At 63.9% G+C, this 53,086-nt stretch carries 66 protein-coding genes and 2 tRNA genes (2 of these 68 only partly in view); 31 read left to right on the top strand and 37 right to left on the bottom strand.

From position 1 onward, the window contains the following. The 3 genes from CK219_RS12855 to CK219_RS12845 form a co-directional block, all read right to left on the bottom strand. A protein-coding gene (locus CK219_RS12855; protein ID WP_095767111.1) for a 3-keto-5-aminohexanoate cleavage protein crosses the window boundary here: on the bottom strand, nt 1–43 show its 5' end (the start). 680 nt of this gene lie to the left of the window's left edge; only the first 43 of its 723 coding nucleotides appear in the window; its start codon is at nt 41–43; its stop codon lies beyond the left edge, outside the window. Between the two features lie 158 nt (nt 44–201). Then, the gene (locus CK219_RS12850) at nt 202–1,134 is read right to left on the bottom strand and encodes a dimethylarginine dimethylaminohydrolase family protein (protein WP_095767110.1); all 933 of its coding nucleotides are present in this window, start codon (nt 1,132–1,134) and stop codon (nt 202–204) included. Between the two features lie 30 nt (nt 1,135–1,164). Then, nucleotides 1,165–2,757, bottom strand: coding sequence for an amidohydrolase (locus CK219_RS12845; RefSeq protein ID WP_141245334.1), 1,593 nt, complete (start codon nt 2,755–2,757; stop codon nt 1,165–1,167). Nucleotides 2,758–2,839: 82 nt separating this feature from the next. Between CK219_RS12845 and CK219_RS12840 the strand changes: the two genes are divergently transcribed. From CK219_RS12840 to CK219_RS12820, 5 genes are all read left to right on the top strand, one after another. Then, nucleotides 2,840–3,736, top strand: coding sequence for a LysR substrate-binding domain-containing protein (locus CK219_RS12840; protein WP_095767109.1), 897 nt, complete (start codon nt 2,840–2,842; stop codon nt 3,734–3,736). A 129-nt stretch (nt 3,737–3,865) separates the two neighbouring features. Continuing rightward, nucleotides 3,866–4,960: an ABC transporter ATP-binding protein gene (locus CK219_RS12835; RefSeq protein WP_095767108.1), complete on the top strand. Its 1,095-nt coding sequence runs from the start codon at nt 3,866–3,868 to the stop codon at nt 4,958–4,960. 71 nt (nt 4,961–5,031) lie between these two features. After that, nucleotides 5,032–6,147: an ABC transporter substrate-binding protein gene (locus CK219_RS12830; protein ID WP_095767107.1), complete on the top strand. Its 1,116-nt coding sequence runs from the start codon at nt 5,032–5,034 to the stop codon at nt 6,145–6,147. Between the two features lie 21 nt (nt 6,148–6,168). Beyond that, on the top strand, nt 6,169–7,002 hold the full coding sequence (locus CK219_RS12825) for an ABC transporter permease (protein ID WP_095767106.1): 834 nt from the start codon (nt 6,169–6,171) through the stop codon (nt 7,000–7,002). 5 nt (nt 7,003–7,007) lie between these two features. Next, complete coding sequence (locus tag CK219_RS12820) at nt 7,008–7,814, top strand: ABC transporter permease (protein ID WP_095767105.1); 807 nt, start codon at nt 7,008–7,010, stop codon at nt 7,812–7,814. A 423-nt stretch (nt 7,815–8,237) separates the two neighbouring features. Here CK219_RS12820 and CK219_RS12815 read toward each other — a convergent pair whose 3' ends face one another. Beyond that, on the bottom strand, nt 8,238–8,597 hold the full coding sequence (locus tag CK219_RS12815; RefSeq protein ID WP_095767198.1) for a metalloregulator ArsR/SmtB family transcription factor: 360 nt from the start codon (nt 8,595–8,597) through the stop codon (nt 8,238–8,240). A 431-nt stretch (nt 8,598–9,028) separates the two neighbouring features. Here CK219_RS12815 and CK219_RS12810 point away from each other — a divergent pair, with 431 nt between their 5' ends. The 3 genes from CK219_RS12810 (at nt 9,029) to CK219_RS12800 (ending at nt 10,047) form a co-directional block, all read left to right on the top strand. Continuing rightward, on the top strand, nt 9,029–9,223 hold the full coding sequence (locus tag CK219_RS12810; protein ID WP_095767104.1) for a hypothetical protein: 195 nt from the start codon (nt 9,029–9,031) through the stop codon (nt 9,221–9,223). A 107-nt stretch (nt 9,224–9,330) separates the two neighbouring features. Further along, a complete protein-coding gene (locus CK219_RS12805) occupies nt 9,331–9,576 on the top strand; it encodes a DUF982 domain-containing protein (protein ID WP_095767103.1) in 246 nt (81 codons plus the stop codon). A gap of 228 nt (nt 9,577–9,804) precedes the next feature. Further along, nucleotides 9,805–10,047, top strand: a complete 243-nt coding sequence (locus CK219_RS12800; protein ID WP_095767102.1) for a DUF982 domain-containing protein — start codon at nt 9,805–9,807, stop codon at nt 10,045–10,047. A gap of 106 nt (nt 10,048–10,153) precedes the next feature. On the opposite strand, the gene CK219_RS12795 is transcribed toward CK219_RS12800, so the two are convergent. Further along, the gene (locus tag CK219_RS12795; RefSeq protein WP_095767101.1) at nt 10,154–11,119 is read right to left on the bottom strand and encodes a glycosyltransferase; all 966 of its coding nucleotides are present in this window, start codon (nt 11,117–11,119) and stop codon (nt 10,154–10,156) included. 9 nt (nt 11,120–11,128) lie between these two features. Next, nucleotides 11,129–11,719 (bottom strand): CatB-related O-acetyltransferase, encoded by a 591-nt coding sequence (locus CK219_RS32590; RefSeq protein WP_141245333.1) that lies wholly within the window; start codon nt 11,717–11,719, stop codon nt 11,129–11,131. A 194-nt stretch (nt 11,720–11,913) separates the two neighbouring features. Here CK219_RS32590 and CK219_RS12785 point away from each other — a divergent pair, with 194 nt between their 5' ends. Beyond that, on the top strand, nt 11,914–12,573 hold the full coding sequence (locus CK219_RS12785) for an FkbM family methyltransferase (RefSeq protein ID WP_141245332.1): 660 nt from the start codon (nt 11,914–11,916) through the stop codon (nt 12,571–12,573). Nucleotides 12,574–12,748: 175 nt separating this feature from the next. Next, entirely contained in the window at nt 12,749–13,600 is an 852-nt protein-coding gene (locus tag CK219_RS12780; RefSeq protein ID WP_245340465.1) for a hypothetical protein, read from the top strand. Between the two features lie 43 nt (nt 13,601–13,643). On the opposite strand, the gene CK219_RS12775 is transcribed toward CK219_RS12780, so the two are convergent. Then, a tRNA-Arg gene (locus CK219_RS12775) sits at nt 13,644–13,720 on the bottom strand. A gap of 55 nt (nt 13,721–13,775) precedes the next feature. Beyond that, the gene (locus CK219_RS12770; protein ID WP_095767098.1) at nt 13,776–14,081 is read right to left on the bottom strand and encodes an ETC complex I subunit; all 306 of its coding nucleotides are present in this window, start codon (nt 14,079–14,081) and stop codon (nt 13,776–13,778) included. Nucleotides 14,082–14,317: 236 nt separating this feature from the next. On the opposite strand from CK219_RS12770, the gene CK219_RS32585 reads away from it, so the two are divergent. From CK219_RS32585 to CK219_RS12750, 4 genes are all read left to right on the top strand, one after another. Next, on the top strand, nt 14,318–15,286 hold the full coding sequence (locus tag CK219_RS32585) for an NAD(P)H-dependent oxidoreductase (protein ID WP_095767097.1): 969 nt from the start codon (nt 14,318–14,320) through the stop codon (nt 15,284–15,286). Nucleotides 15,287–15,421: 135 nt separating this feature from the next. Then, nucleotides 15,422–16,597, top strand: a complete 1,176-nt coding sequence (locus tag CK219_RS12760; RefSeq protein WP_095767196.1) for an NAD(P)/FAD-dependent oxidoreductase — start codon at nt 15,422–15,424, stop codon at nt 16,595–16,597. 74 nt (nt 16,598–16,671) lie between these two features. Then, nucleotides 16,672–16,748, top strand: a tRNA-Pro gene (locus tag CK219_RS12755). A gap of 65 nt (nt 16,749–16,813) precedes the next feature. Next, entirely contained in the window at nt 16,814–17,536 is a 723-nt protein-coding gene (locus CK219_RS12750) for a hypothetical protein (RefSeq protein WP_141245331.1), read from the top strand. A gap of 16 nt (nt 17,537–17,552) precedes the next feature. Here the strand turns inward: CK219_RS12750 and CK219_RS12745 are convergent, their stop codons facing one another. After that, a complete protein-coding gene (locus CK219_RS12745; RefSeq protein ID WP_095767095.1) occupies nt 17,553–17,936 on the bottom strand; it encodes a type II toxin-antitoxin system VapC family toxin in 384 nt (127 codons plus the stop codon). After that, on the bottom strand, nt 17,933–18,190 hold the full coding sequence (locus CK219_RS12740) for a type II toxin-antitoxin system prevent-host-death family antitoxin (RefSeq protein WP_095767094.1): 258 nt from the start codon (nt 18,188–18,190) through the stop codon (nt 17,933–17,935). Before CK219_RS12740 ends, CK219_RS12745 begins: the two co-directional genes overlap by 4 nt. 335 nt (nt 18,191–18,525) lie before the next feature. On the opposite strand from CK219_RS12740, the gene CK219_RS12735 reads away from it, so the two are divergent. Further along, complete coding sequence (locus tag CK219_RS12735; RefSeq protein ID WP_095767093.1) at nt 18,526–18,789, top strand: hypothetical protein; 264 nt, start codon at nt 18,526–18,528, stop codon at nt 18,787–18,789. Nucleotides 18,790–18,810: 21 nt separating this feature from the next. Here the strand turns inward: CK219_RS12735 and hdaA are convergent, their stop codons facing one another. From hdaA to CK219_RS12720, 3 genes are read right to left on the bottom strand one after another with little or no spacing between them, the layout of a single operon-like run. Next, a complete protein-coding gene (gene hdaA / locus CK219_RS12730; protein WP_095767092.1) occupies nt 18,811–19,515 on the bottom strand; it encodes a DnaA regulatory inactivator HdaA in 705 nt (234 codons plus the stop codon). A 1-nt stretch (nt 19,516) separates the two neighbouring features. Then, on the bottom strand, nt 19,517–20,662 hold the full coding sequence (locus CK219_RS12725) for an AI-2E family transporter (protein WP_095767091.1): 1,146 nt from the start codon (nt 20,660–20,662) through the stop codon (nt 19,517–19,519). 13 nt (nt 20,663–20,675) lie between these two features. Further along, nucleotides 20,676–21,293, bottom strand: a complete 618-nt coding sequence (locus tag CK219_RS12720) for a CDP-alcohol phosphatidyltransferase family protein (RefSeq protein WP_095767090.1) — start codon at nt 21,291–21,293, stop codon at nt 20,676–20,678. A gap of 381 nt (nt 21,294–21,674) precedes the next feature. Between CK219_RS12720 and purM the strand changes: the two genes are divergently transcribed. Genes purM through CK219_RS12705 form a run of 3 tightly spaced genes read left to right on the top strand, consistent with a single transcriptional unit; the run spans nt 21,675 to nt 23,982 of the window. Continuing rightward, entirely contained in the window at nt 21,675–22,754 is a 1,080-nt protein-coding gene (purM, locus tag CK219_RS12715; RefSeq protein ID WP_095767195.1) for a phosphoribosylformylglycinamidine cyclo-ligase, read from the top strand. Further along, complete coding sequence (gene purN / locus CK219_RS12710) at nt 22,751–23,458, top strand: phosphoribosylglycinamide formyltransferase (RefSeq protein WP_095767089.1); 708 nt, start codon at nt 22,751–22,753, stop codon at nt 23,456–23,458. Before purM ends, purN begins: the two co-directional genes overlap by 4 nt. 8 nt (nt 23,459–23,466) lie before the next feature. Next, nucleotides 23,467–23,982: a histidine phosphatase family protein gene (locus CK219_RS12705; RefSeq protein WP_095767088.1), complete on the top strand. Its 516-nt coding sequence runs from the start codon at nt 23,467–23,469 to the stop codon at nt 23,980–23,982. Between the two features lie 70 nt (nt 23,983–24,052). Here CK219_RS12705 and CK219_RS12700 read toward each other — a convergent pair whose 3' ends face one another. From CK219_RS12700 to CK219_RS12690, 3 genes are all read right to left on the bottom strand, one after another. Beyond that, nucleotides 24,053–24,301, bottom strand: a complete 249-nt coding sequence (locus CK219_RS12700) for a DUF680 domain-containing protein (RefSeq protein WP_095767087.1) — start codon at nt 24,299–24,301, stop codon at nt 24,053–24,055. A gap of 273 nt (nt 24,302–24,574) precedes the next feature. Next, a complete protein-coding gene (locus tag CK219_RS12695) occupies nt 24,575–24,781 on the bottom strand; it encodes a DUF680 domain-containing protein (RefSeq protein WP_095767086.1) in 207 nt (68 codons plus the stop codon). A 56-nt stretch (nt 24,782–24,837) separates the two neighbouring features. Beyond that, complete coding sequence (locus CK219_RS12690; RefSeq protein WP_095767085.1) at nt 24,838–25,077, bottom strand: DUF680 domain-containing protein; 240 nt, start codon at nt 25,075–25,077, stop codon at nt 24,838–24,840. A gap of 481 nt (nt 25,078–25,558) precedes the next feature. Between CK219_RS12690 and CK219_RS12685 the strand changes: the two genes are divergently transcribed. Continuing rightward, nucleotides 25,559–26,236, top strand: coding sequence for a response regulator (locus CK219_RS12685; protein ID WP_095767084.1), 678 nt, complete (start codon nt 25,559–25,561; stop codon nt 26,234–26,236). Further along, entirely contained in the window at nt 26,233–27,600 is a 1,368-nt protein-coding gene (locus tag CK219_RS12680) for a sensor histidine kinase (RefSeq protein ID WP_095767083.1), read from the top strand. Before CK219_RS12685 ends, CK219_RS12680 begins: the two co-directional genes overlap by 4 nt. Before the next feature lie 3 nt (nt 27,601–27,603). Here CK219_RS12680 and CK219_RS12675 read toward each other — a convergent pair whose 3' ends face one another. From CK219_RS12675 to CK219_RS12630, 10 genes are all read right to left on the bottom strand, one after another. Next, nucleotides 27,604–27,921 carry a type II toxin-antitoxin system RelE/ParE family toxin gene (locus CK219_RS12675; RefSeq protein WP_095767082.1) on the bottom strand — a complete coding sequence of 106 codons (318 nt, stop codon included), beginning with the start codon at nt 27,919–27,921 and terminating at the stop codon, nt 27,604–27,606. After that, on the bottom strand, nt 27,918–28,208 hold the full coding sequence (locus tag CK219_RS12670) for a type II toxin-antitoxin system ParD family antitoxin (RefSeq protein ID WP_095767081.1): 291 nt from the start codon (nt 28,206–28,208) through the stop codon (nt 27,918–27,920). Before CK219_RS12670 ends, CK219_RS12675 begins: the two co-directional genes overlap by 4 nt. A gap of 100 nt (nt 28,209–28,308) precedes the next feature. Next, entirely contained in the window at nt 28,309–29,184 is an 876-nt protein-coding gene (locus CK219_RS12665) for an ABC transporter permease (RefSeq protein ID WP_095767080.1), read from the bottom strand. A gap of 13 nt (nt 29,185–29,197) precedes the next feature. Further along, a complete protein-coding gene (locus tag CK219_RS12660; RefSeq protein WP_095767079.1) occupies nt 29,198–30,052 on the bottom strand; it encodes an ABC transporter ATP-binding protein in 855 nt (284 codons plus the stop codon). Nucleotides 30,053–30,211: 159 nt separating this feature from the next. Beyond that, nucleotides 30,212–31,171: an ABC transporter substrate-binding protein gene (locus CK219_RS12655; RefSeq protein ID WP_224638422.1), complete on the bottom strand. Its 960-nt coding sequence runs from the start codon at nt 31,169–31,171 to the stop codon at nt 30,212–30,214. Between the two features lie 218 nt (nt 31,172–31,389). Further along, complete coding sequence (gene dapB, locus CK219_RS12650; RefSeq protein ID WP_095767077.1) at nt 31,390–32,166, bottom strand: 4-hydroxy-tetrahydrodipicolinate reductase; 777 nt, start codon at nt 32,164–32,166, stop codon at nt 31,390–31,392. A gap of 62 nt (nt 32,167–32,228) precedes the next feature. Next, a complete protein-coding gene (speB, locus tag CK219_RS12645) occupies nt 32,229–33,032 on the bottom strand; it encodes an agmatinase (RefSeq protein ID WP_095767076.1) in 804 nt (267 codons plus the stop codon). 88 nt (nt 33,033–33,120) lie between these two features. Continuing rightward, nucleotides 33,121–35,241 (bottom strand): molybdopterin oxidoreductase family protein, encoded by a 2,121-nt coding sequence (locus tag CK219_RS12640; RefSeq protein WP_095767075.1) that lies wholly within the window; start codon nt 35,239–35,241, stop codon nt 33,121–33,123. Nucleotides 35,242–35,412: 171 nt separating this feature from the next. After that, complete coding sequence (locus CK219_RS12635; RefSeq protein ID WP_095767074.1) at nt 35,413–35,607, bottom strand: hypothetical protein; 195 nt, start codon at nt 35,605–35,607, stop codon at nt 35,413–35,415. Nucleotides 35,608–35,724: 117 nt separating this feature from the next. After that, nucleotides 35,725–37,602 carry an ABC-F family ATP-binding cassette domain-containing protein gene (locus CK219_RS12630; protein ID WP_095767073.1) on the bottom strand — a complete coding sequence of 626 codons (1,878 nt, stop codon included), beginning with the start codon at nt 37,600–37,602 and terminating at the stop codon, nt 35,725–35,727. 50 nt (nt 37,603–37,652) lie between these two features. Between CK219_RS12630 and CK219_RS12625 the strand changes: the two genes are divergently transcribed. From CK219_RS12625 to CK219_RS12615, 3 genes are all read left to right on the top strand, one after another. Further along, nucleotides 37,653–37,976 carry a hypothetical protein gene (locus CK219_RS12625; protein ID WP_141245330.1) on the top strand — a complete coding sequence of 108 codons (324 nt, stop codon included), beginning with the start codon at nt 37,653–37,655 and terminating at the stop codon, nt 37,974–37,976. Nucleotides 37,977–38,114: 138 nt separating this feature from the next. Then, the gene (locus tag CK219_RS12620; protein ID WP_141245329.1) at nt 38,115–38,897 is read left to right on the top strand and encodes a lysozyme inhibitor LprI family protein; all 783 of its coding nucleotides are present in this window, start codon (nt 38,115–38,117) and stop codon (nt 38,895–38,897) included. Between the two features lie 290 nt (nt 38,898–39,187). Continuing rightward, nucleotides 39,188–39,388: a hypothetical protein gene (locus tag CK219_RS12615; RefSeq protein WP_095767070.1), complete on the top strand. Its 201-nt coding sequence runs from the start codon at nt 39,188–39,190 to the stop codon at nt 39,386–39,388. 95 nt (nt 39,389–39,483) lie between these two features. Here the strand turns inward: CK219_RS12615 and CK219_RS12610 are convergent, their stop codons facing one another. The 5 genes from CK219_RS12610 to CK219_RS31655 all read right to left on the bottom strand — a co-directional run bounded on the left by CK219_RS12610 (nt 39,484) and on the right by CK219_RS31655 (nt 42,755). Beyond that, on the bottom strand, nt 39,484–39,801 hold the full coding sequence (locus tag CK219_RS12610; protein ID WP_141245328.1) for a hypothetical protein: 318 nt from the start codon (nt 39,799–39,801) through the stop codon (nt 39,484–39,486). Between the two features lie 3 nt (nt 39,802–39,804). Then, complete coding sequence (locus CK219_RS12605) at nt 39,805–40,254, bottom strand: MucR family transcriptional regulator (protein WP_095767194.1); 450 nt, start codon at nt 40,252–40,254, stop codon at nt 39,805–39,807. Between the two features lie 356 nt (nt 40,255–40,610). Beyond that, a complete protein-coding gene (locus tag CK219_RS12600) occupies nt 40,611–40,832 on the bottom strand; it encodes a hypothetical protein (protein WP_224544029.1) in 222 nt (73 codons plus the stop codon). After that, a complete protein-coding gene (locus CK219_RS12595) occupies nt 40,813–41,922 on the bottom strand; it encodes a DMT family transporter (RefSeq protein ID WP_095767067.1) in 1,110 nt (369 codons plus the stop codon). Before CK219_RS12595 ends, CK219_RS12600 begins: the two co-directional genes overlap by 20 nt. After that, nucleotides 41,922–42,755, bottom strand: coding sequence for a hypothetical protein (locus CK219_RS31655; protein ID WP_176477001.1), 834 nt, complete (start codon nt 42,753–42,755; stop codon nt 41,922–41,924). Before CK219_RS31655 ends, CK219_RS12595 begins: the two co-directional genes overlap by 1 nt. 113 nt (nt 42,756–42,868) lie before the next feature. Here CK219_RS31655 and CK219_RS12580 point away from each other — a divergent pair, with 113 nt between their 5' ends. Beyond that, a complete protein-coding gene (locus tag CK219_RS12580; RefSeq protein WP_095767066.1) occupies nt 42,869–43,837 on the top strand; it encodes a LysR substrate-binding domain-containing protein in 969 nt (322 codons plus the stop codon). Nucleotides 43,838–44,099: 262 nt separating this feature from the next. Here the strand turns inward: CK219_RS12580 and CK219_RS12575 are convergent, their stop codons facing one another. Then, on the bottom strand, nt 44,100–44,282 hold the full coding sequence (locus CK219_RS12575; protein WP_095767065.1) for a hypothetical protein: 183 nt from the start codon (nt 44,280–44,282) through the stop codon (nt 44,100–44,102). 125 nt (nt 44,283–44,407) lie between these two features. Here CK219_RS12575 and CK219_RS31650 point away from each other — a divergent pair, with 125 nt between their 5' ends. The 3 genes from CK219_RS31650 to CK219_RS12560 all read left to right on the top strand — a co-directional run bounded on the left by CK219_RS31650 (nt 44,408) and on the right by CK219_RS12560 (nt 47,289). Then, entirely contained in the window at nt 44,408–44,575 is a 168-nt protein-coding gene (locus CK219_RS31650; protein WP_095767064.1) for a hypothetical protein, read from the top strand. A gap of 145 nt (nt 44,576–44,720) precedes the next feature. Further along, a complete protein-coding gene (locus tag CK219_RS12565; protein WP_095767063.1) occupies nt 44,721–46,802 on the top strand; it encodes an ATP-dependent helicase in 2,082 nt (693 codons plus the stop codon). 184 nt (nt 46,803–46,986) lie between these two features. Next, nucleotides 46,987–47,289, top strand: a complete 303-nt coding sequence (locus CK219_RS12560; RefSeq protein ID WP_095767062.1) for a DUF982 domain-containing protein — start codon at nt 46,987–46,989, stop codon at nt 47,287–47,289. Nucleotides 47,290–47,352: 63 nt separating this feature from the next. Here CK219_RS12560 and CK219_RS12555 read toward each other — a convergent pair whose 3' ends face one another. Further along, a complete protein-coding gene (locus tag CK219_RS12555; protein ID WP_095767061.1) occupies nt 47,353–48,168 on the bottom strand; it encodes a sterol desaturase family protein in 816 nt (271 codons plus the stop codon). A 240-nt stretch (nt 48,169–48,408) separates the two neighbouring features. On the opposite strand from CK219_RS12555, the gene CK219_RS12550 reads away from it, so the two are divergent. Beyond that, entirely contained in the window at nt 48,409–48,786 is a 378-nt protein-coding gene (locus CK219_RS12550) for a hypothetical protein (protein WP_095767060.1), read from the top strand. A 49-nt stretch (nt 48,787–48,835) separates the two neighbouring features. Here CK219_RS12550 and CK219_RS12545 read toward each other — a convergent pair whose 3' ends face one another. The 3 genes from CK219_RS12545 to CK219_RS12535 all read right to left on the bottom strand — a co-directional run bounded on the left by CK219_RS12545 (nt 48,836) and on the right by CK219_RS12535 (nt 51,561). After that, on the bottom strand, nt 48,836–49,621 hold the full coding sequence (locus tag CK219_RS12545) for a GGDEF domain-containing protein (RefSeq protein ID WP_095767192.1): 786 nt from the start codon (nt 49,619–49,621) through the stop codon (nt 48,836–48,838). 396 nt (nt 49,622–50,017) lie between these two features. Continuing rightward, a complete protein-coding gene (locus tag CK219_RS12540) occupies nt 50,018–50,842 on the bottom strand; it encodes a hypothetical protein (protein WP_095767059.1) in 825 nt (274 codons plus the stop codon). 209 nt (nt 50,843–51,051) lie between these two features. Continuing rightward, nucleotides 51,052–51,561: a DinB family protein gene (locus CK219_RS12535; protein WP_095767058.1), complete on the bottom strand. Its 510-nt coding sequence runs from the start codon at nt 51,559–51,561 to the stop codon at nt 51,052–51,054. A gap of 61 nt (nt 51,562–51,622) precedes the next feature. Between CK219_RS12535 and CK219_RS12530 the strand changes: the two genes are divergently transcribed. Next, a complete protein-coding gene (locus tag CK219_RS12530) occupies nt 51,623–52,315 on the top strand; it encodes a glutathione S-transferase family protein (RefSeq protein ID WP_095767057.1) in 693 nt (230 codons plus the stop codon). 24 nt (nt 52,316–52,339) lie between these two features. Continuing rightward, nucleotides 52,340–52,636, top strand: a complete 297-nt coding sequence (locus CK219_RS12525; RefSeq protein ID WP_095767056.1) for a DUF1905 domain-containing protein — start codon at nt 52,340–52,342, stop codon at nt 52,634–52,636. 53 nt (nt 52,637–52,689) lie between these two features. Here CK219_RS12525 and CK219_RS12520 read toward each other — a convergent pair whose 3' ends face one another. Continuing rightward, nucleotides 52,690–52,923 carry a hypothetical protein gene (locus CK219_RS12520; protein ID WP_095767055.1) on the bottom strand — a complete coding sequence of 78 codons (234 nt, stop codon included), beginning with the start codon at nt 52,921–52,923 and terminating at the stop codon, nt 52,690–52,692. A 157-nt stretch (nt 52,924–53,080) separates the two neighbouring features. Between CK219_RS12520 and ndk the strand changes: the two genes are divergently transcribed. Continuing rightward, on the top strand, nt 53,081–53,086 hold the 5' end (the start) of the coding sequence (ndk, locus tag CK219_RS12515) for a nucleoside-diphosphate kinase (protein WP_027165590.1). The gene runs 417 nt beyond the window's last position; only the first 6 of its 423 coding nucleotides appear in the window; the start codon lies at nt 53,081–53,083; its stop codon lies beyond the right edge, outside the window.

Genomic DNA, 53,086 nt, shown 5'->3' with positions numbered 1-53,086 from the left:
AATCGGCGGCTCGTGCGCCGTTGATGCAGGCCTGGACGATCATCGTTGCGGCGATCCTGTTTCGGCTGGCCGGAGACTAGCGCAGGGCCAGAATGATCGGAACGGACATGGCAAGTCTCCTGACAGGCAGGGCCAAATACCCTGGCCCCACGGCCAGGGGATAAGCTTTTGTCGCCGGCAACTGCCGAGCTTCGAAATCCGTTATGCCGGCACCCGCTTCAGCGCCTGCGCCATACAGTGGATGCCGCCGCCGGTCTTGGAGATCTCGCTCATATCGATGGCGGCGACCTCGAATCCCCGCGCCTTCAGCTGGCCGATCAGCGTCTTGCTCGACGTTGGCGCGATCACCCTGTCCTTGCCGAGCGACATGAAGTTGCAACCCAGCGCCATCGTGTCCTGAAAGGGCACGTCGATGATCTCGTGGCCCTTGCCCTTCAGCCAGTCGACGATGCCGGGCTCGGTGCAGGCGAGGCAGACGGCGGTGAGCTTCTCGGCGATCGGCACCACCATCAGATCGATATGGACGTAATATTCGTCGATGAAGGCGAGCCGCGTCTCCCAGCCTTCCTTGTCGAACCAGGCCTGCACCTGACGCGCACCTTCTTCCTGCGTGCGGGCACCGCCGCAGCCGATCAGCACCACGCCCTCCTCGATGACGTTGAAATCGCCGCCTTCGAAGGTGCCGGCGGTCACCATGTCGTAGATCGGGATGCCGAGCTTCTCATAGGTGCGGATGGCCGCATAATTCTCGCCGCGCCGCCACCAGTTGGCCATGGCGGTGATGAAGGCGCCGTAGGGAGTCATCACGCTGGAATCGCGCGAATAGACCTGCATCGGCAGTTCCGGCGTCGGCTCGTGCCAGTGGATGTTGACGCCGAAATGCTCATAGGCCGCGACAAGGTCCTTGTGCTGCGCCTGCGCGATCTGGATGTTGCAAGGCGCCTCGCGCAGATGCTTGCGCGACAGCGAGCTGGTCGACAGGTGACGGAGGAAGTTCGGCGAGCCGAGCAGCACGTCGGTCAGCACGTCAGTCTCGTTGGCGAAGCCCCAGGCGGTCAGCGGCTTGGTGCCGCCATTGGGGTTGCGGCGCTGCAGCGAGAACGGCTCGGCGACGATGCGGTCATGGACGGTCATGGTGTTCTCCTCGGGATGGTTTGTTTCGTGTCATGAGATGGAGGCGGCCGGGATCCACCAGTCGCGCCCGCGCGGCGTGGTGACATATTCGGGCCAGCGGAAGTTGATCGGCGGTTCGTAGTCGCAGAGCGGCGCGATCCAGTTCGAGCCGCCGACCCCTCCGCCGGTTCGCCTGACGAACTCGTCCATGGCAGCGTCACGCGCGGCCTTGTCTTCCAGCAGGCGCAGCGCCGTCAGCGCCACCGTCTTGGCGGCGCAGGTGACCATCGGATCGATGGTGGCGGGGATGCCGCCCAGCGCATTCATCGCCCAGGCCGGATAGGTGTAGCCGGCGGCTGCGCGCAGCGCCGGACGGGCGATGTAGAAACGCGATGTCGGCGCATGCCAGCTCATGTCGGTGTAATCGTCGGAAGTGGAATTAACCTGCGATGGCGGCAGATCGCGGCGCAGGATCGCTTCGGCCTCTTGCGGCGAAATCAGCTGTTCCAGCTCGTCGATGAACGGATTTTCCGTCGCCTCGCCGCCTGCATTGACCTGGACCTCGCGGGCGATCGCCCTCGCCTCCTCGCTCCAGCGCGGCGCGCCGACCATCGAGAGTGACTGATAGGTGATGTCGGCCATGGCGTGGTTGGCGAGACCGGGTCGCGACTTCGACACCCAATGGCGCTCGTAGCGGCAGCCGCTCATCTTCGCCGCGGCTTGCGCGTTGCGGTCGAGAACGGTAGTCACCTGCTCGGCCATGGCAATGGTCGGCACGCGGATCATGTACTGGATCTCGGCAAGGCCGGCCGGAAGGTTGTCGGCGGTCGCCTGCCCTGCCGTCAGGATCGCCTCGCTGATCGACCAGCCGCCTTGATGCGTGAGCATGGAATCGCGCAGCGCCTTGGACGCCATGTACATCATCATCAGCGCGTCATTGGCGCCGGGCGCCCTGACCGCCGAATGCGCCTGCGGGATGGGTGCTGCGTCGCTGGCGCGAACCCAATTTTCCGGTTCGTCGCAGATGAAGCGGTAGATCATCGCATAGGCGGCGCCGCAATGCGTGTCCCACCGCGCGGTGTTGCAGAGCGGCAGCATGTAGAAGGGATGGAAGGAGATCATGCCGGCAAGGCCGTCATAATAGCCCTTGGCAGCATGGATCGGCTTGGAGCCCCGCACCTTCTCGGCCGGCTCGCCGGTGAAGCGCAGCGCGCCCGTGATGCCGTGCTCCAGCATCGCCGCCTTGGTGGCCAAAAGCCCGCCGAGGCTGCCGATGCCGAGGCCCGAATGCGGATCGGTATGGCCACCCGCCTCCTGCCCAAGGCCCGGCCGCGCGCGTTTCACCGTCGCTGCGTCCTGGCAATTGCCGGGCACGGCGTCGTATTCGCCATACATGCCGATCACGGGGCCGTCGCCATTCGTCCAATGGGCGCAGAAGGCCGTGGGCATGCCGCCCGAGCCTTCCTCGACCGAGAAGCCCTCGCGCTTCAGCCGATCCACATACCAGGCCGCCGACTGGTACTCGCGCCAGGCGGTCTCGCCGAAATCGAAGATGGTGCGTGTCCAGGCCGAGAGCAGCGGCTGGATGCTGTCGATGCAGGCAAGCGCGGTTTCTTGCGCTGAAGTCGTCACCGGTTTGTCCATGCTTAAAAGAAAGCAGTGAAGCCGCGCATCAAAAAGTGATATGTTTTCCCGGCTCGTGCAAATTCGGTTCACCTGAGGCCTCTTGCGAATACCATCCACGCAGGCGCTGCGCGCCCTCGACAGCTTCGCCCGTCACGGCAGCGTCTGGCGCGCCGCCGACGAACTCCACCTCACCCGCAGCGCGGTTTCGCATCAGCTGAGGCTGCTTGAGCGCGACCTCGGCTTCGATCTCCTGCAGCGCATCGGCAAGGGCGTGGCGCTGACGCCGCGCGGCCAGCGCTACGCGGCCGACGTCCGAAAGGCGCTGACCGTGCTTGGCGATGCGAGGACTCAGAACAGCGGCGCCGGCGTCGGCGGCTCCTTCGCTATCTCCTGCCCGCCGGGCTTCGCCTCGATGTTCCTGTGCACGCATATCGGCGAGTTCCAGCAGATGTATCCGGACGTGACGCTCTCGGTGCTCACGCCGCGGCGGCTCGACGATGTCAGCAATCCGGATGCCGACGCCTTCATCGCCTTCGGCGTCGGCAACTGGCCGAACCGGGCGGTGGAACTGCTGTGCGAAGTCTCCTTCACGCCGCTTTGCAGCCCGAGACTGCTCAACAAGGTCGGCGGTTTTTCCAAACCCGCCGACGTGCTGCGCGCCAACCTCCTGCATCTTTCCGACACCGAGGACTGGGCGCGCTGGCTGGCGCTGTCCAAGGTTGAAAATCCCGATACCGAAGGCGGCATCTTCTTTTCCGATATGAATCTGGTCTTTTCGGCGGCAATCGCCGGCCAGGGGATTGCGCTCGGCGACGAGCTGACCGGCCGCCAGGCGCTGAGCGAGGGCCGGCTGGTCAAGCCGTTCGAGGCGACCGTCCCGTCGCCGCGCTCCTATTTTCTGGTCTTCGAGCACGCCAAGGCGGGGCACCCGGTGCTCAATGCCTTCGGCGACTGGCTGAGGGCGAAGCTGTCGGAGAGCAGTCTGGCTAAGTATTGAGATGGGCGCTGCCGCGTCGCCGCTCCGCACCACGCGTGAATCAAATTTGCCGATCAGGCGAAAACTATTCGGTTGCGGTGAGCCGCAGCCGTGCCTACGATTTGGCTTGACGGTGAGGATAGAGGCAGGATGCAGCAACCCGGCCGGGCCGCAGAGATCAAGGCGAACGGGATCGGCAAGAGCTTCGGCTCGTTCCGGGCGCTCGATAATCTGACGCTCGATATCGGCCGCGGCGAATTCCTCACGCTGCTCGGACCATCCGGTTCCGGCAAGACCACCTTCCTGATGATCCTCGCCGGCTTCGTGCAGCCGAGCGAAGGCAAGCTTTTCAGCGACGGTGTCGACATCACCAACCGGCCGGCCGAGCAACGCGCCGCCGGCATGGTGTTCCAGGGCTATGCTTTGTTCCCGCATATGAGCGTCGAGCAGAACATCGCCTTCCCGCTCAAGGTGCGCAAGAAATCCGCCGCAGAGATCAAAAACCTTGTCGGCGAGATGATCGAACGCGTCGGTCTCAAGGGCCACGAGAAGAAGCTGCCGGCGCAGCTTTCCGGCGGCCAGCAGCAGCGCGTGGCGCTGGCCCGCGCGCTGGTGTTCGAGCCGGGGGTGCTCTTGCTCGACGAGCCGTTCTCGGCGCTGGACAAGAGCCTGCGCGGCCAGATGCAGGCCGAGATGAAGCGGCTGCACCAGGAGACCGGCACCACCTTCGTTTTCGTCACGCACGACCAGAGCGAGGCGCTGGCGCTGTCGTCGCGCGTCGCCATCTTCAATCATGGCAAGCTGTTGCAGGTCGGCAGGCCAGACGAGGTTTATAACCGGCCGACCAACCGCTTCGTCGCCGAGTTCCTGGGCGAGATCAACATGCTGCCGGTGAAAGGCGTGCGCCCCGCCGACAATGGCGCGACCGGGCTCTGCGAAGACCGCGCGGTCAACATGCGCTGCAAGGCCGAGGCGATCAAAGGCGACGCCATCCTCGCCATCCGCCCCGAGGACATGTCGATCGCGCCGGAAGCGTTCGCCAACCAAAACGGCATTGCTGCGACGGCCGTCGCCTCGACTTATCTCGGTGCCGCGACCAAGCTCGACCTCACCACGCGCCAGGGCGCCAAGGTCACCGTATCGGTGCCGAACGAGGTCGCGGCCGCGGCGCTGAGCAAAGGCAATTCCGTCTGGCTGACCTGGCCGGCGGAAAAGGGTTTCCTCCTTCCGGACGGAGGACAATAGAGAGCGCCGCCGCGGCCTTAATTCGCCGCCCGGCTTCCGGTTCAAAATCAACGACAACAAGGGGAACTGACATGACGAACGAAACCAAGAAACAGACGATCAAATCCCTCGCCGAGCGGACCAAGCGCGGCGAGATCTCGCGCCGGCAGTTCGCGCAGCTTGCGGGCCTCGTGCTCGCCGGCACGCCGATGCTTTTGCGCTCGACCGGCGCTCAAGCCGAGACCAAAGGGCTGGTGCTGGTGAACTGGGGCGGCGACGCCATAACGGCTTACGATGCCGCTTACGGCCAGGCCTTCACCAAGGAAACAGGCATCCCGGTCAAGATGGACGGCTCCGGCCCGACCGAAGGTGCTATCGCCGCGCAGTACAAGAGCGGCGCGCCGACCTGGGACCTGGTCGACGTCGATCCGTTCTCGGCCATCACACTCGGCGGCCAGGGCATGCTCGAGCCGATCGACTACAAGGTCGTCGACAAGAGCAAGATGCGGCCGGGCTTCGGCTGGGAATATGCCGCCTCGACCTACTTCTTCTCCTATGTGATCGCCTATGACTCGCAGAAATTCGGCTCCAACGCGCCGACCGGCATGGCCGACTTCTTCGACGTGAAGAAATTCCCCGGCAAGCGCTCGCTCTACAAATGGGGCGTGTCGAGCTGGGAAGCGGCGCTGCTGGCAGACGGTGTGGCACCCGCCTCGCTCTATCCGCTGGACCTGAAGCGCGCGCATGACAAGATCGCCGCCTTCAAGGAAAACGTCGTCTCCTATTGGGGCGGCGGCGCCGAAAGCCAGAGCGTATTGCTCAACGGCGAAGCCTCGATGGCGATCGTATGGTCGACCCGCGCCTCGTTGATCGAGCAGGACTCCGGCGGCCAGATCAAGTTCATCTGGGACCAGGGCCTGATCTCGCCCGGCGCGCTGGCGGTGCTGAAGAACAATCCCGGCGGCAAGGACGCGGCGATGAAGTTCATCGCCAGCACCCAGGATCCGCAGAAGGAGCTGGTGATGTTCGACAAGCTCGGACAGGGCCCGGCCAATCCGGCGGCCGATGCGCTGATCCCGGCCGACAAGAAGCGCATCAACCCGGTCGATCCGGACAACATGAAGAAGCAGATCCCGCTCGACATGGAGTGGTACGCCAAGAATTACGGCGCCGCGCTCGACGAATACACCAAGATCATCTCGGCCTGATCAGGCCGAGATTTCTGACCGATGAGAGGCCCCCTCTCCGACAGGATGGGCGCGGCGCTGTTGATGGCGCCGCTGCTCCTGTTTTTGATCCTTGCCTATGCCTGGCCCTTCCTCGGCGTGGTGAAGTGGAGTTTTACCCTCCCAACACCAGGCCTCGGCCAGTACCACGCTTTGCTCACCGACGACCTGGTGCAGTCGGTGTTCATCCGCACGCTGCGCATCGCGGCGATCGTCACCGTGGTCTCGGTCACCGCCGCCTATGCCATCACCGTGGTCTGGGTGCGCGGCAGTCCGGTGCAGCGTGTGCTGGCCGAGTTCTGCATCCTGGTGCCTTTCTGGATCTCGGTGCTGACGCGCGCCTTCGGCTGGGTCGCGCTGCTCTCCAACCGCGGCCTGATCAACACCTGGCTGCAATCGGTCGGCTTCATCTCGGAGCCGCTGACTTTGGTGCGCAACGAGTTCGGCGTCATCGTCGGCATGTCGCATTTTCTCATTCCTTTCGCGGTGTTCCCGCTGGCATCCGCCATGCGCAGCCTGGACGAGCGCGTGCTGCTCGCGGCGCGTGGCCTTGGCTCCAGCCGCATGCGTACCTTCTGGACGGTGTTCGTGCCGATGACGCGCTCCGGCATCATCGGCTCGGCGCTGATCACCTTCGTCTTCTCGCTGGGCTTCTTCGTCACGCCGGCAATCCTCGGCGGCGGCCGCAGCGTCATGATCGCGGAGCTCATTTACCTGCGCATCTTCCAGAGCCCGGACTGGGGGCTGGGCGCGGCGATCAGCGTCGTGCTGGTGGTGTTCGTCGGCGCGCTGATGGCGCTGCTGTTCCGCTACGTCAAACCGAAGCAATTGGTGTAGCCAAGATGCCGACCTACCGGCCCGGCCCCGTCTCGCTGCTCCTCGCCGTTCTGGTGGCACTCTTCCTGCTGATGCCGTTGCTCGCCGTCATCCCGGTGTCGCTGACGCCGAGCCGGATGCTGACCATGCCGACGGGTGAACTGTCGCTGCGCCACTACCGCTCGCTGATCGAGGATCCGCGCTGGTTGGACTCGATCCTGCTGTCGCTCAGGATCGGCATCGTCAGCAGCATCCTTTCCACCGTGCTTGCCCTCACCTTCAGCCTCGGCGTGTGGATGTTTCAGCCGCGCTTCACCGCCGCCCTTGTCGGCTTCGTGCTGTTGCCGATGGTGGTGCCGCCGGTGGTCTCGGCGGTGACGCTCTATTTCCTGCTCACCTCGGTTTCCGGCGTCACCTCCTTCTTCGGGTATGATACCTGGCTGGGCGTCGCCATGGCGCATTCGGTGATGACCGTGCCTTTCGCCACGGTGCTCATCCTCGTGTCGCTCAGCCAGCTCGACCGGCGCATCGACCTTGCCGCGCGCGGGCTCGGGGCCAGCGTGTGGGAGCGCGCGACGCGCGTCATCATGCCCAACATCAAGTTCGGCATCGTCACCGCGGCGCTGCTGTCTTTCGTGCTCTCCTGGGAAGAGATCGGCGTGACGCTGTTCATCACCTCGGTCAACGCCATCACCCTGCCGCGCCTGATGTGGATGGGCCTGCGTGATAACATCGACCCGGCGATCGCCGCGCTCTCGGTGATCCTGATCATTATCACCGTGCTGGTGCTCGCCGTGCGCAGCGTCATCACAAGGCAGCGCGGCGCACGCTAGAGCGAGGCGTCGTTGGGCGGCAAGGCACATCGTCGACCCGCAACGAAAGAGGCCCGCCGGGAGCGGCGAGCCTCTTACGGAGCCGAAGTGGAAGCTTGGCGCCGTCATGATCCGGGGGTGTGGATCGACTTGGAATTTAACCAACAGCGCCCGGCCAGGCGACTTACAAATCCGTAATCTTCGGCTGAGCCGCGCACCCAGTCACACGAGAAACCACGTGTTATCAGCGGCTTGCAGCGAATATCGGGCTTCGACGCATCGCCTCTCAAACAAACGTGATGAACCGCCGGCGAGCGGCCTGGCAAGAGCTGTTCAAGGAGACGTGGGCGGCGACGCGATGCGGTCCGCTTATACTCAGTCTGCGCCGTCGAGGCGTCGCGCCGGACGAAGGCCCCCCGGCCTCGTCCGTGCATGGCAAGCAGCTCAGGCAGCCTGCGGCCGCCGCATCCTCTCGACCAAGGCCTGCCTTGCCGGTCCGGCAAGCGGCTTGTCCGTCGTCAGCAGGCCATCGAGCAGTGTCAGAAGCTCGCGCGCTGCCGAAGACTTGCAGGAATAATAGACCATCTGACGATCGCGGCGGGTTTCGACAAGACCAAACCTGCGCAGTTTGGCCAGGTGTTGCGACAGCGCCGACTGGCTGAGTTCGACCTTGTCGGCGAGCACGCCGACCGAGAGTTCGCCCTCAGCGAGGTAGTTCATGATGAGCAGACGCTTCTCGTTGCCCATCACCGCAAGAAAGGCTGCCGCGCTTTCTGCGTTGGCGGTAAGTTTCTTGGTGACCATCGATTTCCCCATGGTTCATGCTCTTCCGAAGGCCATGGGGGCAATGGCTTCGGAGTTCCAGAGCGTTGACGGGCGTGCCCCGATTTGGACGGGACCTGCCCTGCTTCTTTTCGACCAGAACCCCTTCGTAACCCGGTTGCCACCACGTCGGGGTTGCTGGTCTCGGACAGAACGCACGGCGCTTTTCTCGCCGCAAGTCAATGCAGACTCGGAAAAATTCCGTGCTGCTAATGCGTATCAGCGCAATGCTCATTCGGCAAGAATATAACGAGACCCGACAAAACAGCGGTCAGCCGCAGCCGCGGAAGCAGGCCGGGCGAGGCGGCTGACCAAAGAGGCCTGCGGCTATGTACCGGCGACTCACTCCCGATCTTGAAGCATGCTAATATGTTAGCCGGGGCAGAGAGGGGCCGGGCTATTAGGAGGAAGCCATGACCGCGGTGCGCAACACATTCACCCCTGACGAGACGGCCATGCTTGGCCGTGTCTACGCGAACGGCAATGTCGAGGGCGAGACCGCCGAACAGAAGGAAGCGCGCGCTTCGCGCATCATCGCCAATTACATGGCGGGCATCACCGACGAGGCGGAATTGATGGAGCTTTCGCGGCGGCCGCTTGGCCGATGAACGGCGTGCGCCGCCTTCGTGAGACGGCTTCACGGTAAGTTGACGTTCCGGATCGGAACCACGCGGCAAAATTTCGTGTTCCGACATATTTCGGGAGAGCTTTCGCGATGATCCAGGGATGGTTTTCCAGGCCGGTCGAAGTCGCCGTCGGCGTTTCCGGCTCTATCCGGCATATATCCAACGCGGAGCAAGCCGTCGAACTGCTGACCGGCCAATGGCGCGATGCCGGCAGCGCGTTGCATGGCGCGGCGCTGCGCGCCTGCCGCCGGGCGATCCGCGGCGACATCGCGGCGGACAACGCCAGGGAGGCCTTTATCGTCGCCGCGCGCGAGGCGCATGTGCTGGTGGAATAGAGCGTTTTGAAGGCCCTTGGTCGCGCGATTTAGCGGCCCGGATCGCGCGCCAACCGGTGCCCATGAGCCGGTCCGAACGCGGCCTGTCGCCACCTTAAGATTCTTCGGAACCTAATGCGCGATGATTGGTTAACGCGCGGGTTCCGCATCGCCTCGCGAACCTGCATCGGGCGCCCATCCGGCGCCGATTGCTTGCTCTAAAAGACAATCACAAGAACGGAGGAAGTGATGAACGATGTCTGGTTTTCCGAACCAGTCGTGATCGATTTCCAGCCAAACGGCCAGCGCAAGGTATCAAGCTGTTTCGAGGCGATGGAATGCCTCGACCAGCGCTGGCCGGGGCCGGCGCGCGGCGGCGCCTGGCGCTCGGCAAGCCGTGTCTGCCGCGATGCACTCGATGGCCTGCGCAGCCCGGTGGAAGCCCGCAAGACACTGCGCAAGGCAGCCAAGGTCGCCGGCCTGCTGGCGTAGCGCTCGATTTTTCCAATGGCGTCCCACCAGGGGCGTCGCCAAGCCCGTCGCGGTTGCCCATTGCCGCGGCGGGCTTTGCTTTCAATGAGGGCGAAGCGACGCCTGATCAGGCGAAATCGCCAAGCACTTCGGGAAACTGGACCGCCATTGCTCCTTCATCCGCCTGCCGGGCGTAGAGCTGATGCATCTTCGTGCCGTCATATCTGGCCCGGCGGCGCTGCACGTCCTTGCCGAAAAGACCGGCAACAGCATCGAAGCGCCGGAAGAAGCGCTTCATCACGCCGCGCTCGAAGGGTATGCGCTGCTCGAACGGCTTGCCCCAAGGCGTGTCCTTTGCCAGGTCGCGCCATATCCTGAGAGCTTCAAGTTCGACGCCGACCTGATTGCCCCACGGCTTACCGCCCGCGAAATGCCTGGCCCAGGCTTGCGAGAAACGAAACTCTCTCGTTCCAAGCGATTGCAAATTCCAGTTGGGATGCATCGTCTGCCATTTGCCCTCGAAGACGACGTTCAGGGCATTTTGATCGTTCATCTGGCCTTCGACGGCGAGTCTCCGAGCCTCCTGCATGAGTCCCTGTTCGCGCACCGGCGGCATATTGAAGACGATGATGCCGGCGTTGAAGTACGGCGCGCCCGGCTGCATGGACATTTTTTGCCGGTAGGCTAGCCGGAAATACATGTAATCGTCATGCGCTGCGAGCAATGCGGCCTGAAGAGGCTGCTCCACAAGATCGGCAATGTCCCGGTTGAAAAGCACGTCGCAATCGATATGCGCTATGCGGTCGTAAGGTGCAAACTCCGCAAACTGGTCCACAAAGAGCCGGATGAACGTCGCAACGCTGCCTGGGCGAAAGCGGTAGCTGGATGCGGCCATGGATTCAGTTACATCAACCACCCGGACGCGATCCTTCAACAGACGATCGGCGACGCTCTTGTCGGCGTCGCTGGCGCCAAGATGAAGAATGAAACCGTCCGTCGGTTTTTTTGAAACATCCAAAATTCGGCGCGCCGCCAGGCAGGCATAAGGAAAATAAGTGGCGTCAGCCGCTATAAAAAAACAGGAGTTCGTCATCGCTGCCGTCTACCCCGACCGATTGAGGGCGGTGCCTGCCACAAAATGCTTCGCGACGAAAGCTTCGATGGAGCCAGTGAGCATGGCCGCCTCACGTTTGACCTTGTCATCGTCCCAATGCCACCATTGGATCGCCTGCAGCTTCGAGATGATCTCTTCGGGAAAGCGGTATCTTATCAGCCGAGCAGGAGACCCGCCGACGATCGCATAGGGGGGCACATTTTTGGTGACGACGGCCCCGGCGCCGACGACTGCACCATCGCCGATCTCCACCCCCGGCAGGATCATCGCGCCATTGCCGATCCAGACGTCGTTGCCGATGGTGATGCCGGACGGCTTGCCGCCATTGGGGATCGGCTCGGGCTGCTTCAGCAATCGGCTGTAGATTGGAAACGAGGTTGCGCTCTCGGTCGGGTGCTGGCCGGAGCACATGAAAAGCACCCGCCCGGCAACAGAGCAGAAGGCTCCTATTGTCAGCGGAGCGTCCTGCGAGGAAAACATGATCTTCTGCCTTTTCACACCGTAAGAGTGACGGCCAACGGTCACATGCTCCGGCAGTTTGGAACGGACTTCCCTCAGCCATTTGGAAAATGTCGACATCGCAAACCTCCCCTAGCCCATCAGCGACATAGCCGTACATAAGCCGAAGTAGCAAGCGCGAGGTCAGTGACGGGTCGCTCCTTTGCACCAGGTAACGAATCGAACGACTGTACCTTCCCGTCGCGTCGTGAAGGCATGGTTGATACTCGATCCAGCCAAGATTATACCCGCTTCGGTCAAAAGGCGGGTGGACTGTGTTACAGGAAAGTTATCTCGAATTCATACTGCGCTGGCATCTGTACCGCAGGTGGCATCGTCCGCCGCGCCCGAAGCGACAAGCCGAATTCAACTTTCATCAATTGATGAAAGCCACCTCCCCAAACGGCTTGTTTATCGATCTTGGCGCCAATGTCGGCGACGTCACGCGGCACGCCCTCAGCTATGGCATGAAGGTAATAGCTTTCGAGCCCGACCCAACCGCGCTCAAAATGCTGACGCGCCGGTTCGGCGACGACAAACGGGTGACGATCATTCCCAAAGCAGTTGGCGGGTCAGCGCGAAAGGCTACTCTCCATCAGAGACCGGACACTCAGAACATCCGAATGACAGAGTGGTCATCCCTATTCGAGGTGCCCGCACATGCGAAGGGAAGCGCTTTTGAAGTCGAAGTCGTCGATTTGGTGGAATTCCTGAAAGCAATTCGCGACCCCATTGCTATTGTGAAAATGGACATCGAGGGTGCCGAGGTGGAGTGCATCGAGGCCATGCTGGACGAAGGAATCTATCGTTCGATAGGCCGCATCTTGGTCGAGACCCACGAGAGGTTGTCCCCCGATCTGGACGTCAGGATCCGAGCGCTTCGCGAACGCATTTCGCGAGAGAATATCGCTAATATCGATTTGGATTGGGGCTGAAGCAAAGCCCCAAACGCCTGCTGGCCACGCTCCAAGCTGCTTGATTTCCCAGCGACGCCGGGCAAAGAAAACATCGGGACACAGCTATTGCGAGACAGCTTTGGCATTCAAACCGCTCGTTGACAGACTGAGCCGAAGCCGGACGGTTATCCGGTTAAGGGCGCTCAGGAACCAGGTGGTCTACAACGTCTTCGAGCATCGCGGGCGCGCATCCGGGCGTCTTCTTGCGAAGGAATTGCAGGAGGCCGGGGTCTCGCGCGTGTGCGTCACGGTCGCCTTCAACGTGCCGTGGGTGATCGACGCGTTAACGAAGGCGTGGGAAATGCAACCGCCAGGAATGACCTTGGTCGTCGTCGACAATTCGACGAAGATTGCGGCAAGGGAGGTCATTGCCAATGTCTGCAAGATGCGCGGCGTGCCCTATCTTGCCCTGCCGATGCGGGTCGAAAAGCACCTGTCGAGATCGCACGGAACTGCAATCACATGGGCCTTCCACAACATCGTGCGCCACCTCAAGCCGGAGCTCTTCGGCTTCATCGATCATGACTGCTTCCCGGTAACGCCGTTCGACATCCCGTCCAAGCTGGACGGCAAAGCCGTATATGGCCGCAGGGCGTACGGCACCGAAAATCACGTTTACAAGGCCAAGCCGGGCGATCAGCACTGGAATTTATGGGCAGGCTACTGCTTTTATCGGTTCTCCGCCGTGGCCCATCGCAAGCTGAACTTCGAGCCGCGCTTGAACCTCGGCCTCGACACTGGCGGCGCAAACTGGGCGGTTCTCTATTCGAAACTCGCCGAGGCGGATGTCGCCGTCGCAACGCTGGAACAGCGGCCGATGACGATGGCGGGCGCGGTCGGGCGGCATGAGTTTATCGACGGCGCCTTCTTTCACCTCGCCGGCGTGTCATACCCGGAAAGGCCAGGGTACCACCATCGAACGATGGAGCACCGGGAAATGCTTCGGGACTATGTGTGGAACACTTATCTCGGCGGCCCCGCCGGGCAGGCCGTGAACGACTTCTGATCGGATCCGGAGCCGGCCGGATCTCATAAGCCACTGAACAAAATGGCGATCCCGGCAGGATTCGAACCTGCGACCATCGGCTTAGAAGGCCGGTGCTCTATCCAGCTGAGCTACGGGACCGTCGGCCGGCCGGGCCGGCTGAGGCGGGTTACGCCAGGCGACGCAAGACCGGGAGTCAGTGCGTCCAGGGCGTCCTGCGGTCATAGCGGAAATTGTCCGAATAGGAAATCTGCCGGCGCTTGGCTTCCTTCGGCTCTTCCACGCGATAGGCGATCTTTTGCTTCTCGGCATAAGCCACAGCCTCTTCCTTCGTCTCGAAGGTGAGCTTCACCTGGCTCAACATGTCGCCCGAGGTGGTGTAGCCCATCAGCGGGTCGATCTTCTTGCGCTGGGCGGGATCGAATTCCAGCACCCAATGTCCGGTCTTGGCCTTGCCGGACTGCATCGCGGTTTTGGCTGGACTGAAAATGCGCGCGGACATGACCACCTCTTTGCCGCCCGAAGACCGGGCACCTCGTTCAGCGCCATCTCCGAGGATCCCATGGGTAGCCCTGATCTCGCGCCAATCCGTCATTACTGTGCAATGGCCGCGGCGGCAAGGCCGCAAGCGCCCTGGCCGCAGGGAACCTCGCTTTGCCGGCGACATTATCGAAATGTGAGGCGGGTCGACCCGGGCCGCCTTTCCCCGTGAGCCACCACCAAAACGGACGTTTCGCCATGACCCATGCAACCGAACACGCCGTCCTGCAGCTCGCCGTGCTTGTCGGCAGCCTGCGCGCCCAATCCTTCAGCCGCAAGATCGCCAAGGCGCTGGCCGCCCGCGCGCCGGATTCCATGCGCTGCCGCTTCATCGAGATCGGCGACCTGCCCCTCTACAACGAGGATCTGGACGGCGGCAGCCCGCCGGCGGCGTGGTCGACCTTCCGAGCGGCGATACGCGAGTGCGACGCGGTGCTATTCGTCACCCCGGAATACAACCGCTCGATCCCGGGCTGCCTGAAGAATGCGCTTGACGTCGGCTCGCGGCCGTCGGGCAAGAACGTGTTCAAGGGCCTGCCCGCCGGCGTTGTCAGCGTCACACCGCACAAGCTCGGCGCTTTCGGCGCCAACCATGCGCTACGCCAGACCTTCGTCTTCCTCGACATGCCCGTGATGCAGCAGCCGGAGGCCTATATCGGCAATGTCGCGGAGCTGCTCGACGATAAGGGCGCCGTCACCAATGCCGACACCGCCGCCTTCCTCGAGAATTTCATGGCCGGCCTGGAAAGCTGGATCAGGAGGGTGCACCCCGGCGGCTCGTCTTTCGATGCCTTCATGAAGCAGCGCGAGAAGATCGCCGAGGACTATGTCAATGGCGATGCCACCTCGCTGAAGGCGATCGTCACCCACGCCGGACCGGCGACGTTTTTCTCGCCGCGCGGCGACCATCTCGAAGGCGCCGAAGCGGTCGCCGGCCGCTACGAACGCGACGCTGCAAGCTTCCACAAGGGCGGCAACACCGACCTTGAGGTGCTGCAGGCTTCGGCAAGCGGCGATTTGGCCTTCTGGAGCGGCTTGCAGCACGCCAAGGCGCGCATCGGCAAGAACGGCGAGGCGACCGAGATGACCCTGCGGGTGACGGAAGTGTTCCGGCTGGAGGATGGCGCGTTCAAGCTGGTGCATCGCCACGCCGACCCGGCTCATTAGCCGGCGCTTGTAAAAATCCGCGACACAATGCCGGACGTCTCGCAACATCCGCCTATTCCTTTTGGCACGTGAGCGGCATATGTCAGATACATGGCCGTGCCAGTTGAAGGCATGATGGCGACGATAAAGACACCAATGGACGCGGAAGCGAAAGTCTTGCCGTCGGGGGTCGGCGAACCAGCGATACTGGAAGGCGCGATAGTCATCGGCGCGGGCGCCGCCGGGCTTGCCGCCGCTTATGCGCTGGCCAAGGCCGGTGTGACGGTGCAGGTCCTGGAACGCGAGCAACGGCTGGCCGAGCCCTGGCATCGCCGCCACGACAACCTGCACCTCAACACGCATCGCGACCTTTCCTCGCTGCCGGGCGTATCCTTTCCGGCAGGAACGCCGGCCTTCCCGCACCGCAGCGCCGTCATCGGCCATCTCAACGATTTCGCCGAGAGGCACCGGCTGCCGATAGCCTTAGGCGTCAAGGTCGATGAGATCGAATTTCGTGGCGACCGCTGGCTGCTGCGGACAAGCGCGGGCTTGAAGGCGGCGCGCTATGTGGTGATCGCCACCGGGCGCGACCGGCAACCCTTCATCCCGGCCTGGAAAGGCATGGAGGATTTTTCGGGATCGATCATCCACTCGGCCGATTTCGGCAGGGCGAGCGATTATGCCGGCAAGACGGTGCTGGTGATCGGCGCCGGCAATTCCGGCTTCGACGCGCTCAACCATCTTTCCCGCGTCGAGACGGGCCAGATGTGGCTTTCGGCGCGCAACGGACCTTCGCTGCTGCCCAAGCGTATCGGCAAGATCGCCGTGCACCGCATATCGCCGCTCATGGCGAGCCTACCGACAAGGCTCGCGGACGCGGTGATGGCGGCAACGCAGCGCCTGGTGTTCGGCGACCTTACCAAACACGGCCTGCCCCCCGCCCCGGCGGGCGGCGCAAGCCGGCTCGGCTCCGACTATACGGCGATCGCCGCCGACGACGGCGCGGTCGATGCCATCAAGGCCGGACGCATCATCGTGGTGCCGCAATTGCGCGAATTCAGGCGCGACGGCGTCGTGCTGGACAATGGCCAGACGATCGCGCCCGACATCGTCATTGCCGCCACCGGCTACCGCACGGGGCTGGAGACGATGCTGGGCCGGCTCGGCGTGCTCGACGCCAAGGGCGTGCCGTTGTTCAACGGCGCCGCGAACGACCCGAAGCTGCCCGGACTCTGGTTCACCGGCATGCGGCCGAGCATTCGCGGCTGCTTTGCCAATGCAAGGATCCAGGGCGCTGCGATCGCCAAGAAGATCGCCGGCCAGCAACGCTGAGCCGAACGGTCGCTTTTTGACCTTCGTTTTTGTGTTGCCTTCCGGGCGTGCGCCCCCTATACGCCGCGAGACGTCGGAGTGTAGCGCAGCCTGGTAGCGCACCTGATTTGGGATCAGGGGGTCGCGTGTTCGAATCACGCCACTCCGACCATCATTTCCTTCCCGGAAAGAACCAAGCCGGTCCCGCCCCGGCATCTGGCCAGAGGGGGCTCTCATTTGGCAGCCGTGGTCGTGGCGATCCTCGACAGGGACAATTGGGACGCCAACACAGACATCATCGTCGTCGTGGATGGCGCCAGGCGGCGGCTGACATGGGTGCCGCGCGACTTGTGGTCTCCCCTCATAAGCGACCGCATCAACGCGGCTTTCACCATCGGTGGCGGAAGCTTGCTGCTCGATGCGCTTGCTGAACTGGGATTTGCGGCGCAGAGTGCGATCTGCCTCAGGCGTGGCGCAAGCGAAGCCGCGCTTGCCGAAGCCAGCGTCAGGGTGCCGATCCCCGCGCCACTCGATTTCTGGTATCCACTGACACCGACAAGCCGCATCGAAGACGGGCGCCAACAGGTTTCCTTCCGCCCGCCCGCCGAAACGCTAAGGGGCGCCCGTCTTCATCAGTGGATCGGCGCCCGCAGCATGGTCAACGGACAGGGAAGCGACTTCCACCGCATGCGGCGCCAGATCGTGTTCCTGCGCGCGCTCATCGCCCAGGATTTCGATTTCTGCCTTTTGCTGAAGGATCCGGAACTGGTGCGGATCAGCGGCGGCGATCCGCTCTCCCTGCTTGCCCGCGTCTCAACCAGCTGGCGCATGCGGGTGCATGACTGGGTGGACGACGCCGTCATCGACGGCAAGATGGTCCTAGTCCCGCGCAAGCCGAAGCCATGGTGGCGGCGGCAACTGCGCCGGCTACGGGACAGGCTCAAGGGAAAGCCGACCTAGCCCATTTCCGGATCGCTCAAATCGCGCCTTCGACATCCGTCTTGGAGAAATCCTCGCCGACATAGAGCAGCCGGCAAGCGCGGTCCTTCGCCACCTCATAAGCGAAACAGTCGCCGAAGTTGAGCGCCGCGGGGTGGATGCCTTTGCCCCATCGTGCGTAAGCCTCGGCAACACGCCGAGCCGCGCCTTCCGTGACTGGCGCAATCTCGAAGCCGAGCCCGTCGAGCAGGGATTGCACTTCCTCGGCCACGCCGCGTCGTGCGGCAACAATCAGGAGCTCGGCTACGGTTCCGGCCGATATCAGAAGTTCGTCTTCCGTTCCAAGCGCAGCGATACAGGCGTCCGCCGCCGGCTCGTCGAGGACGATGGCGATCAAGGCCGAGGTATCGACCGCGATCATTCCGGCAGGCCGTCGTCGCCGTAGAGGAAATCCTGGCTGCGCGCCGCAGGCGGGCCGGCACTGACTTTCGCGGCGCCGGAGGCCCGGACGGCCTGCAGCAGGCTCCGGCGGTGCTTCCGATCCGGCGCGGACCGTACCGGGACGAGACGCACGGCCGCGTGACCGTGGCGGGTCAGGATAATCTCATCTCCAGCCTCGGCGCGCCTCACCAGTTCGGTCAGTTGCCCCTTGGCGTCTGTCACGGATATCTGCATGACAACCCTATATGGACCATGATTTGGTCCATTAAATAGACCATTTGATAGTCTAGCTCAAGGCCCGCAGTTCGGAGGAACGGTAAACCCGCCGGGCGAGAACCCCAACACCTCGAGCCCGGCGAGCCTACAACCCGATCAGGAACGCGACCGGGACCGGGATCAACCGGCATTGTCTGCCTTGCAAGAGCGATGCCGGAAAGGCCGTTCCGAAATGGGACGGCTAGGCCGCTGGCTCCCACGGGTTGATCACGGAACACACCGGCTGTGGCTTGAATAATCCCTCGCTTCCAACTTTGTCGCCGGTCTAAGCTTTGAACAAAAGGGGATTTCCCATGCCTGTTGTCGAGGCGGTGCTGTCGCTGATCGGCCCGGCCTATTTAGCCTATTACGGCTTTGCCGTTCCGGTCATGGTGGTCTGGGCAATTCTGTGCTCTGCGCTCTGGGTTTGGAACAACCGGCCGAGCAAGAGACCGGGTGGCGTCGCGCGGTCGCGGTCCGCCGGCCTGATGTTTTTCGTCCTTGTCGCCGCCTGTTACATCGCGGCGCACACAGGCGTGTATCTTCTGGCCCAGCATCTGGCCGGGCTATGGGCGTAACCGCCGGGACGCTATCGGTGGCTAAATATCGAACTCGCCCTGCCCTTCGTCCATGGCGCTCACGGTCTCGGCGGCCAAGGCGCGGGTGATCGGCGTCTTGCGTTCGAGTGCGGCGCGGTCGAGGCGCTCGACGACGCGCATGGCGGTCGCGAGCGAGCGCTCGATGCGACGCACCAGATATTGCACCACATGCGGCTCGACCTCGACCTGGCGGTCGGCGAAGAGCTTGGTGATGACGCCGGCAAGCAAAAGGTCGTCGGGCTCGTGGATCTCGACCGTCGACGCCGCCTTCAGCCGCGAGATGAGATCGGGCAGCGCGACGCGCCAGGCGGAGGGGAAACGCCGCGCCGTCAAAAGCAGCGTCGAGCCCGCGCCGCGCACGGCGTTGATCAGGTGGAACAGGCCGTGCTCGTCGACCGCCGCCTTGTCGATGTCGTCGATGAACGCCGGCCTGATGCCGAGCCCAGCAATGTGCTCGCCGATCCGGCCGGGATCGATGGCGACGGCATGCGTCCGATCCTGCCAGATCCGGGCGAGGTGCGTCTTGCCCGAGCCGGGCGGCCCGGCCAGCACGACCACCGGCGACGGCCAGTCCGGCCAGCGGTCGATCAGCGATGCCGCTTGCGCATTGGTGCCCGAGACGACGAGCTCGTCGCGCGAATAGCCGGTGCCGTGGCCGAGATCGAGCGGCAGCTGGCGCGGCGGGTCGGCTGGCTGAGCCGTCATTTCAGCCCCGCGTCGAGCGATGGCCGCCGCCGCGGTCGGCCGGCAATTGCGGCGCGGGCTGTGTGCCGTTGCCCTTGTAAAGCGGCGATTCCAGATAACGGGCGATGGCGAAGCGCACCAGCACGGCAATCGCCGCCGAGGCCGGCACGGCAATCAAAAGGCCGACGAAGCCGAACAGCGCGCCGAAGGCAAACAGCGCGAACATCAGCCACACCGGATGCAGGCCGACGCTCTTTCCGACCAGCCGCGGCTGCAGGATGTTGCCCTCGATGAACTGGCCGACGAAGAACACGCAGGCCACGGCGACCACCATGGTCCAGTCCGGCCAGAACTGGACGAAGGCGACGCCGACGGCGAGCACCAGCCCGGTCAAAGAGCCGACATAGGGGATGAAGGAGATCAGCCCGGCGAAGAAGCCGATGAGGATGGCGAAGTTCAAGCCGGTCAGCGTCAGGCCCGTGGCATACATGGCGCCGAGCACCAGGCAAAGCGTGCCCTGCCCGCGCACGAAGCCGGCAGTGGCGGTGTTGATGTCGCGGGCAAGCGCGCGCACCGTCTCGACATGATCGCGCGGCACCCAGCCGTCGACCTCGGCCACCATGCGGTCCCAGTCGAGCAGCATGTAGAAGGCGACGACCGGGGTGACGACGAACAGGCTCACCACCGAGACCAGCGCCACGCCGGAGCTCCAGATCGAGGTGAAGACGGTGGTGAGCAGGCTGAAGCCCGAGGTGAGCAGCGAATTCAGCCCGTCGCGCAGACCGGCGGCGTTGACGCCGAAACGCTGCTCCAGCCATTTCGGGTCGAAACTGGTGATCAGCGATTGCAGGCGGGTGAGATATTCCGGCAGCTTGCGGGCGAAATCGGCCATCTGGGTGGCCAGCACCGGCACCAGGATGACCAGGGCCAGCACCACCACGACGATGAAGGCAATCAGGATCACCACGGTCGCCATCAGGCGCGAGAGGCCGAGCCGCTGCAGCCAGTCGGCGACCGGGTCGAGGAAATAGGCGAGCACCATGCCGGCGACGAAAGGCAGGAGGATGCCCGAGAAAATGTAAAGGAACAGCGCCAGCAGGACCGCCGTCGCCAGCCAGAAGAAGACCTGGCGGCGAAGCCCGCCCGAGCTGTCGTCGGCCTCAATCACCGCGGCTTCGCCGTCAGGCGCCCGTGTTGGAGCCGCCCGATTTGCCGATGCGCGACTTGATGTCGCCGGTTTGGGAGTTGCTCGTTCGGGAGCCTTCGCCATAGCCGCTCATATGCCTTAGCCAGGCCACGAGATAGGCTGCGGCCGAAGCCACGGTCAAGACCCCGGTCAGCAATATGAGCGCGGTCCGCAACGGGTCCAGGTGCACGGCAAAGGCAAGTTCGCCCAGCACAAGCGCCGCCAGCACGATCTGCGCGGCGGTGTTGGCCTTCGACACGAAGAGCGGCTTGACCTCGACCGGATGGCTCATCACGCTGGACAAGAGCACGGCGCAGACAATGAGCCCGTCGCGCGAGACCACGGTCACCACCAGCCAAAGCGGCAGTTCGCCGGCAAAACCCATGACGACGAAGACCGAGACCAGCAGAAGCTTGTCCGCGATCGGATCGAGATAGGCGCCTAGGCTGGACGACTGGTTCCAGCGACGCGCGATAAAGCCATCGACGCCGTCGGAGATGCCGGCAACGAGGAATCCGGCAAAGGCCCAGTCCCAATGCGCCTGCAGCATGGCGAGCACCACCGCGGGCACGAGCAGCAGCCGCATGATCGTGATCATGTTGGGAAGGGTCACATGATGTCCCGTCGCGATTTTTATTGGAGAATAGATGATGGAGATAAGTAAATTGGGCAAGAGAGGAGCGGCGCTGAAGCTGCCGATCTCCCCTCTTGCAGGGGAGAGGCCTGGCAAGGCAGAGGGGTGCTGTCCCTCGGCATATCGGAGTTCTTCTTTCGCCGTGTCGTCAGAACCATTATCGACGCTGGTATTCCTTCACACCCCGTGTCCTGCCGGACATCTCCCCCGCAAAGGGGGGAGATTGGCCATCTCGGCCTTCGCCAATCGCCTATGTCGGTGCTCACTTTCCACGCTTTTGTCGGCGGAAACGACGGCCATCCTTGCTCCCCGAAACCATTCATGCGAAGAGCCGGCAATGGAAACGAGGACGAGCCGACGATGAGCAAGGGCGACAAGGCCGAGCGCAAAAACGGGCTCACCTACGCCGAGGCTGGCGTCGACATCGATGCCGGCAATCTGATGGTCGAGAAGATCAAGCCGCTGGTGCGCGCCACGCGCCGGCCGGGCGCCGATGGCGAGATCGGCGGCTTCGGCGGACTGTTCGACCTGAAGGCCGCCGGCTTCACCGATCCGGTGCTGGTCGCGGCCAATGACGGTGTGGGCACCAAGCTCAAGATCGCCATCGATGCCGGCAAGCACGACACGATCGGCATCGATCTCGTCGCCATGTGCGTCAACGACATCGTCGTGCAGGGCGCCGAGCCGCTGTTCTTCCTCGATTATTTCGCCACCGGCAAGCTCGACCCGGACCAGGGCGCTTCAATCGTCGGCGGCATCGCGCAAGGTTGCCGGCAGGCCGGCTGCGCGCTGATCGGCGGCGAGACCGCCGAGATGCCGGGCATGTATCACGACAAGGATTACGACCTTGCGGGCTTCGCCGTGGGCGCCGCCGAGCGCGGCCAGCTGCTGCCGACCGACGACATCGTCGAAGGCGACGTGCTGCTCGGCCTTGCCTCGTCCGGCCTGCACTCCAACGGCTTTTCGCTGGTGCGCCGGATCGTCGCCGCGAGCGGCCTTAGCTGGAGCGATGCGGCGCCATTCAACGAGGAGCTCAGCCTCGCCGAGGCGCTGCTCGAGCCAACGCGCATCTATGTGAAGTCGATCCTGAAAGCGATCCGCAACACGCATGGCATCAAGGCGCTGGCCCATATCACCGGCGGCGGTTTCCCGGAAAACATTCCGCGCGTTTTGCCCAAGGATTTTTCCGCCGAGCTCGACCTCGAAGCGATCGACGTGCCGCCGGTGTTCTCGTGGCTGGCCAAGACCGGCGGCGTCGCGCCGGAAGAGATGATGCGCACCTTCAATTGCGGCATCGGCATGATCCTCGCGGTCGCCTCCGGCCAGGCGGCGCAGGTCGCGGCGGTGCTGCAGGAAGCCGGCGAGACGGTGACGCCGATCGGCCGCATCGTGCCGCGCCGCGACGCCGGCGTCATCTATCGGGGCTCGATCGGCCTATGAGCAGGAAACGAACGGTCGTCCTGATCTCGGGACGCGGCTCCAACATGACGGCGCTGATCGCGGCCGCCGCCGATCCAATCTATCCGGCGGAAATCGTCGGCGTCATTTCCGACCGCGCGAACGCCGCCGGCCTCGGCATCGCCCAGTCGCGCGGCATCGCCACCAAGGTCATCCAGCGCGCCGACCATCCGACCAAGGATGCCTATGACGCTGCGCTCGACGCCGCGCTTGTCGGCTTCGGCGCCGACATCGTAGCCTTGGCCGGCTATATGCGGATCCTCGGCCGCGGCTTGGTCGAGAAATGGCAGGGGCGCATGGTCAACATCCACCCTGCCCTGCTGCCGGCCTTCAAGGGTCTGGACACGCATGCGCGGGCCATCCGCGCCGGTGTTCGCATCCATGGCTGCTCGGTGCATTTCGTCACGCCCGAGATGGATGACGGCCCGATCATCGCGCAGGCCGCCGTGCCGGTGATGGTCGGCGACAATGAGGACACGCTTGCCGCGCGCGTGCTGAAGGTGGAGCACCGGCTCTATCCGCTGGCGCTGGGTCTGGTCGCCGAAGGCAAGGCGCGCATGGAAAAGGGCCACACCGTGCTTGCCCATTTCGCCGACGACGCCGACAACGCCACCTCGGTGGTGATGGCGCCCGACCCGCTGCGCGAGGAGACCGACCTCGAGCAGCTGGCGCGGATCACGCCGTAGAGGCTGCAATGCCCCTGAGACAACTTCTTATCCTCCGCCACGCCAAGTCGAGTCGGGACGATCCCAAGCTTGAGGATTTCGACCGGCCGCTAGCCGCGCGCGGCTTAAAGACGGCGCCGCTGATGGGGCGGGAGCTTGCCCAGCGCGGTTGGCTGCCGGATCTGGCGCTGGTGTCGCCGGCGCTGCGCACGCGCGATACCTGGCGGCTGGTTGCGGCCGAACTCCCGAAGAACGTGCCGGCGCAATTCGCCGACGAACTCTACGAGGCGGCTGCCGGTGCGATCCTGGCGCGCGTGCGGCAGGCCAAGGCAGCGAGCCTGATAGTGATCGGCCACAATCCCGGCCTGCAGCACTTTGTGTTGCGGCTGGCCGGCCCCGGAACGGATGAGAGCGTTTTCAAGATGATCGAAGCGAAGTTTCCGACGGCAGCTCTTGTCCGGTTCACGCTGGACAAGGATTGGGCCGATCTCGACTTCCGTGGCGCCCGACTGACGCATTTTGTTCGGCCGAAGGATTTGACGTAGCCCGAAGCCTGGCGGCCCATAAGCAAGGCGGCGGGCAAGCCCGCCGCCTTCAATATTTTCAAAGACGAGCTCAATTGCCCCAGTTGTCCGATGGCGGACCCGGCCAATCCGCAGCGCCGGCCGCGCCAGTCTTCATCTCGGTATCGACCTTCGGGGCCGGCTTGACTGTGTTGTGCTTCGGGATCGAAGCCGTGACGCTGGTGTCGGAGCCAACGGTGGCTGCCTGGCTGACGCCATCGGCGCCGTAGTGGTCGCTGCCGGCGAAGGCGGCGCCCATCGCGAGAAGCATTGCGACAGTGGTGAGAGCGATCCTGGTCATTTCGGTTTTCCTTGTCCGTTTGGTTTCGTCGGGCGATGGCCTTGGGAGGATGGCCCCGCTGCCGAAAAGACCCGCGGCGGCCTGGGTTTATTCCCGGCGCGTTCGCTTTTCAGCTGCCATGGCAGTGTCGGATCGGACTTCGCTCAGAAAAAGGCAAACGATTACAAATGCTTGTGATGACAAATACTTGTGATGCGATTCAAACGGCGTTAGCCGGCTGCAGAAAAACAGAGCGGCGGGACAAGCCCGCCGCCTGCTTTTTTCCGGGTCGGATCAGTGGTTGCCGAACAGGTTGTGATCGGTGCCCTGCACCACCGGCCTTCGGACATCCGCGTCCGACTTCGCGATCGAGGTCGTCACAGTCCGGTCGATGGTGACAGCCGGCTGTTTGGCATTGGCCGCTCCGTAATTGTCCGAGCTGGCGAAAGCGGCGCCCGTGGCGACAAGCAGGGCGACGGCGGTAAGAGCGATCTTGGTCATTTGAGTTACTCCAGATTTGAAGGTTATTGGTTGAAGCGGATTAGGAGGCGCGCCGGTTAGCGGCCCCAGATGCCTTGGCCCGACTGCGGCTGGTTCTGATCAGGTGTGATGTGGAACTCGCGCTGCTCGAACTTGTCGAGCTTGCGGATCGAACCGGTGACGGTGTTGTCGACGTTGCCCGCGGGGGCCGTTACGGCCGGCTGGTTGACATTGTCGGAACCGTAGTGGTCACTGCCAGCGAAAGCGCTGCCCGTGGCAATGAGGAAAGCAGCGGCGGCAAAAGCAATCTTGTTCATTTCAGATACTCCAGATTTCAAAAGTCGTGTCCGTCTAGTGGCGTGCCGTAATGGAAATTCGCGTCGCTCGGACCACCCCGAAATGGGTCGGCCCTGTTGCCATTTCCAATCACAAAAAATTGTGAACTGAACCGTTCGGTTCGATCTTGAAATTAGGTGAACTACGCAGCGGCCACATTCTTGTCGTTTGTTATCAAACGGTTACGGGGGTCATCGCGCGGTGCGGCACCTGGATAACAGGTCCGGTGTTGACCCTGGCAATACGAACCGTCAACATTAATTGAACCGAACGGTTCGGTTTTATCGCTTGCGCAACCGAACAGGTGGCTCGGCAGGCACCATGACCGGGGTGGCGGTCGCCGAGAAACCACGTTTGCCTTGCGCGCGGATCGATACTATCGGTTGCCTCGGGAACCAATTTGGACGCCGCCTGCCGCCCTTTGGCGAAGGTCGACGCCGTTGGGAGGAACAGCGACGAACGATGCGGCTGCTGCTTGTCGAGGACAATCGCGAACTGGCCGATTGGCTGAGCAAGACGCTGCGCCAGGCGAGCTATGTCGTCGACGTGGTGCATGAGGGCGAGGATGTCGAGCATGCTTTAGCCGCCGGGGATCACGCTTTGATCATCCTCGACCTTGCCCTGCCCCGCATGGGCGGCATGGAGGTGCTGAAAAGGCTGCGGGCGCGTGGCAACCCGGTGCCGGTTATCGTGCTTACCGCCAATGCCAGCCTTGACGGCCGGGTCAAGGGCCTCAACGAAGGCGCCGACGACTATCTGGCGAAACCATTTCAGATCGAGGAGCTGGAAGCGCGCATCCGCGTGCAGCTGCGCCGCGCCAACGACCGCACCGCGCCGATCGTTTCCTGCGGCGATCTCACCTTTGATACCAACACCAGGCTGTTCTCGCTTGCCGGCGCGACGCTGTCGCTGACGCCGCGTGAGCACGCGGTGCTGGAACAGCTCGTCGTCAAGGCCGGTCGCACGGTGAGCAAGGCGGCGCTCTCGACCGCGATCTACGACTTCGACACCGACGCCGACCCCAGCGCCATCGAGATCTATGTGCACAGGCTGCGCAAGAAGCTTGAGGGATCGCGCGTCCAGATCGCCACCTTGCGCGGCCTGGGCTACCTGTTGCGCCACGACGATCCGGCGCCATGAAAATCGACAGGCTCCGGTTCGGCAGCCTTCGCCTGCAGTTGCTGGCCTGGGTGGTGCTGCCGTTGGCTGGGCTCGCCGCCATCAATCTGTGGACCAGCCAGCGCAACGCGCTGGCGACGGCAGACCTCGTCACCGATCGCATGCTGGTCGGCTCGGCACGCGCCATCGCCGAGCAGGTGGCGATGGCCGACGGCGCGCTCGACGCTACCGTGCCGCCGGCGGCGATCGAGATGTTCGACACCGGCGACCGCGACAGCGTCTATTATCGCGTCGAGACCGCCGGCGGGCGGCTGCTGAGCGGCTATCCGGACCTGCCCGAGGCGCCGGATCGCGGCAGCGTCGAAGCCACCTACCGCGATCACCCGCTGCGCCTGGCAACGCTCAGCCATGCCGTGATCGGCGCCGGCAGCGATTCGCCGATCAAGGTCACGGTCGGCGTCACGCTTGCCGGACATGACGCCATGGTCAAGCGCCTGTGGCTCAGCGCCTTCGCCCAGCAGCTTGCCTTGGTGGCCATTGCCGGCGTGTTCGTGCTGCTTGGCCTGCGCCGCGGCTTGGCGCCGCTGATCCGGCTGCGCGATGCCGTGCGCTCGCGAAGCCGCAGCGATCTCGATCCGGTCGAGGTCCCGGGCGCGCAGAGCGAGATCCGGCCGCTGATCGAGGCGCTCAACGCCTATATGGAGCGCGTGCGGGCGCAAATGGCGGCGCAGCGACGCTTCATCGCCAATGCCGCGCACCAGTTGCGCACGCCGCTGGCGCTCTTGTCGACGCAGGCAAGCTATGCCTTGCGGGAAACCGTGTCCGATCGGCGCCAGGAGGCGCTGGTCGCGTTGCAAGCGAGTTCCGGCAGGCTGGCGCGGCTCGCTGAACAATTGCTCACGCTTTCGCGCGCCGAGCCCGGCAGCCGGCGGCCACGCGCCGACCGCATCGACCTCACCGAGGCCGCCCGCCATGTGCTGGAAGCGCAGGCGCCGGTGGCGATCAAGCGCGACATCGACCTCGGCCTCGAGGAGAACGGACCGGTGGCGGTGATCGGCGACGGCACGATGCTGCGCGAGATGATCGTCAATCTGGTCGACAACGCGCTGCGCTACACGCCGGCTGGCGGCGCGGTGACTGTCAGGCTGGCGATGGTCGATCGCGAGGGCGTGCTGACGGTGGCCGATACCGGCCCCGGCATTCCGGCCGAGGAACGGGAGCATGTCTTCGAACGCTTCTACCGCCTCGCCGGCTCGGCCGAGGAGGGCAGCGGGCTCGGCCTGGCGATCGTGCGCGAGGTGGTCGAGAATGCCGGCGGCAGCGTCACTCTGGGCGACGCCGCCGCGGGCGGGCTCAAAGTCGAGGTCCGGCTGCCGCTGGCCTAAGGCCTACGTCAATGTTCGGGCTCTTCGTCCGGCAATTCGAGCGTACGACCCGCGTAAAGAATCCCGGAGGATGACCACTTTGTCATCCACGATTTCGAACGCGATCGTCGCGCGTCGGCGCCATCCTACCGTGCGCAAACCCGGTGCGATTTCGTCATGACGCGTGCCCCGCTCCGGAAAAGTCTCAAAGTCGAGACAATAGTCGACAATGCGGCCGACAAAACGCAAAGCGGTTGCCACGCCAGCCTTTGGCGCGAGCTCGCTCAGCAACTCGGCAATGTCCCGCTCGGCGGCAGCATGGAACCTGACCTGATATTTCATGCACCGGAGCGCGGTTTGGCGTCGATCGCGTTGATGTGCTCAGAGAGATTGCGGCGCAGCTGCTCGGCCGTCAAAAGCTTCTCAGGATGGGCGCGCGCATCCTGCATCGTCGGCACGACTTCCTCGCGCAGCCAGCGTTCAATCGCCGCGTCACGGGCAGCCAGCGTACGCAGGCCATCACGGATGACTTCGCTCTCGGTGGCGTATTCGCCCGAGGCAACCTTATTTTTCACCATCTGCGCCATCTCGAGCGGCAGCGTGATCGTCAGGGGCTGGGAGTTTCGCATGACTCGTCTCCTCGATGCCCCTCAGTATAGCACAAGGCGCATGACTTTGTCATACACCAAGTGAGGCCGCACACCAGACATGATGGTGTGCGGTGATCGCTCAGGTCCCCTGCTCGTTGAACGGCGCCGGGCGCCACTTCACCACATAGTTCTCGAAGCGGGTGATGATGAACTCCACCACCAGTGCCATCACCGCCAGGATGATCATGGCGGCGAAGACTCCATTGGCGTTGAAGGCGCCCTGCGCGGTGGAGATCAAAAGGCCCATGCCCTGCTTGGCGCCGAGGAACTCGCCGACGACGGCGCCGACAAGGGCGAAGCCGAAGCTGACATGCAGGCTGGCGAGGATCCAGCTCATCGCCGAAGGGATGATGACCGAGCGGGTGATCTGGAACGGCGAGGCGCCGAGGATCTGGGCGTTGGCGATCATCGCCCTGTCGGCCTCGCGCACGCCCTGGAAGGCGTTGGCGAAGACGACGAAGAACACCATGACGACGGCCAGCGCCACTTTGGAAGCCATGCCCAACCCGAGCGCGATGATGAACACCGAGCCGAGCACCACGCGCGGCACGGAGTTCGCGATCTTGATGTAGATCGAGAACACATCGGCCAGCAGCTTGTTGCGGCCAAGGATGATGCCCGCCACGATGCCGCCGACGGCGCCGATAGCGAAGCCGAGGAAGGTTTCCTCCAGCGTCACATAGATCTGCAGCCAGAGCGGCCCCTGCGAGGTGCCCTCGGTGATCCAGGACCAGATCTGTTCCCAGATGCCCGACGGGCTGGAGAAGAAGAACGGGTCGATGATGTTGTAGTCGGCGCAGAGTTCCCAAAGGCCTAGGAAGACGACGAGGATCGCGAGGCGCAGGCCGATGACCAGAGCATGGCGTTTGCGCAGTCGTGCCCTCGCCTGCGCTTCCGCGGCGACGATCGAGGTGGCGCGGGCTGCGGCCTGATCGGTTGGAGAGATGGCGGTCATGGCAAGTCTCCTTTCAATGGCTCGCTTGCAAGCCACGGCTTTGGCCGAGCTGCACTTCCTCACGCAGATCGTTCCAGATCACCTTGGCAATCTCGATGAATTTCGGGTCGTAGCGAATGTCGGACATGACGCGCGGGCGCGGCAGGTCGATGTGGTAGACGCTCTTCACCGTGCCCGGACCGGCTGTGAGCACATAGACCTTGTCGGCCAGCGCCACCGCTTCCTCAAGGTCATGCGTGACGAAAACGACGGATGATTTCAGCCCCGACCAGAGGTCCAGCAATTCGTCCTGCATTGCCGTGCGGGTCTGCATGTCGAGCGCGCTGAAGGGCTCGTCCATCAACAGGATCTTGGGCTGGTTGATGAAGGTCTGGGCAAGCGCCGCGCGCTTGCGCATGCCGCCCGAAAGCTGGTGCGGATAGTGCTTCTCGAACCGCGAAAGGCCGACCCGGCCGATCCAGTCGCGCGCCTTCTCATAGGCTTCTTTCTTCGGCGTGCCGCGGAAGAGCGGACCGGCGGCGACGTTGTCGAGGACGCTGCGCCACGGAAACAGCGCGTCGGCCTGGAAGACGAAGCCGATATCCCGGCTGATGTCGGTGACCGGATTGCCCATGACGCGGACATTGCCGGTGGTCGGACGCAACAGGCCGGTGACGAGGTTGAGCGTCGTCGACTTGCCGCAGCCGGTCGGGCCGACGACGCAGGCGAACTCGCCGCGCGCCACCGTCATGGTGAAATCGCGGATCGCCGTCATCATGTGGCCGTCCGGCGTGACGAAGCGCAGCGTCACATCGTCGATGGCTATCGCGGCGTCAGCCGGCGGCGCGGCGGGAGACAGTTTCTCCGCCGCCATGGTCTGCGATTGCATGGCACACTCCTGTTGTGGTGGTGCGGGATGGCGCGATCCGGGCCCGCGGGCCTGCTCGCCGGCATCCGGAAACACGGCCGCCGAATTGATTCAGGCAGCCGACGCAAGCTCTTGCTTTTCAAGGGCGGACGGGGTCCGTCCGCCCTCGCCTGCCGGCGCTTACTTCGCCGCGTCGACGAACTCGGTCGTGTAGGTCTTCGATAGGTCGATCTGCTTGCCCTGCAGGCTCTTCGAGAAGGTCGACAGAACCTTCAGCACGGTCTGCGGTCCATCGGCCGGCATGCGGCCATCCGGCGTGAACATCGCCTTGCCGCCTGCCAGGCCCTGAACATAGAGGTCCTTGCTACCGGCATAATAGTCCTTCGGCATCTTGTCGGCGATCTCCTCGGCCGAATGGCCGGCGATGAACTTCATCGTCTTGACGAAGGCGTTGGCGAGCTTCTGCGCCTCGTCCTTGTGACCTTCGAGCCAGCTCGACTGGACGTAGAACGAGGCAGCCGGGTAGTCGCCGCCGAGCGCCGCCTTGGTCTTTTCGGGCGTGCGCATGTCGACCAGGACCTTCGCCTCGCCGGTCTGGAGCAATTTGGCGATGGTCGGCTCGGTGGTCATGCCGGCCTGGATCTGGTCCTGCTTGACGGCGGCGATGAAAGTGTTGCCGGCGCCGACGGGAAGCAGCGTGTAGTCGCCCGGTTTCAGGCCGCTGCGAACCGCGAGATACTGCGTCAGGAAATCAGTCGAGGAGCCGAGGCCGGTGACACCGAGCGTCGCGCCCTTGAAGTCGGCCGGCGACTTGATTTCCGGGTGCTTGGCCGAGACCAGCTCGACCTCGCCCGGCGCCTGGCTGAACTGCACGATCGACTGGATGTATTTGCCCTTCGACTGCAGGTCGACGGTGTGGTCGTAGAAGCCGACGACGCCCTGCACGGCACCGGCCAGCAATTCATTCTCGGCCTCGACGCCCGCGCGGGAGTTCACCAACTCCACGTCCAGCCCCTCATCCTTGAAGTAGCCGAGCTGCTGGGTAAGCACGGCCGGCAGATAGATCTGCTTTTCCATGCCGCCGACGATGATGGTGATCTTGTCGGCTGCCGATGCCGTCGATGCGCCAGCGCCAACCATGGCAAGCGTCAGCGCCACTGAACGCAGGGCGCGTTTAGAGATGAAACGGGTCACTAGTCTTCCTCCACTGGGCGGCGCGCCGCGCCGCATTCCTCCTGTCGGCCGCTCCCAGGCCGTTCATGTGGCGACCGCCACAAAACTGTCATGGCATGGCCAAGCTTTCAGCTGGCTTTCAGCCGTTTTAGCAGCCGTGGAATGGAGTCCGGCGGGGTTTCCGGTCACAAGGCAGTGAAGCCCAGCACATCGCGCATGTCGTATTCGCCGGGCGGCCGTCCGGCGACCCAGAGCGCAGCCGCGATGGCGCCGCGGGCGAACATCGAGCGGTCGCCGGCGGCATGCGAAAGCGTGAGCCTCTCGCCGTCGCTCAGGAAGCTGACGCTGTGCTCGCCGACGATGCTGCCGCCGCGCATAACGGCAAAGCCGATCTCGCCGGCATTGCGCGGACCAACGAGGCCATCGCGGGCGCGTCTCGCCACATCGTCCAGCACGACGCCACGTTCTCGCGCGGCCGCCTCGCCCAGCATCAGCGCCGTGCCCGACGGCGCATCGACCTTCATGCGATGATGCGCTTCAAAAATTTCGATGTCGCAGTCGTCGGCGGCAAGCGCCCTTGCCGCCTGCTCGGCCAGGCCGGTCAGCATGTTGAGCCCGAGCGAGTAGCTGCCGGAGCGCATGATGGCGACTTTCTTCGCGGCGTCGGCAATCGCCGCCAGTTCCGAGGCGCTGAAGCCGGTCGAACCGATTACCAGCGCCGGACCGCCGCGCGCCGCGCAGGCCTTGGCCAGTTCAGCGGAAGCCGCGGGCATGGTGAAGTCGACGACCACATCGGCAAGCGCCAGCGCTTCGTCGCGCTCGACCTGCCCCTCGCCCATGCTGCCCGGTCGATGGAAACGCGCGACGAGCTGCAGCCGCGGATCGGCCGCGACGGCTTCCGCCATCTGCCGGCCCATGCGGCCGAGCGCGCCGGCGATGGCTATCCTGAGCGGCTGCGGCATGGCGATCCCTGTCGAAAGCTGAGTCGGAACAATCCTCTAGCATGCCGCCTTGGCAAATTGATTCAAACCGCGACGTTGGTCTTCAGCATCATGCCGGCAATCTCCTTCACCAGCTTGGCGGCAACCAGCGCCGTCACGTTGGATAGGTCCTGGCGCGGATTGTATTCGACGACGTCGGCGGCGACTATTCGTTGGTCTATTGCCTGGATCAGACCGATGACCTGGCGCGTGGTCAAGCCGCCGGGCTCACGGTGAGAGATACCGGGAGCGAAGGCCGGATCGAGAGCGTCGATATCCATCGAGATGTAGACAGGCGTCTGAAGGTCGAGCTGCAAGCCTTCCTTGAAATGCCGCATCTCCACCACCTCGACGCCGAAGCGCTTGAACTGGTCGCGATGGTGATCGTTGACGGTGCGCAGGCCGATCTGGATCAGCCGGTCGGCCAGCTTCTCTTCCATGATCCGGGCGAAGGGCGAAGTGTGCGAACGCGGATTGTCGTCATAGGAATGATAAATGTCCGGATGCGCGTCTATGTGGACGATCGTGAGGCTCCGGCAGCGGCGGCGCACCGCGCGCAGCACCGGCCAGGAGATCGCATGGTCGCCGCCGAGCGAGATCAGCGGATGGCCGGCGTCGAGCGCGCGGCCCACCTCCGCCTCGATCCGCTGCCACGGGTCGCCACCTTGCGTGAAATCGATGTCGCCGTGATCGACGAAGCGGTCCGTCAGGTCGAAGCCGGTTTCGGTCCAGGAACTGTAGGCGTCGCTGGCGAGCTCGCGCCGGATCAGCGGCGGCGCCTCGGCAGGCCCGCGCAGATAGGACGAATTCTCGTCATGCGGAATGCCCAGAAGCGAGACCTTGGCCACGACATCCTCCCTCGTTGCCGAGACAAGCGGCTTCTATAGACGCCGGAGCTGGCGGGTGCGACGAGAGGTGCTTGGGCCAGATGGGAGGCTAGGCGCCGGACTCTTCAGCTTTCCGCAGCCACACCTTGTTGTCGTGGACGGCGGCGCCACCATAGGGTGCCGGCGCATCGGCGCCGGTCAGGACGTTGATGCCTTCGCCGCGCTCATGCGCGCTGTTCGGCCAGATGCCTTCCGCGATAACCACGCCTCGCTTCAGGCCGTCGAAGAATTTTGCGTGCAGCACCACGTCGCCGCGCCGGTTGCCGATCTCGACGCGGCCGCCATTCTCGATGCCGAGCGCCGCGGCATCTTCGGGATGGAGCAACAATTCGGGCCGGCCTTCCCTGGCCTTCGACACCGGCGTCTCGGCAAAGGTCGAGTTCAGAAAATTGCGCGCCGGCGAGGTCGCCAGCCGGAACGGATGCTCCTCGTCCGCGATCTCGATCAGCTCGACATGATCGGGGAATTCCGGCAGCCGTCCCACCGGGCCGAACAGGCCCATGCTTTTCGGCGGCCGGTTGGGCGCCGACTGCCCGGTCCAGTTGGGCCGGAAGTGGAATTTCTTGTCGGCATGGCCGAAGCCGTTGATGAAATGCGCGTCGTCGAAGCCGGGCTGCAGGTCGACCCATTTCTCAGCCTTCAGGCTGTCGAAGCTGCCGAGCCCGCGCCTGCCGAGGATGATGTCGATATGCTCGCGCTCGGTCAGGCCGAAGCCGGGCCTGTCGCCGACTCCGAGGCGCTTGGCGAGCTCCTCATTGACATAGTGGTTGGTTCGCGGCCCTTCCGGCGGCTCGATCAGCCTGGGGCCCAGCGTGATGTGCTGGTTGCCGCCACCTTTGTAGATGTCGTCATGCTCCAGAAACATCGTCGCCGGCAGCACGACGTCGGCGAGCTTGGCCGTGTCGGTCATGAACTGCTCATGTACGCAGGTGAACAGATCCTCGCGCAGAAAACCCTTTCTCACCAGCCGCTGCTCCGGGGCGACATTGGCCGGATTGGTGTTCTGGATCAGCATCGCCGTCACCGGGGGACCGCCATAGAGCGCGTCGGCCGCGCCCGTCAGCACCGGGCCGATGCGCGAATGGTCGAGATAGCGCACCTTCGGGTCGCGCATCGCGGTGCCTTCCAGCACGTCCTGGTTCAGCTGGAAGATGCCGGAGTTGGAGTGGAAGGCGCCGCCGCCCTCATACTGCCAGGCGCCAGTGACGGCGGCGATGCAGGAGACGGCATGCATATTGACGGAGCCGTTGCGCTGGCGGGCAAAGCCGTAGCCGAGCCGGAAGTAGGTCTTCTTGGTGTTGCCGACGAGATGGGCGAATGCCTCGATCTCGGCGACGGATAGCCCGGTTATGGCGGCCGCCCATTCGGGTGTGCGCGTCCGCAAATGTTCTTCCAGCCCACGCGGATCATCGGTGTATTTCTCGAGATAGGCGCGGTCGGCCAGCCCGTCGCGGAACAGCACATGCATGACCGCGCAGGCGAGCGCGCCGTCGGTGCCGGGCTTCAGCACCAGGCCGAGATCGGCCTGCTTCATCGTGGCGTTGTCGTAGATGTCGATGACGACGATCTTGGCCCCACGCTCCTTGCGCGCCCTGGTCGCATGGGTCATCACGTTGACTTGGGTGACCACGGCATTGGTGCCCCAGATCACGACGCAGTCGGATTTGGCCATCTCGCGCGGATCCGGCCCGCGCAGCGCGCCCGCGCCCATCATCCAGCCAGTCCAGGCGAGATTGGTGCAGATCGAGCCGAAAAAGCCTGAGTATTTCTTGGCGTGGCGCAGCCGCTGGATGCCGTCGCGCTGCACCAGCCCCATCGTGCCGGCGTAGAAATAAGGCCAGACCGTCTCCGAGCCGTATTTCTCTTCGGCTGCGATGAATTTTTCCGCCACAAGGTCGAGGGCTGCTTCCCAGCTGGCTTCCTTCCAGGCGCCCTCGCCCTTGGCGCCGGCGCGCACCAGCGGTTTCAGCAGCCGGTCGGGATGGTGGACGCGGTCGGCATAGCGCGCGACCTTGGCGCAGACGACACCCGCCGTATAGCTGTTCGCCTTGGCGCCGTGGACGCGGCCGATGCGGTTGTCATCGAGCAGCTCGACTTCGAGGGCGCAGGTGGAGGGGCAATCATGCGGACAGGCCGAATGGCCGATCCGGAGCTTGGCGTGCTGGTTCATGCGAAGTGTGTAGCGGGTTTTGGAGGAGAGGTGTAGGGCCAGATGGGCTCCCCTTCCCCTTGCGGGAGAAGGTGGATCGGGGCGTAGCGCCGAGACGGATGAGGGGTGTTGGAAGGAATGAGGCGGTTGTCTTGCAAGGCAACTGCCAAGCTGGAACAGCCCTAATGTCGGCTACTCGGTGATGTTTTTATACAGCGCGCTATAGGCGCCGCATCTCGGGCAGCGCATGTGCCGCTCGATATGATCCTCGCCTGCCTTGGTGTCGAAAACTTTGAGGTCCGCTTCGCCACATTCCGGGCATTTGACACTTGCGTTCGGGTCGACCGCCAGAACGCTGCCTGCATTGATCCACAATTCTCTGGACATCGACGTTTCCCGCACCGCTTTACCCAATTCCAGCGTCTCACTCCGCTGGAACACCCCTCATCCGTCTCGGCGCTGCGCGCCGATCCACCTTCTCCCGCAAGGGGAGAAGGGGAATCGCTACTCCGCGATCCCTTCCTCATACTCCGCCGACATCGTCAGCCACTTGTCCTCGTTTTGCGCCAGCGTCTGCGTCAGTTGCGAGCGCTCCTTGGCCAGCTGCGTCGCGGTCGAGGGGTCCTTTTCGTAGACCGCCGGATTGGCAAGCTCGTCCTCGATCAGGTCGATGCGCTTGCGGATGCGGTCCATGAGCGCCTCGGTGGCGCGGATTTCCTTGGCTAAAGGCTCTAGTGCCGCACGGCGCTGGGCCGCCTCGCGGCGGCGATCGGCCTTGGACGCCTTGTCCGCCTCCTTCTGCTCACGGCGGTTGGCGGAAACGCCGGTGACCAGCGTCTTATAATCCTCCAGGTCACCGTCATAGGGATTGACCGCGCAGTCCTTGACTAGCCACAGCCGGTCGGCCGTCGCCTCGAGCAGATGCCGATCGTGCGAGATCAGGATCACCGCGCCCGGAAAGTCGTTCAGCGCATGGATCAGCGATTCACGGCTGTCGATGTCGAGGTGATTGGTGGGCTCGTCGAGGATGAACAGGTTCGGCCCCTCGAAGGCCGACAGCCCCATCAACAGCCGCGCCTTCTCGCCGCCGGACAGATCCTTGGCGGCGGTGTTCATCTTCTCGGTGGTAAGCCCAAACTGGGCGACACGGCCGCGCACCTTCGATTCCGGCGCCTCCGGCATCAGCCTGCGAACGTGCTCGTAGGCGTTTTCCTCGGGCCTGAGATCGTCGAGTTGATGCTGGGCAAAGATCGCCACCTTCAGCCCAGGCGCCACCGTCATCGTGCCGGCCTCCTGCTTCAGCCGGCCGGACAGAAGCTTGGCGAAGGTCGACTTGCCGTTGCCGTTGGCGCCGAGCAGCGCGATCCGGTCATCGGCATCGATGCGCAAGGTCATCTTCTTCAGGATCGGCTCACCGGGCGTATAACCGACACTGACGTTGTTGAGCGCAATGATCGGCGACGCCACCGTCTTCACCGGCTCCGGAAACGAGAATGGCCGCACCGTGTCGTTCACGATCGCCGCGATCGGCTTCATCTTTTCCAGCGCCTTGATGCGCGACTGCGCCTGCCTGGCCTTGGAGGCCTTGGCGCGAAAACGCTCGACGAAGGATTCCATATGCTTGCGGGCGGCTTCCTGCTTGATGCGGCCCTTTTCCTGCTGTTCCTTTTGCTCGGTGTACTGGCGCTCGAACTGGTCGTAGCCGCCGCGCCAGAAGGTCAGCTTCTTCTGATCGAGGTGGACGATGGAATTGACGGCGCGATTGAGCAGGTCACGGTCGTGGGAGATCAGCAGAACCGTGTGCGGATATTTCGAGACGTAATTCTCGAGCCAGAGCGTGCCTTCGAGGTCGAGATAGTTGGTCGGCTCGTCGAGCAGCAGAAGGTCAGGCTCGGAAAACAGCACTGCGGCCAAAGCCACGCGCATGCGCCAGCCGCCCGAGAAGGAGGAGGCCGGGCGGCGCTGCGCCGCGTCGTCGAAGCCAAGGCCGGCAAGGATGGTGGCCGCGCGGGACTCGGCCGAGTGGGCATCGATGTCGGCCAGCCGCATGTGGATGTCGGCAATGCGGTGCGCGTCGGTCGCCGTCTTTTCCTCTTCGAGCAGCGCGGTGCGCTCAATATCGGCCTTGAGCACGATGTCGATCAGCGGCTCCTCGGTGCCGGGGGCTTCCTGCGCCACCTGGCCGATGCGGGTGCTTTTCGGCAGGCTGATCGAACCGGTCTCCGAAGGGAAATCACCGGTGATCGCCTTGAACAGCGTGGTCTTGCCGGTGCCGTTGCGGCCGACGAGGCCGGCCTTGGTGCCGGCCGGCAGCGTCAATGAAGCATGATCGAGAAGCAGCCGCCCCGCCATGCGCAGCGTAAGATCGTTGATGATAAGCATGGCCGGCTTTTGCACGGGAGATCGGCGCTTCGCAAGAGCCAGGGCCCGGGATGAGACCCCCGCTCGCTGTCTTTGGCCGTTCAGCAAAAAAACTCGAAGGACTGGAACCAGTTGCCGGCCGAAGCGTTCTGACGCCCGTGATCCGCTATCTCGCCCTGGCCTTCATCTTCTTCCAGGTCGCCACGACCACCGCGCTGGCGACGCAGGTGGTTCTGTTCGAAGACGAGACCGCTCACATTGCCCTCGCCGCTGAACTCGCGAGCGGGCCGCAGGGCCAACCAATCTCGCGCCAAGCGGCCAAGATTGCGAACCGGCTGGAGACGCGGGAGCCGAAACACCTGTTGATCCAAATCGATTCCGGAAAAGCATCCTAGGCTTCGCCTTGTGATTGACGAAGAGGCTGGCGGACACGCCCTTCTATCCTGCCGGCCTGCCGGAATGTCTCCCCTCAAGGAAGGATTGTTCGTTCCTCTGCTTTCGCCCGGTCACACTTTGCTTGCCACGTCACAGGTTTGGCGTTGATCGCCGCTGTTGTCTCAACCTATGCTGGCGCGAGCGGCGGGTTCAAGCAGAGGACAGATCAGATGTCAGCCAAGACCTCGCTCCTTTCGGCCTCGCTGGCGGTCGCGATTTTCGCAGTCGTCGCCGGGTTGACCATGCTTCCCACCACTCCCGCCGCCCGTGCGGCAACCATCGACTGTGCGGCAGCGAAGACGCAGGCCGACCTTGCGACCTGCACGGCCGCGAATGCCGCTTCGGCGGACGCGGGGCTCAATGCAGTCTACAAGGAGCTGGCGGGACGTCTGGCTCCCACCGACCTGAAGCGCCTGCGCGAGGCGCAGCGCGCCTGGATCCCGTTCCGCGACAAGGAATGCGCCTTCCGCACCCAGCCCTATGCCGGTGGCTCGGTATATGCGACCCTCGTCGAGACCTGCAGACAGGACTTGACGAAGGCGCGGCTGGCGCAGTTGCAGCACCAGTTGCAATGCCCCGAAGGCGACCTCTCCTGCGTGCCGCAAAGCGGCGGCAGCGCCGCGCCCGCGACGGCTGGCACGGCGTCTGCGAAACCCGCCCCTGCACAGGTAAGCCGGAACGACACGCGGCCATGCGTGCAATCCGCGGGAAAGGCGAAGTCGGACGAGTATGTCTCGCAATGCGTCCAGGTTTCGCCGGCGACCCATCCGCCCTGCAACGGGCAGAACGCGTGCAACGTGATGATCGATGAGATCAAGCGCGGCTGCGCCATGATCGGCAATGACAACCCGCCCGCCTTTTGTTCCGCCTACAAGAACTAAGCCGCACCCGACGTCGCTCCTGACTGCCACGGCGATCAACATTCCCGGAGAAAGATCAACCCGTCGCAAGCAGACAACCGCAAGTTTGCCTCGTGCTCAATATTGATGCAGCAAGAGACGATACCACCAAAAAGGCAGCGAAATCTTCTGACCCAAGCATGATGCTTATCAAAAATTGATTTCAGTTTTTATCGCAAACCTGCGACCTTGCCGATGCGCCGTGAGTCGTGAGTTGGCGCCAACGATAACTTGATCCAAGAAAACTTGGCTCTGGCATTCAGGAGCTCACGATGGGCGCGGCGATCAACGATCCACGCACGTTGCGATATGTCGCGGAAATCACGCGCAAGCTGGCGAAGATGCTCTCGCGCACGCGCTACAACATGCTCGTCTACCTTCTTGAGATGACGGCTGTCGAGGCGGAGAGCCTGGCCAACGAGCAGGACCCCAAGCAGGTCCGGCCGGCGGAGCCGCCTCAGGTCCTCGGCTGAGCGCTCGCCATAAGGCGGTCCAGAGCGTTTCACCGTTTCGAGGAAACGGTAAATCGCTCTATCTCCCTGTTTTGACGCAGTTCCGGGCGGAAAGGCTACGCCGAAGTCGCCGAGCCTAACCGCTCACACTTTTTCTGGAATTGCTCAAGGACGGCGAGACATTCCAGCCTGTGCGCCTCGATCACCGGCGGAGCGTCGCATTCGATGATGGCGCGCTCGAACCGGTCGAGCGCGTCCAGCACCGCAAGCAGGTCGCCGGACGGACTGCCCAGCGAAAACAGGATGCGCCGCGCCTTGACGCCGTGAGCCGCACTCACTGAGCACTGCGCGGCGACCCCGCGGCGCAACGCGGCAAGATCGGCCAGATGGTCGCGCAATGGCCATGGCGCGACATCATCGGCTGCGGGCAACATGCCTCAGGCCTTGGCCTTACGCTTGCCCTTGCTCCTGGCCGCGTCGCCGCCGGCCGGCTTGCGGCCGAGGCCGGAGGATTTGGCCAACGCCGAGCGGGTGGCCGAGTAGCTCGGCGCCACCATCGGATAATCGGCGGGCAGGCCCCATTTCGCACGATATTCGTCCGGCGTCAGGTTATGATCGGTCGCGAGGTGACGCTTCAACGACTTGAACTTCTTTCCGTCCTCCAGGCACACGATGTGGTCGGGGAAAACCGAGCGCTTCGGGTTGACCGCAGGCGTCTGCGCCACCGCCTCCTTGACAACGCTGCCGGTGGCGAGCCTGCGCACCGACGCGCTGACGCTGGCGATCAGATCGGGCAGGCCGGAGGCAGGGAGCGGATTGTTGCCGACATAGGCCGAGACAATGTCGGCGGTCAGTTCGATTGCAGTCTTGTCGTCGATGTTGGACAATTTTTTCACCTTCTGCTGGCCCTCAAATCGCCAGCTCTTTTTTTAAGACTTTCGTCGGTGTATCGAATTGGACCTGTCCCCCAACGGACCGTCCAGAGTCAGTAAAGCTACGAGACTCAATACCGGGTGATGTTTCTACACGGACTGGAAACGCGCAAGTTAGGAATTCTAATAGCTATAGCGCACGCTTTATAGCACCGGCCGCCCGCCTGGATAGGTAAAAGGGGCTACAGAACTTCAACCTACGGTAGGAGTTGCTGAAAAATCGAAGTTCAGGCCAAGTTCCAGCACGGCAACGGCAATCTACCAGCCGAATGCTCGACCATGCGCGATTCGGCGGCCCCATGGCAAATCGCTCATCCGGCGGCGACACCGCGCCTGAGCTCGGCAGGCGGCCTCTCCGCGAGGATCTCCAGCACGCGCTTCCAGCGCGCGCAGCGGCTAAAGTCCTTCTGCTCGATGGCCTTTTCGGCCTTCATGGCCGCATAGAGCGGCGCCTCCGCGCCAAACTCCCTGACCAGCCAGTGCGCCTCCTGCCTGGCGCGGCGTTCGTCCTCGTCAACGGCCATTTTGGACATTGTGCCTGCTCTCCGTACCTTCGATGCCGACCGCAAGGCAGCTGCCAATGACGAGGACGGCGCCGGCAACAGCCGTCATCGACAAGCTTTCGCCCGAGAGCGTCAGCAGAAACGTGGAAGCTATCGGCGTCAGATAGGCGACGACCGCTATCCTGCCGCCGTGGTCGAGCTTTGCCGCGCGCGACCAGAAATAATAGCCGAGCCCCATCGGGCCGGCGCCGAGATAGAAGCCGAGCAAAAGATGCGCGCCGGTCGGGCGCACGACGCCATCATGAACGCACCAGGCGAAGGTGAGCGCGACACCGATCAGTGCCGAAGGCAGGAGCAGCCGCTCGGGCGACACGGCGAGGCGGCCGACAGCGAACGAGTAGAAGGCCATGCAGAGCGCGGAGCCGAAAGCGGCGAGATAGCCGACAAGGCTGCCGCCTTCGAACCATGCCCCGTTGGACCAAAAATGCGCGCGGCCGCCGGAGATCACCAGCGCCACGCCGACGAAACCAAGCGCCGCCGCCAGCCCGAGCAACACCGGACGCCGCGGCCTGCCAAGCAGGATGACCGCCGCGGCAGTCATCAGCGGCCAAGTATAGGCGACAAGGTTCGCCTCGATGACCGGCGCCGAGGCGAAGCCGATATATTGCAGGACCATGGTGCCGACCAGGCCGAGGAAGCCGACGAGATAGGCGAGCGCGGCATTTCCCTTCTCCCCTTGTGGGAGAAGGTGGATCGGCGCGAAGCGCCGAGACGGATGAGGGGTGTTGGAAGGAACTCCGGCGTCGGCGATCCGTCCAGCACCCCTCATCCGACCGAGCTTCGCTCGGCCACCTTCCCCCACAAGGGGGGAAGGAAAGAGCCGGATCAGCGCGAAAACAATCGTCGCGCCGCAAAATTGCAGGAACTGCACCTGCGACACCGGATAGACGGCAAGCAAGGTCTTGCCGACCAGGGCGTTGGTCGCCCACAGCGCTACGGCACCGAGGGCGAAGGCAAGCGCCGCGCCGCGGGCGCCGGAACGGCTTTGGCTTTCCGGCCCGACCGGCCCGAGACTCAGCGACACTGAAGGCGGCTGACACTCGACCGGATCATCGGTCATTACCAAGACTCCCTCGCCCCGCCGGAAACCGCTTCCGCCGTCGGCTGCGGCACGGGATGTTCCTCGGCATGGCGGCGGTAGGCGGGCAGCTGGTTGGTCCAGACATCCTCGGCCAGCTCGTTCACCCAGGCACGGTCATGGTCGTTGTCGGCGGCGAGGTAGAACATGCGGTTGTCGTCGACATAGGGTTTGGCCGTCGAGCGCTGGTTGAGCACCAGGGTGACGCGCTCGCCGAGCTGGATCGGCGCGGTGCGGTGGAGCACACCGAGGAACTGGCCGAGCGTGGCGTAATTCATCTTGTGGTCGATGCGCATGATCTTGTTGCGCGGCAGCTCGCGGCCGGATTCCAGGATCGAGCGGCCGGTCTCGGAATCGTCGCAGTAGATTTCCAGATGACCGCCGATGAGAGGATCGCTGATCGACAGCGGAATGAGCTCCGTCACCGGAACGCCGTCGCAATGCCATTCGACCGCGCCATCCCTTGGATTCATGAAGGTGACGGTCGAGCCGACGATCGACAGCGGATAGGGCTCGAGCTTGGTTCCCATCATGTCGGACAATCTTTCCAGGCGCAGCTTGTCGTGCAAGAGCTCCTTGATCTCGGGAATATAGCGGTCGGCACCAGTGATGAAGGTGAGGTCGAGGTGCTTGTGCACGGCATGGCTGCCCTTCAATTTGAGCGCCGCTTCTTCGATGGCGGCAAGCAGAGCCGGGTCGTAACCGTGACGATACTGGGCGACGCCGAAACCCGACACTTTCCAGGAGGTCTCATGACCAATGATGGCCTCGCGGCTCATTGCACAGCGCAGTTCGGGAATTGTATGGGCGTTCATTCTATTTTCTCCAAGATGGGGGCAACACTTGGTTAACAGTCATTTAAACGCCTACCCCTGTAAATTTAGGAATGCTGGTGGTAGCGTAAGCCCAGCTTAAGGTCGAAAACCCCGTGCGACTGCTCAGTCAGGTCAATCTCAATTCGCTGAAAATCGTGGAGAGCGCCGCGAGGCACAGGAATTTCACGCGCGCCGGCGAAGAGCAATTCATCACCGCTTCCGCCGTCAGCCAGCGCGTGAAGAGCCTGGAGGATCAGCTGCGCTTCAAGATCTTCGAGCGTGGCGGCAACGCGGTGTCGCTGACGCCGGAGGGCGAGACCTATGTGGCGCGCGTGCGCGAGGCGCTGGAGCGGATAGTGGCGGCCAGCATGGAGGCAACCGGCCAGTCGCAGGCGCATGTGTTGCGGATCTGCGTGCTGCCGACCTTTGCGGCGCGCTGGCTGTTTCCGCGGCTTTCGGCCTTCCAGCATCAATATTCCGATATTGAGATGCGGGTGTCGACCTCTTACGCCACGCATGAATTCTCGACTTCCGAATACGACCTCGAAATCCGTTATGGCGACGGCAATTTCCCCGGTCTCACGTCGGAGCTGCTGTTCAAGGAAGATCTGACGCCGGTGTGCAGCCGAAAACTCTTCCAAGAGGTGCTGGGCGACAAACCGCTGTCGAAGGTGGTGCCGGAGGATCTGCGCTACTTCACGCTGCTACACTCTGACACGTGCACGCAGAACTGGCAGTCGTGGCTGGGCTTTGCCGGCGCGAGCTTCGTGCTTGGCGAAACGAGGAGCGTCTATTTCGATAGCTGCATGATGTCCTACGAAGCGGCCAATGCCGGCATGGGCTTTGCCGTCGCCAACCGCGCCTATATGGCAAGCGACATCCGCGCCGAACGGCTTGTGGCCCCCTTCGCGGTCCACCATCCCAACACGGCGGGTTGGTATTTCGTCAGCCCCATCAAGGCGGTCGGCGCCCGCAAGGTCGAGTTGTTCAAGCGGTGGATCATGGCCGAAGCGGCGCTGACGCAGCGCCAGTTGGACATCGAGATCGCCAACGTGCCGGTACGGCGCGTGGCGATGGCGTGAAGGCCAGTCTTCCACGGATGCTCACTTGAGCGAATCCCGCACCATCGGAGGCCTCGCAATGACGGGCCCTGCAGAATTTCGTGATTTTCCGGTGGCTCCATAGCCGGCTACCGTGATCGCACCATGACGCGAAGCGGAGACTCAGCTATCTTGTGTTGTGCGGCGGGCCTGATTTTCCCGCTTGGCCGGCGCTACCCAGCTTCCTCCCAAGCAGCGCCGGCCTTCTTCGTTTCGGCCCGACGATAATCCGACCTGCCCTGCCCTATTGCTTCGGCGGCGTGCCCGGCTGGTCTCCGCCGGTGGTCGATTTCGGCACCGGGTTCTTGTCGACCTGAGGGTTCTGGTTGACTTCGTCGCCCGGCGCCTTGGTGGGCTGCACGCTGTTGTCGCAGGCGGCGAGCGCGAGCCCTGCCGCAAGAGCCAGCAGTACAGGACGTTTCTTCATGACGACCTCCTCTCGTTCGCCCCTTTCATGAGGGGCAAACGAGGCGGTGGCGGTTTGGTTGCGTCGACCGGCGGGAACCAACCGGTTGAAATCCCGAGCCAATCGAACGCAACGAGGAACTGATCATGGTCCGCCTTCTGCTTGCCGGCCTTTTTGCCTACACCGCCTATCGCGTTGCCGTGAGGATCATCGACGAAGTGCCTGGAAATGTCGCGCCGCTGGATATGCCGGGCGACGAAAGGCGCAGGCTGCGGCGGCAGTCGGCCGCGATGGGAGTCGAGCCGAAGCGGTAATGGCTCTTTCGGGTGGGAATAGCCCCTTCCGGTGAAGCGTGGATGCCGACGCAGCCCCTCTCCGGCCGCTTCGCGGCCACCTCTCCCCGCTCGCGCGGGCCGAGGAAATTATTGCGAACAAAGCGGAAACGATGCTTGATGGGCGATGAACATCGCCGCCCGTGATTCGTCCTTCGAGGCGCCCGCCTATCTTGGCCGGCTGAACGACGAGCAGCGGCTGGCGGTGATGCATGGCGACGGCAAGGTGGCCGCGCCGCTTCTGGTGATCGCCGGCGCCGGCTCCGGCAAGACCAACACGCTGGCGCATCGCGTCGCCCATCTCATCGTCAAGGGCGCCGATCCGCGCCGCATTTTGTTGATGACCTTCTCGCGCCGCGCGGCGGCCGAGATGGCCAAGCGCGTCGAGCGCATTGCCGGCGAGGTGCTGGGGCGCGACGCGGCCATCATCGCCGACGCGCTCGCCTGGGCCGGCACTTTCCACGGCATCGGCGCGCGACTGCTGCGCGACTATGCCGAGCAGATCGGCCTCGATCCGGCCTTCACCATCCATGACCGCGAGGATTCGGCCGACCTGATGAACCTTGCGCGGCATGAGCTGGGATTCTCGAAGACCGAAAGCCGCTTTCCTACCAAAGGCACCTGCCTGCAGATCTATTCACGGGCGGTGAATGCGCAGGCGCCGCTGGCAGAAGTGCTTGGTTCGGCCTTCCCCTGGTGCTCAGGATGGGCCGAACAGCTGAAGGAGTTGTTCGCGGCCTACGTCGAGGCAAAGCAGGCGCAGAACGTTCTCGATTACGACGACCTGCTGCTCTACTGGGCGCAGATGGCGGCCGAGCCGGAGATCGCGGCGCATCTCGGCGGCCGCTTCGATCATGTACTGGTCGACGAATACCAGGACACCAACCGGCTGCAGGCCTCGATCCTTCTGGCGCTGAAGCCGGACGGCGCCGGGCTGACCGTGGTGGGCGACGATGCGCAGTCGATCTATTCCTTCCGCGCTGCCGAAGTGCGCAACATCCTCGATTTCCCAAAGCAGTTCGTGCAAGCAGCCGCGGTCATCATGCTGGAGCGCAACTACCGCTCGACCGAGACGATCCTGGCCGCCGCCAACAAGGTCATCGGCGAGGCCAGCGAGCGCTTCACCAAGAATCTATGGACCGAGCGCCGGTCCTCGCACAAGCCGCAACTGGTCAGCGTGCGCGACGAGGCCGAGCAGGCCAATTATGTGTGCCAAGCGATCTTGGCCGAGCGCGAGGCCGGCACGGCGCTGAAGGCGCAGGCGGTGCTGTTCCGCACCTCGAGCCATAGCGGGCCGCTGGAGGTGGAGCTGACGCGCCGCAACATTCCCTTCGTCAAGTTCGGCGGGCTGAAATTCCTCGATGCCGCGCATGTCAAGGACATGTTGGCGATGCTGCGCTTTGCCGAGAACCCGCGCGACCGCGTCGCCGGTTTTCGCGTGCTGCAGCTCATGCCGGGTATCGGCCCGTCCGCCGCCTCGCAGATCGTCGACGCCATGGCGACGTCGCTGGACGAGACGCTGGGCCTTGCCCGCTTCCGGCCGCCGCAGCGCGCCGCGCAGGACTGGCCGGTCTTCCTCGACATCTATGGCGGCTTACGCGCCGGCGCCAAATGGCCGGCCGACCTCGAGCGGATCAGGCTGTGGTACGAGCCGCATCTGGAGCGCATCCATGAGGACGCGATCACGCGCCGGGCCGATCTCCTCCAGCTTGAGCAGATCGCATCGACCTATCCGTCGCGCGAGCGCTTCCTGACCGAGCTCACCCTCGACCCGCCCGACGCCACAAGCGACCAGGCCGGGCCGCCGCATCGCGACGAGGATTATCTCATCCTGTCGACCATCCATTCGGCCAAGGGCCAGGAATGGAAGAACGTCTTCGTGCTCAACACCGTTGACGGCTGCATCCCCGCCGATCTCGGCGTCGGCACCAAGGAGGACATCGAGGAGGAGCGGCGCCTGCTCTATGTGGCGATGACCCGGGCCAAGGACAGCCTGCATCTCGTCGTGCCGCAGCGCTTTTATCCGCACAACCAGGCGGCGCGCGGCGACCGCCACGTCTATGCCTCGCGCACGCGCTTCATCCCGGCCTCGATGCTTTCGGCCTTCGAGCAGTCGTCCTGGGCGAGCGCCGCGCTCAAGGACGACCCGCGCCAGCGGCCGGGCGTCAAGGTCGATCTCGGCGCCCGCATGCGCGGCATGTGGAAATAGGCTGCCTGGCCGTTCCAGCCGACTGCAAGGCAAAGAGCCCGATTTGTCTCCGCGTCAGCGGGGGGCACGCCATCCTTGAGAAAACAGCGGCATGCGTGGAACCTCCCGCCGCAAGCCGCGTTGTGTGGCGTCCTTCCCCAGCCAGGGAGGCTCGCCGCCTCCGCAGCCAACTGACGAGGTCCGAATGCACGACAGGACGTTCTTCACACCGGTCGCCCTCAGCGTCGGCGCCGGCCACAAGCGCATGATCGCCTCGCTGTTCGAGATGCATGATTTCCTGACCGAGTTCCCGCCGTCGCGCCGCCGCCTCAGCTATGGCGCCGCGGTGAAGGCCTGCGAGGCCGCGCGGAATGGAGAAATCCCGGTCGAGGCCGCGCGCGATGCGCTGATCACCTTCGCGGTGACGGCAGGCGTCTTGTGGCCTTCAGAGCAGCCGGTCGTCTCGGTCAAGCCGGTGGCGCGCGGCTATGGCGGCTTCGCTGCCTGAATTTTACAACAGAAGACCGCCCTCCCGGAAAGCCCGCCCTCAGTGGCGGGTTTTTCCGTGACGTCATTCCGGCTTGGCGGCCGCCGGTAACGTTTCTGCGATCGGCGCGACCGGTTCGGCCGTGGTCACGAAGGGATAGACGAGTTGCTGGTGATAGAGCTGCGGCACCGGCTCGTCGATGCCGTATTTTTCCGGCATATGTTGCGGCATGAACAAGGTGCCGCCGATCAGATCGAGGACGGGCAACTGTCCGGCGAAGTTCTTGTCATAGGCCTGGCGTTCGTTGGCATGATGCCAGTGATGAAACTGCGGCGAGGCAATCAGCCATCTCAGCGGCCCGAACTTGATGCGGGTGTTGGAGTGGATGAACACCGACTGCCAGTGATAGATCAGCACATAGATGAGAACCGCTTCCCCGGAAAAACCCAGGGCGAAGAGCGGCAGGAACGAAGCCGACTTGGTCAGGATCTGATCCACCGGGTGCACGCGGTGGCCGGCCAGCCAGTCCATCTCCTCGATCGAGTGATGAATGGCGTGAAAACGCCACAGGAACGGCACCGCGTGAAAGGCGCGATGGGCAAAGTAGAAGCCTATATCGGCGATGAGCAGGGCCTCGATCGTCTGCAGCCATAAAGGCTGCGACCGGACGGCGGCCGAAAGCGCCTCGGGAACGACGCGCGGGACCACCAGCATCGCAGCGCCGATCACCAGCAACAGGCCGAACTTGATGACGATGCCGTTGAAGAGCAGATAGAAGACGTCGTTCAGCCAATGCCGGCGCGTGGCCGATTGCTCGGCATGCAGCGGCAAGAGCTGCTCGAGCGGAATGAAGATGAGGGCGATGACCAGCACCGCCTTGTAGTCGATGAGATCGAACACGGTCGCTCGCGGATCGGCTGAGGCCAGTCTCCGACACTAGCCGCCAAAGAATGAACGGACCGTTGCTGGCATACGCGGCGCTGCGAAATCGCGTGAAAACTTTCGACGGCTGCGTGAAACACCACACGGACGGTTGCCGTTCACAATGTCAGTTGCGGACGCGCTTTAAGTCTTTGTTTTGATGCATGTCGTTGTCCCGGAACCGTTGCACACTTTCGGCGACATGCATCGGGAGGGCGGATGTTTCTCGATCGCGAGCGTTTCAAGCCGGCGGCCGAAATGCGGCTTGGCCGGGACAAGTCGTCGATCCGAGTGACGATAACCGATCCGAAGGCCTGCGAACTCGGCGAAGCCGTCTATGCCTGGGTCACCGCCGACGGCAAGGCGGTCAGGATCGGCACCTGCGGCGCCTCGGCGGGCAAGCGCCTGCTTTCCTATCCCGGCTACATCAATCGCAGCCTCACGGGCCGCGGCGGCGCGACGCCTAAATGGGAAGCGCTGAAGTGGCTGAACCTGCTCGCCGAACACGGCATGCTGATGGCGGTGGTGCATCAGCCGGGGTCGACCCCGACCGCGGCGGGCCCGATCAGGCCTATCTCGATGTCGAGCGCCAGTTGATCCGCCAGCAGAGGCCGCTGCTCAACCGCAGGCACCGTTGTCCTCGGATTCAGTGGACCGTGCCGGCGGCATCGCCCGCCGGCCCGCCGCGCGGAATCTCGAAGCTCACCTGGTCGCGGCCATTGGACTTGGCCTTGTAGAGATGGCGGTCGGCGACCTGGAACATGTCATGGTAGGTGGTCGGGCCGCTGAAGGCGGTACCGCCGATGCTCACGGAAAGCGGCCAGGGCCGGCCGCCCGGCGCAAACTCGGCCTCGCGGATGCGGCGCCTGATGGATTCGGCGACCAGAAACGAGCGTGCGGCGTCGGCGCCGGGCAGGAAGACCGCGAATTCCTCGCCGCCGATGCGTCCGACAATGTCGGCGCCGTGCAGTTGCCCCTTGATCGTCGCGGCGATCAACCTCAGCGCCTGGTCGCCGCAATCGTGACCGAGGCGGTCGTTGATCGATTTGAAGTGATCGGCATCGACGATCAGCAGCGCGCCGGTGTCGGCGACCGTTTGGTCGCGCGCCCGCTCGAGATAGGCTTCGACCAGCATCGAGAAGGCACCGCGATTGAAGACCGCCGTCAGGCTGTCGGTCGCAGCAATGACGCCGAGTTCCTTCTGCGTGATGGCCAGCTGGCGCATCTTCCACATCAGGAAGAACAGGAAGGAGCCGCCAAGGACAAGCGGCAGGAAAAGGTCCGTGAGTTGCGCCCAAAGCAGCGCCTGCGGCGACAGCGAGGGGAAATTGAAGGAATCGACGAAGAAGGCGGCGGCAATGAAAAAGGCGGTACCGGCGGCGGTGACCACCACGACCCTGCCCCAACTTGTCGGGGACAAATCGATGCGCATGCCCTTTGCTCCCACTGCAACACGCTTATTGTGGAGCGCGAGCGCAAAAGAAGTCCTAACATATTAGCTTCAATGCAAGTGTGGTTAATACGCCGTCGGCACCGCCTGCCGTGGTAGGCGATCAGAAAGCCCACCACGGATGCGGAAGGCTCTCCGACTGATCGGAGGCCTCGTCAGGCACCGCCGGCCGCAGCCGGCAACGCGGCAGGAGTGCCGCAGAGCCTCAGGGTCGGTCCGATGTTCCCGGTTGGCCGCTGGCTGCATGGTATTGCCCCGCTGCAACCGGTCGATTGTCCAGCGGGAGAACAATCGGCTTCAATGCAAGCTCGGCGCGCAGCAATAACGCGAAGTAACCGGCAGGGCCCGCCTCCACGGCGGCGGGCTCTGCTTTTCCTTTTAGTGGGCTGTCGAGCTGCCCGAACCACCCACGGTGCCACCGATTCCACCGGTCGAGGTATTGCCGGAACCTATGGTGGAGCCGGCGGCCGAGCCGCCGATGCCGGCGTTGAAGCCGCCGGAGCCGCCCACCGTGCCGGTGCCGCCGACGCCGCCCGTCGCACCAAACGAGGTACCAGTGTTGGGGATGATTGTGCCTGTGGCACCACCAATCGAGCCGCTGGTGCCGGCGTTCAAGCCGCCGGCGCCGCCACCCACGGAGCCGGTACCGACGACGCCACCGGTCGCACCGAACGAGGTGCCGGTGGTTGTATCCGCGCCACCACCAATCGAGCCGCTGGTGCCGGCGTTCAAGCCGCCGCCGCCACCTACTGTGCCGACGCCGCCGATGCCGCCCGTCGCACCGAATGGGGTGCCGGTGGTCGTGCCCATGGCACCGCCAATCGAGCCGCTGGTGCCGGCGTTTAAGCCGCTGGCGCCGCCCACCGTGTCGGTGACGCCGATGCCGCCGGTCGCACCGAACGAGATGCCTGTCCCGGTAGTCGTGCCCGCGACGCCGCCGATCGAGCCAGTAGTGCCGGCGTTGAAGCCGCCGGTGCCGCCCACGCCGACGCCGCCGATGCTGCTGCCAAAGCCAGTGCCGAGACCGGTTGAGCCACCCATCGAGGAGCCCGTGCCGGTGCCCGCGCCGCCCGGGTTACCCGCCGCGACGCCAGTGTTGCCAATACCAAAGCCGATGTCGAGACCGGCGGCATTCGCCGGCACGGCGAGAATGGCGATGCCGCCGATCAATGTGCCGGCGATTTTTTCTACGATACCATTCATGGCATTCTCCTTCGTTGCCACTTTTTTCGCACTGCATCGCCGGACTGCCGGGTCCGTGCGCATGCCTGTGCGAGAGGGAATGAAGGGAATACGAACGGGCTCGGTCAGGGTTCCATTTTTTCAAGGAAAAATTCGCTGATTCCGCGTCTTCCTTGATGGTCGAGTTTGATCAACAATCGGCTCGCGGAAAAGCCTGGACCATGCAGCGCTCAGGCGTAGGCGCGACCTTCCTCGGAGCGCTGGAACAGTGCCAGGTCGAGCGACACCGAGGGCCGGCCGAGCACCGTGAGCACCATATGCGCCTGGCCGCGATGGTGGGTCTGGTGGTTGAAGAAATGGCCGAGCGCCGGCGAAAGGCGCTGCGAGACGGTGCGCATGTCGACGGTCATGTAGGAGAAACGGCCGGCGAGCGCCTTGTCACCCATCCCGCCCACCCAGTCGACGATCCTCCTGTCCTCGGCCTCGCGCGCCAGCCTCAGGGCCGGCAAGGCGTGGTAGAGCATGGCGGCGGTGTTCGAAGGCGCGTCGCCCTCGCCAGTGAAGCGCTTCATCCAGACGCGGTCGACGGCGAGCAGATGGTTGAGCGTGCCGAGCATCGAGCCGAAGACGGCGCCGACGTCGCGACCGAGCTCGTCTTCGGCAAGATCGGCGGCGGCATCATAGAGACGGCCATTGGCCCATTGATTGTACGCCGCAAACATCATGAAATGCTGCTTCATTCTTCCCACCCGGCTTGACCCGAATCCGGGCCCTTCGTAACCCGCAGCAACGGACCCGCCAATGACCATTCTGCTCTATGACCTCGTCGGCCATGACGTCGCCCGCCCGTTCAGCCCGCATTGCTGGAAGACCAAGATGGCACTGGCGCATAAGGGACTTGCCGCCACCGACGTGCCGACGCGCTTCCTGGAGGTGCCGAAAGTCGAAGGCGGCGTGTCGAAGACGGTGCCGGTGATCCGCGACGGCGAGCGGGTTGTCGCCGATTCCTTCGCCATCGCGCTCTATCTCGACGAAGCCTATCCGGAACAGCCGACGCTGTTTTCCGGCGAAGGCGGCAAGGCGATGGCACGCTTCATCGAGCGCTGGTCGCAGCTCACCATACACCCCTACATCGCGACGGTGGCGCTGACCGATCTGCATGCGATGCAGGACGAACCGAACGCTGCCTATTTCCGCGAGAATCGCGAGCAGCGCTATGGCAAGCGCCTGGAAGACGTCGTGGCCAACCGCGATGCCGGGCTCCCGGCCTTCCGCGCCGCGCTGGAGCCGCTGCGCTCGACCCTCGCCTATCAGCCTTTCATCGGCGGCGAGGCGCCGCTGTTTGCCGATTACATCGTGTTCGGGGCGCTGCAATGGGGCCGCATCGCCTCGCCTTTCCGGTTGCTCGACGACGGCGATAGCATCGCCCGCTGGTTCGAGCGCTGTCTCGACCTGCATGGCGGGATCGGCCGGCAGGTCGCGGCGGCGGCGTGAAGTCCGCGAGTGTTGGGGGCTGGCATGTTGCGCTATGAGATGCGAGCCGAGATTTGGGTCTACCCCGGCAAGGGCGGCTGGCATTTCGTGACACTACCGGTGGAGTTCGCGGCACGGATCAAGGCGGCGATGGCGGGGCTGGCGCGTCCTTGGGGCTCGCTCGGCATCACGGCGGCGATCGGCAAGACCAAGTGGCAAACATCGCTCTTTCCCGACAAGGCGTCCGGCAGCCTTCTGTTGCCGGTCAAGGCCTCGGTGCGCCAGCGCGAAGGTCTCAAGGCAGGGGATTCGCCGACGCTGACCATTGAGGTCGAGCTTTAGATCAGAGCCGACTGAAGCCGACCGGTCAAAATCCTGTGCAGTGCCATTCGCGTCTACTTTGACGTGTCCTTGTCGTGCGCGTCCCCGTTCGGCGCATTGCCGTCGGCCAGCCTCACGCAGATCGGATCGCCCTGTTCCATGCGCGCGCACTGCCATTCCGGGCCGAAGCCGAAATTCTGCTCTGCGCGCTGCGGGAAGAACAGCAGGGCGAAGACAGCCAAGGCAAGAACCACGGCCACTAAGACAATGCCCGCCATGTCGCCGCGACTGAGATAGGGCCAGTTCATCGCCTCGGCTCCAAGCTGCGTCCAGCGCGTTCGCAGCCGTCCAATTATCCCGCAAAGCGCTCGCCTTGACCAGAAGCCGCCTCCCCTTGGCAAGCCGCCGGGCGGCTTGTATAGAGCCCGCCACTCCAATTTCCATTCCCACAACAAGGACGACCCTATGGCG

Source organism: Mesorhizobium sp. WSM4313 (assembly GCF_002294725.1).
Classification (GTDB): domain Bacteria; phylum Pseudomonadota; class Alphaproteobacteria; order Rhizobiales; family Rhizobiaceae; genus Mesorhizobium.
This window is presented reverse-complemented; position numbering and strand designations above follow the sequence as displayed.

Bases quoted from the DNA above. Each gene is read 5' to 3' on its own strand.
- CK219_RS12635 (WP_095767074.1), bottom strand. From the start codon at position 35,607: ATGTCCAGAGAATTGTGGATCAATGCAGGCAGCGTTCTGGCGGTCGAC.
- CK219_RS12545 (WP_095767192.1), bottom strand. From the start codon at position 49,621: ATGCGCATCGATTTGTCCCCGACAAGTTGGGGCAGGGTCGTGGTGGTC.
- CK219_RS12600 (WP_224544029.1), bottom strand. From the start codon at position 40,832: ATGTCCAAAATGGCCGTTGACGAGGACGAACGCCGCGCCAGGCAGGAG.
- CK219_RS12820 (WP_095767105.1), top strand. From the start codon at position 7,008: ATGCCGACCTACCGGCCCGGCCCCGTCTCGCTGCTCCTCGCCGTTCTG.
- CK219_RS12595 (WP_095767067.1), bottom strand. From the start codon at position 41,922: ATGACCGATGATCCGGTCGAGTGTCAGCCGCCTTCAGTGTCGCTGAGT.
- CK219_RS12815 (WP_095767198.1), bottom strand. From the start codon at position 8,597: ATGGTCACCAAGAAACTTACCGCCAACGCAGAAAGCGCGGCAGCCTTT.
- CK219_RS12685 (WP_095767084.1), top strand. From the start codon at position 25,559: ATGCGGCTGCTGCTTGTCGAGGACAATCGCGAACTGGCCGATTGGCTG.
- CK219_RS12805 (WP_095767103.1), top strand. From the start codon at position 9,331: ATGATCCAGGGATGGTTTTCCAGGCCGGTCGAAGTCGCCGTCGGCGTT.
- CK219_RS12550 (WP_095767060.1), top strand. From the start codon at position 48,409: ATGTTTCTCGATCGCGAGCGTTTCAAGCCGGCGGCCGAAATGCGGCTT.
- CK219_RS12610 (WP_141245328.1), bottom strand. From the start codon at position 39,801: ATGTTGCCCGCAGCCGATGATGTCGCGCCATGGCCATTGCGCGACCAT.
- CK219_RS12655 (WP_224638422.1), bottom strand. From the start codon at position 31,171: ATGGTTGGCGCTGGCGCATCGACGGCATCGGCAGCCGACAAGATCACC.
- CK219_RS12845 (WP_141245334.1), bottom strand. From the start codon at position 2,757: ATGGACAAACCGGTGACGACTTCAGCGCAAGAAACCGCGCTTGCCTGC.
- CK219_RS12770 (WP_095767098.1), bottom strand. From the start codon at position 14,081: ATGTCCGCGCGCATTTTCAGTCCAGCCAAAACCGCGATGCAGTCCGGC.
- CK219_RS31650 (WP_095767064.1), top strand. From the start codon at position 44,408: ATGGTCCGCCTTCTGCTTGCCGGCCTTTTTGCCTACACCGCCTATCGC.
- CK219_RS12830 (WP_095767107.1), top strand. From the start codon at position 5,032: ATGACGAACGAAACCAAGAAACAGACGATCAAATCCCTCGCCGAGCGG.
- CK219_RS12680 (WP_095767083.1), top strand. From the start codon at position 26,233: ATGAAAATCGACAGGCTCCGGTTCGGCAGCCTTCGCCTGCAGTTGCTG.
- dapB (WP_095767077.1), bottom strand. From the start codon at position 32,166: ATGCCGCAGCCGCTCAGGATAGCCATCGCCGGCGCGCTCGGCCGCATG.
- CK219_RS12535 (WP_095767058.1), bottom strand. From the start codon at position 51,561: ATGAAGCAGCATTTCATGATGTTTGCGGCGTACAATCAATGGGCCAAT.
- CK219_RS12520 (WP_095767055.1), bottom strand. From the start codon at position 52,923: ATGAACTGGCCCTATCTCAGTCGCGGCGACATGGCGGGCATTGTCTTA.
- CK219_RS12615 (WP_095767070.1), top strand. From the start codon at position 39,188: ATGGGCGCGGCGATCAACGATCCACGCACGTTGCGATATGTCGCGGAA.
- CK219_RS12800 (WP_095767102.1), top strand. From the start codon at position 9,805: ATGAACGATGTCTGGTTTTCCGAACCAGTCGTGATCGATTTCCAGCCA.
- CK219_RS12825 (WP_095767106.1), top strand. From the start codon at position 6,169: ATGAGAGGCCCCCTCTCCGACAGGATGGGCGCGGCGCTGTTGATGGCG.
- CK219_RS12675 (WP_095767082.1), bottom strand. From the start codon at position 27,921: ATGAAATATCAGGTCAGGTTCCATGCTGCCGCCGAGCGGGACATTGCC.
- CK219_RS12760 (WP_095767196.1), top strand. From the start codon at position 15,422: ATGGACGCGGAAGCGAAAGTCTTGCCGTCGGGGGTCGGCGAACCAGCG.
- CK219_RS12665 (WP_095767080.1), bottom strand. From the start codon at position 29,184: ATGACCGCCATCTCTCCAACCGATCAGGCCGCAGCCCGCGCCACCTCG.
- purM (WP_095767195.1), top strand. From the start codon at position 21,675: ATGAGCAAGGGCGACAAGGCCGAGCGCAAAAACGGGCTCACCTACGCC.
- CK219_RS12575 (WP_095767065.1), bottom strand. From the start codon at position 44,282: ATGAAGAAACGTCCTGTACTGCTGGCTCTTGCGGCAGGGCTCGCGCTC.
- CK219_RS12850 (WP_095767110.1), bottom strand. From the start codon at position 1,134: ATGACCGTCCATGACCGCATCGTCGCCGAGCCGTTCTCGCTGCAGCGC.
- CK219_RS12735 (WP_095767093.1), top strand. From the start codon at position 18,526: ATGCCTGTTGTCGAGGCGGTGCTGTCGCTGATCGGCCCGGCCTATTTA.
- CK219_RS12640 (WP_095767075.1), bottom strand. From the start codon at position 35,241: ATGAACCAGCACGCCAAGCTCCGGATCGGCCATTCGGCCTGTCCGCAT.
- CK219_RS31655 (WP_176477001.1), bottom strand. From the start codon at position 42,755: ATGAACGCCCATACAATTCCCGAACTGCGCTGTGCAATGAGCCGCGAG.
- CK219_RS32585 (WP_095767097.1), top strand. From the start codon at position 14,318: ATGACCCATGCAACCGAACACGCCGTCCTGCAGCTCGCCGTGCTTGTC.
- CK219_RS12810 (WP_095767104.1), top strand. From the start codon at position 9,029: ATGACCGCGGTGCGCAACACATTCACCCCTGACGAGACGGCCATGCTT.
- CK219_RS12705 (WP_095767088.1), top strand. From the start codon at position 23,467: ATGCCCCTGAGACAACTTCTTATCCTCCGCCACGCCAAGTCGAGTCGG.
- CK219_RS12530 (WP_095767057.1), top strand. From the start codon at position 51,623: ATGACCATTCTGCTCTATGACCTCGTCGGCCATGACGTCGCCCGCCCG.
- CK219_RS12690 (WP_095767085.1), bottom strand. From the start codon at position 25,077: ATGAACAAGATTGCTTTTGCCGCCGCTGCTTTCCTCATTGCCACGGGC.
- CK219_RS12745 (WP_095767095.1), bottom strand. From the start codon at position 17,936: ATGATCGCGGTCGATACCTCGGCCTTGATCGCCATCGTCCTCGACGAG.
- CK219_RS12525 (WP_095767056.1), top strand. From the start codon at position 52,340: ATGTTGCGCTATGAGATGCGAGCCGAGATTTGGGTCTACCCCGGCAAG.
- CK219_RS12630 (WP_095767073.1), bottom strand. From the start codon at position 37,602: ATGCTTATCATCAACGATCTTACGCTGCGCATGGCGGGGCGGCTGCTT.
- CK219_RS12660 (WP_095767079.1), bottom strand. From the start codon at position 30,052: ATGCAATCGCAGACCATGGCGGCGGAGAAACTGTCTCCCGCCGCGCCG.
- hdaA (WP_095767092.1), bottom strand. From the start codon at position 19,515: ATGACGGCTCAGCCAGCCGACCCGCCGCGCCAGCTGCCGCTCGATCTC.
- CK219_RS12700 (WP_095767087.1), bottom strand. From the start codon at position 24,301: ATGACCAGGATCGCTCTCACCACTGTCGCAATGCTTCTCGCGATGGGC.
- CK219_RS12625 (WP_141245330.1), top strand. From the start codon at position 37,653: ATGAGACCCCCGCTCGCTGTCTTTGGCCGTTCAGCAAAAAAACTCGAA.
- CK219_RS32590 (WP_141245333.1), bottom strand. From the start codon at position 11,719: ATGTCGACATTTTCCAAATGGCTGAGGGAAGTCCGTTCCAAACTGCCG.
- CK219_RS12695 (WP_095767086.1), bottom strand. From the start codon at position 24,781: ATGACCAAGATCGCTCTTACCGCCGTCGCCCTGCTTGTCGCCACGGGC.
- CK219_RS12540 (WP_095767059.1), bottom strand. From the start codon at position 50,842: ATGAATGGTATCGTAGAAAAAATCGCCGGCACATTGATCGGCGGCATC.
- CK219_RS12670 (WP_095767081.1), bottom strand. From the start codon at position 28,208: ATGCGAAACTCCCAGCCCCTGACGATCACGCTGCCGCTCGAGATGGCG.
- CK219_RS12835 (WP_095767108.1), top strand. From the start codon at position 3,866: ATGCAGCAACCCGGCCGGGCCGCAGAGATCAAGGCGAACGGGATCGGC.
- CK219_RS12560 (WP_095767062.1), top strand. From the start codon at position 46,987: ATGCACGACAGGACGTTCTTCACACCGGTCGCCCTCAGCGTCGGCGCC.
- purN (WP_095767089.1), top strand. From the start codon at position 22,751: ATGAGCAGGAAACGAACGGTCGTCCTGATCTCGGGACGCGGCTCCAAC.
- CK219_RS12795 (WP_095767101.1), bottom strand. From the start codon at position 11,119: ATGACGAACTCCTGTTTTTTTATAGCGGCTGACGCCACTTATTTTCCT.
- CK219_RS12565 (WP_095767063.1), top strand. From the start codon at position 44,721: ATGAACATCGCCGCCCGTGATTCGTCCTTCGAGGCGCCCGCCTATCTT.
- CK219_RS12740 (WP_095767094.1), bottom strand. From the start codon at position 18,190: ATGCAGATATCCGTGACAGACGCCAAGGGGCAACTGACCGAACTGGTG.